This window comes from Flavobacterium sp. UBA7680, from assembly GCF_002482975.1.
Taxonomy (GTDB): Bacteria; Bacteroidota; Bacteroidia; order Flavobacteriales; family Flavobacteriaceae; genus Flavobacterium.
Genome location: NZ_DLHA01000061.1, coordinates 57,672 through 100,543 on the forward strand (window position 1 = coordinate 57,672; position 42,872 = coordinate 100,543).

Consider the following 42,872-nt stretch of genomic DNA (forward strand, 5'->3'; position numbering starts at 1 on the left):
CCAAATACATACTTTGCGAATTTAAAACCAGAAGGGCAGTTTGATAATCTTGAATCAGTAACAAAAGAAGTGAAGCTGATGATGGATCCAAACGCAGATCCTTTTGCAGCAGCTCCGGTTGATGAAAATGCAGCTCCTTCTAAATTTGGTGCAAGCGACGTTCAGGATTTAAACTGGGTGCAGTTATTAAATGCTTATACGTGTACAGAATGCGGTCGTTGTACGTCCTCATGTCCGGCGAATCAAACAGGAAAAAAATTGTCTCCACGTAAAATTATGATGGATACAAGAGACCGTTTAACTGAAGTTGGAAAAAATATAGATGCCAATAAAGGTGTTTTTGTTCCGGATAATAAAACATTATTAAACGATTACATCACACCAGAAGAATTATGGGCTTGTACATCATGTAACGCTTGTGTAGAAGAATGTCCCGTAAATATTAGTCCGTTATCTATTATAATGGATATGCGTCGTTATTTAGTTATGGAGCAGAGTGCTGCACCAATGTCACTGAATGCAATGATGACCAATATCGAAAATAATGGTGCGCCATGGCAGTACAGCCAGCAGGACCGATTGAATTGGAAAAACGAGAATTAGAAAAGAGTTTAATCGGTTATTTGTTTAACCGTTTAAGCGATTAAAAAATAGTAAGGTTTTTAGTAAGGTTATGATAGAGAGCGATTAACCAAATGACAATTAACCGATTTAACAACAAAAGAAGATGTCAGAAAGTTTAGTAGTGCCAACAATGGCAGAAATGCTAGCCCAGGGAACACAACCAGAAGTTTTATTTTGGGTAGGTTGCGCAGGGAGTTTTGATGATAGAGCAAAAAAAATCACAAAAGCATTTGTACGTATTTTAAATCGTACTAATGTTTCTTTTGCAGTATTAGGTACAGAAGAGAGTTGTACTGGTGATCCTGCAAAAAGAGCCGGAAATGAATTTTTGTTCCAAATGCAGGCCATGATGAATATCGAGGTTTTAAATGCATATGAAGCAAAAAAAATCGTTACCGCTTGTCCGCATTGTTTTAATACCTTAAAAAATGAGTATCCTGAATTAGGAGGAAACTATGAAGTTATTCATCATACAGAATTCCTAAAATCATTAATTGATGATGGAAGACTTACGGTTGAAGGCGGACAGTTTAAAGGAAAGAAAATTACTTTCCATGATCCTTGTTATTTAGGAAGAGCCAATAAAGTATACGAAGCGCCAAGAGATTTAATCCAGAAATTAGACGTTGAATTAGTCGAAATGAAACGTTCTAAAGCAAACGGATTATGCTGTGGAGCAGGTGGTGCACAGATGTTTAAAGATGCTGAACCTGGAAACAAAGAAGTAAATGTTCTTAGAACAGAAGATGCACTTGAAGTTCAGCCGGATATTATCGCTGCCGGATGTCCTTTCTGTAACACAATGTTAACCGATGGAATAAAACATGCTCATAAAGAGGGTGAGGTAAAAGTAATGGACGTTGCCGAGTTAATTGCGAATGCGCAGGATTTATAGAGAAAGTTGCTAAGGTTCTAAGATACTAAGTTTTTAACTTGAAACATGAAACCTGAAACAATTCAAGAAATCTAAAATCAACAATCTAAAATCTAAAATTAAAAAATGTATATACCTTTTGAAAATTTACCTGGTGAATCAAGAGTTTGGATTTACCAATCGAACAGAAAATTTTCTGAGGAAGAGTTTTCTGAAATCGAAACAGATTTAAAAGCTTTTGTAGAAGAATGGGCCGCACACGGAACAAGTCTTGAAGCATCATTTTTGCTTAAATACAATCGTTTTATAATATTAGCCGTAAATCAGGACGTTCAGGCTGCGACAGGCTGTTCTATTGATAGTTCGGTAGAATTTATTCAAGGTTTAGAGAAAAAGTACAATGTCGATTTATTGGACAAAATGAACGTTACTTTTAAACTTGGAGAACATATTGCACACAAACCATTAATTGATTTCAAGAAAATGGTAAAAGATAAATCAGTTTCTGAGAATACAATTGTTTTCAATAATCTGGTAAACAATATTGAAGAATTCAACGAATCGTGGGAAGTTCCTGCTGCTGATAGTTGGCATAGCAGATTTTTCTAAGAGAAATTTATAATATATTTGAAAGGCATGAAATTTTAGATTTTGTGCCTTTTTTAATTTTAATTGTTTTAAGTTTCAGGTTTCAGGTTTTCGTCAAAGCTTGTCATTTCGAGGAGATTGTTAAACCCGACAGGTTTTAAAAACCTGTCGGGTTTCGTTGCGTAATCTTTGTGAAGTTTTTGTGTTTTTTACGTATCGATTTGTCATTCCGAGGAACGAGGAATCTCCGCGAGAGACTCGACAAAGATTGATAATTTTGATTGCGGAATTAGTTGCGGAGATTCCTCGGAATGACAATACAGTGTGAAACTTTGTCAAAGTTTAAAACCTTGACAAAGTTGGCTGAAGCATACTCTTATAAAAAACAAAACCGCCTAATCTAGCCCCGATGGGAGCGGTATCCTTTTTCTTGCTTCTTTAGCAAGGAAAAGATTTAGCGAACAGCGGGACTACTGGTCTTTTTTGCAGATATTGTCCTGCTACTAAAAATATTTATCAACCAGATTTAATCTAATTTTGTCGAAAATCTAACAATTTAAAAGCCTAATTAAACGTGATTTTTGAGTACTTTCGTAGAATTAAATTTAATACATGAAAATAGCAATAGTTTGTTATCCGACATTTGGCGGTAGTGGTGTAGTTGCTACAGAACTAGGTCTCGAATTAGCCAGACGCGGACACGAAATACATTTTATAACTTACAGTCAGCCAGTAAGATTAGCACTTTTAAATCCAAATGTTCATTATCACGAAGTAAACGTTCCTGAATATCCTTTATTCCATTATCAGCCGTATGAATTGGCTTTATCAAGCAAATTGGTTGATATGGTGAAATTATATAAAATAGAAGTTTTACATGTGCATTACGCTATTCCGCACGCTTATGCGGGTTATATGGCGAAACAAATGCTGAAGAATGAAGGGATTAATCTTCCGATGATTACGACGCTTCACGGAACTGATATTACGCTTGTTGGAAACCATCCGTTTTACAAACCAGCGGTAACTTTTAGTATCAATAAATCAGATTATGTGACTTCGGTTTCTCAGAGTTTGAAAGATGACACGCTGAAATTATTCAAAATCAAGAATAAAATTAAGGTAATCCCGAATTTTATTGAATTGGATAAAGTTAGAAAAGACCCAACGGAACCTTGCCACAGATATGTTATGGCAAAGGAAAACGAACGAATCGTTACACACATTAGTAACTTTAGAAAGGTAAAACGTATTCCGGATATTATCAAGATTTTTTATAATATTCAGAAAGTAATGCCGGCTAAATTAATGATGGTGGGCGATGGTCCTGAAAAAGAAAGAGCAGAGGTTTTGTGTATGGAATTGGGGATTTACGACAAAGTAATTTTCTTTGGTAACAGTAATGAAATCGATAAGATTTTATGCATGACTGATTTGTTTTTACTTCCGTCAGAAACAGAAAGTTTTGGTTTAGCAGCCTTAGAAGCAATGGCTTGTGGCGTTCCTGTAATTTCAAGTAATTCGGGAGGTTTACCGGAAGTTAATTTTGATGGCGTTTCAGGATATTTAAGCGATGTTGGAAATGTTGACGAAATGGCCGCAAATGCAATCAAAATTCTAAAAGATGATGAAACTTTGAATAAGTTTAAAATCAATGCTTTAGAAGTAGCTAAGAATTTTGATATCAAAAACATTCTGCCTAAATACGAGGCTTTGTATCAAAGAGCAATTGACGATTATAAAGAATAGAAACATTAATTTTAAAAATTTGAACGTAATGAAAAAAGTAATTTCGGTTTTAGTAATTTTTGTTTTGATTTCCTGCGGAGCTAAAAAATCAACAAGTTCAACGGCTTTATACGAAGTTTTAACAGAACAGTCTGATGGCGGGGGAAATATTAAATTTTTCGAAATTTTGACAGAACCTAACGAGATCAAAATGCTTGAAAATGATCCGCTTCTGGTTGCTAAAATGAAGCAAACTGACATTGCCAATTCGAATTATGTTATCCTTAATATGGGTGAGAAAAACACCGGAGGATATTCTATTGGAATTGAAAAGGTTGAAGAAACGGATAGAAACATTATCATTACCGTAAAAGAAAAAAATCCTGCTCCAGATGCAATGGTAACGCAGGCTATAACTTATCCCTATACAGTTGTAAAAATACATTCGAAAAAGGAGATTATTATTAAATAAGTTATTAGTAACTAGTAACTAGTTAGAGATTAAATGTCAGGCTGAGCGTAGTCGAAGCCCTTTTTTGCTTTGTAAGCCTTCGACTTCGCTCAGGGTGACAATTGTTTAATTATTTAGTAGTTAAATAAAAAAAGTGAGATGTGAAATGTCAGGCTGAGCGAAGTCGAAGCCCTTTTACCTCTTAAGCCCTTCGACTACGCTCAGGGTGACAGTTACTTTAATTAAAACATAAAAAAAACCTGTCGCATTACAACGACAGGTTTCTTCTTACAATTATTTTTTATTTTTAATTAGAATCTGAATTTGACACCTAAACCAACGTCAAATCCGAAATTGTCATCGTCATAGTATCCAGAACCAATTTCAGGTCTTGCATCTAATGACAGTGTGATAGGTACTTCTTTAAATCTATATTCGATACCAATATCTCCGGCCGCAAAAACATAAGTTCCGCTGTCATTGTATCTGAAATTATTGTTATAATAATCGTGATCCCAAGCGGCAATTCCACCACCTACACCAGCGTACCAGTTAAATCCTCCATCGATGTTCCAAACCCATTGGTAAAGAGCAACAGCTTTAATAGCGTCTACATCACTGCTGTTTCTCCAGCCTAAATCAAACTCAAGTCTGTTTTTTTGGTTCAATCCTAACTGATATGATACTTCACCTCCAAATCCGTTATTGTCTCCTAAACGTAATCCTAAAGCGTGCTTTGAAATTTCTTGTGATTGAGCCGTAAATGCTAACCCCAAGAGCATAATGGCAGATAAAATAATCTTTTTCATAAAATGGTTAATTAATTTTTTTCAAATGTATAATCGTTCTCTAAGTAAGAACGTATAACATTTTTAGAAATTGTTATATAATTCACATTTTGTAAATGCAAATTGCATAAACTAAAAATAATTAACCTTTGTTAACGCTTGTAAACACTTGCGTATTTTACTTTTTCAGAATAATATTAGATAACATTTGAGAGGTTAAAATATCTTCCATTTCAAAAAGATTTTCTTCTTCTGTAAAGTTGGTATGAGTGTAGGAGTATAATTTCCAGCGCTTTTTATGATACTCAAGAGCCGTTAGATTTTCGACCCAGTCGCCGGAATTTAAGTATAAAGTCGAACCGTGTTTGTTTTCTTTAGTAAGGATTTTTGGTTCATGAATATGTCCGCAGATTACATAGTCGTAATTTTTTTCGATAGCCAGATCAGTTGCTGTAGTTTCAAAATCCGAAATAAATTTTACGGCCTTTTTTACGCTCGCTTTTATCTTTTTAGAAAAAGAGTAAGGTTCGCGGCCTAATTTTGCCAGACACCAGTTTGCAAAACGATTCATCAAAATTAAATAGTCATAACCTAATCCGCCCAGTTTTGCAATCCATTTAGAATGTTGTACAGAGGCATCAAAAACGTCTCCGTGAAAAATCCAGGCTTTTTTGTCGTCTAATTCAATAACTAATTTATCGACCAAAGAAAAATTTCCCATGTTCATGTCGCTGAATTTTCGAAGAATCTCGTCGTGATTTCCAGTAATGTAATACACTTTTGTGCCCTTAGAAGCCATCCCGATAATACGCTGGATTACTCTTAAATGTGATTTAGGAAAATAAGATTTTCTAAACTGCCATGCATCAATTATATCACCATTTAAAACTAATATTTTAGGTTTAATACTTGATAAATAGTTGTTTAGTTCTTTAGCGTGACTTCCGTAAGTTCCCAAATGGACATCAGAAATAATGACCAATTCGACATTTCGTTTTTTCAATTTTTCTTAATTTGAAGTTCCACAAATAAAAGAAAATCCCCTTCAATTTATTTTATCAAAAGGTTACTAATTCGGAGGCAATCTTAATAAATTGTGATTTTTAAAGTGTTTAATCTTTAATTAATATTACCAATTTTTAATTTTTTAATTTAATTCATAAAACTTACATTTGCTCAAAACAATTTACAATGGCAGGAAATAGCTACGGCACCCTATATAAAGTTACAACATTTGGAGAATCTCATGGTGAAGCTTTAGGCGGAATTATCGACGGTTGTCCATCAGGAATACAACTTGATTTTGAAGCGATTGAAGTTGAAATGTCTCGCAGAAAACCGGGGCAGTCGGCTATCGTAACACAAAGAAAAGAACCAGATGCGGTTCAGTTTTTATCTGGAATATTTGAAGGAAAAACTACAGGAACTCCAATTGGTTTTATTATTCCAAATACTAATCAAAAATCAGACGATTACTCGCATATAAAAGATAATTACAGACCAAGTCATGCTGATTATGTATATGATCAAAAATATGGTTTTCGTGATTACCGCGGCGGCGGAAGAAGTTCTGCACGTGAAACAGCAAGCAGAGTAGTAGCAGGAGCAATTGCAAAACAAATGCTTCCTGAAATTAAAATTAATGCTTACGTTTCTTCTGTTGGTCCAATTCATTTAGATACACCTTATCAGGAATTAGATTTCTCTAAAATCGAAAGCAACCCAGTTCGTTGTCCAGATGAAAAATCGGCAGCTATTATGGAAGAATATATTCGTGATATCCGCAAGCAGGGAGATACTGTTGGAGGAGTAGTTTCATGTGTAATTCAAAATGTTCCGGTTGGTTTAGGCGAACCTGTTTTTGATAAACTACACGCTGAATTAGGAAAAGCAATGCTTTCCATCAACGCTGTAAAAGGTTTTGAATACGGAAGCGGTTTCTCTGGTTCTGAAATGAAAGGAAGTGAACACAACGATTTATATAATCCAGACGGAACTACAAAAACAAATCTTTCTGGCGGAATCCAAGGCGGAATAAGCAACGGAATGGATATTTATTTTAGAGTAGCTTTTAAACCTGTTGCGACTATCATGCAGACTCAGGATTCTCTGGATAATAAAGGAAATATTACACCAATGACCGGAAAAGGACGTCATGATCCGTGTGTGGTGCCTCGTGCAGTACCAATCGTTGAGGCGATGGCTGCGATTGTTTTGGCTGATTTTTATTTAATCAACAAAACATATTAATAAAAGTAAGACAGTGAGGGTCTTATATTTTAATAATTTAAAAGTAAATTAATGCAAATTACAGAAACTAAAAAGAAATCATTTTTTTCGGGATTAACAGGGCAAATTATAATTGCAATGGTGCTTGGAGCAGCTTTGGGAATTATTATTCATAATTCAATTTCACAAGAAGCGGCAGTATCGTTTAGCAACAAAATAAAAATGCTGGCTACAATCTTTATCAGATTAGTGCAAATGATTATTGCGCCTTTAGTTTTTACCACTTTAGTAGTAGGAATTGCAAAGTTAGGTGATATTAAAACTGTTGGAAGAATTGGAGGAAAAGCACTTGGATGGTTTTTTACAGCTTCTTTTATATCCTTATTAATCGGATTATTTTTTGTAAATATTTTAGAGCCTGGAGTTGGTTTAAAGCTTGATCATGTTGATATGGCTGCAGCTAGCGAGGTTACTGCAAAAACTAAAATATTATCTGTTGAAAATTTTGTTGAGCATATTGTTCCTAAAAGTATTTTTGAAGCAATGGCAACTAATGAAATTTTGCAGATTGTAATATTTTCTATCTTTTTTGGATTAGCTGCTGCTTCATTAGGAAATACAGTTAAACCAATTATAAATGCCTTTGATAAAGCTTCGCATATCGTTTTAAAAATGGTAAACTATGTAATGAACTTTGCTCCAATTGGAGTTTTTGGTGCCATTGCCGGAGTATTTGCTATTAGAGATGCAGAGGAATTAATTATCACTTATTTTAAATTCTTCGGATCATTTTTAGTAGGGATCAGTACATTATGGGTTGTCTTGGTTGTGGTTGGTTATATTTTCTTAAAAGGAAGAATGACAGAATTACTAAGACGTATTATTGGGCCATTAGCAATCGCTTTTGGAACAACAAGCAGTGAAGCTGTTTTTCCTAAATTAACAGAAGAATTAGAAGATTTTGGGGTAAAAAACAAAATTGTAGCTTTCATGTTACCACTAGGTTATTCGTTTAATCTTGACGGAAGTATGATGTATATGACTTTTGCCAGTATCTTTATCGCTCAGTTTTATGGCGTTCATTTAGATTTAGGAACACAAATGGCTATGCTTTTGGTTTTAATGCTAACCAGTAAAGGTATCGCTGGTGTACCAAGAGCGAGTTTGGTAATTGTTGCGGCTACTTGCGGAATGTTTAAAATTCCGGTTGAAGGTATTGCCTTAATTTTACCAATTGACCATTTCTGTGATATGTTTAGAAGTGCAACAAATGTACTTGGAAATGCGCTGGCAACTTCGGTTGTTGGACAATGGGAAGATGGTAAAGAAGAGAATTTAGATATAGCAGAAGAAAATTAATATTTTCTTTAAAACATAAAAAAAACCGTAACAGACTTTGTTTGTTACGGTTTTTTAATTTTTATAAAAGTTGAATAAAATCAACTAATAAATTTATTTTGCTGCAACTTTACCTTTTCTAGATTCTTCCGACTCTGGAGCTTCTGTCTCACCACCAGTGATTGCTTTTTGTTGTGCTTTAGTCAATTTTTCAGTTTCTGCAAATTTTAAAAAGTTTTCTAACATAGTTTTTTAATTTTAGTTGCTCCAATCTTCTAAAACACTTGGGGCTTGTGTCGTTTAATTATGTTAAAAATAGTATTATTTTTCAATATTATAATATTTTATTAAATATTTTACAGCAAAAAGTGTTTTACCAGTAGATATTTTCTTATTCGTAATGTTTTCAGGCTTTTAAAAGGATTTTTGTTAAGAAAGATAATTTGTACGGATAAAGTTTAGGATTGATAAATATATAAATGCCTTTTTTATTGTTTAGGAGTGAAAAATAGCTGAATGATTATCGAATCTTTAGGTTATTAAGGTAATACTGTTACTGTGTATTATGATAATAATGTATATTTGAATAAACATAGCCCAAATTATGCTTCATTATAGATTTTGTTTTTTAATTTTTACTTTTTTAAACATGTTTTGTCTTGAGTCGCCCGCTCAAAGCCATGCTGTATCTCTTATAAAAGTTAAAAACATAACTCAGGAAGCTTGTGATTATTTAGATGAAACTAATTACGAAAAATCCTTAAAGAAATCCGGAATCGCCCTGCAGTATGCATTTGATCTAAAAAATGATACGTTGATTTCGAGAAACTACAACATAATTGGAATTAATTTTCACGATTTGGGTGAAATTAATAAAGCTGTATTTTTTTATAAGAAGGCGTTATTCTATGCAGAACGATCTAATATTGTTAGTTTAAGAATGATGATAACCAGTAATTTAGGTAATTTATATTTTTTTGAAAAAAGAATGTACAATGACGGAATTACGTATTATAAAGAATCATTAAAATTTGGACGGCAGCAAAAGTATCTGAAAGAAGTTGCCATAACCAATCTTAATATTGTCTGGTCGTATTTCAAAATTGGAAACTATAAAGAAGGATTACCTTATTTACAATACATTAATAATCATCAAAATGATTTAAAAGGAAAATCAAATGATATTGCTTTAAACTTCTTAAACGGAATGTATTGGGCTAGTGAAAATGAAAACGATAAAGCCAATACCTATTTTTTAAAAGCAATTTCCTACAGCAAGTCTCAAGAAGAGAAACCGGATTTGTCATATGCACATTTAGAATATTCAAAATTTCTGAGCAAAATAGGAAAACACAAAGAAGCATATAATAATCTCGTTATATATAATAAAATTACAGGCGAACTTTATAGCCAGGAAAAACTTAAAAAAGCTTCTATAGCAGGTTTAAACTTAGAATTGGATGAATACAAACGGCAGATTGAGAAAATTGAAAATGAAAAAACATCTCAATTACAAAGCCTAAAAAAATCCCGGATTATTGTAATTCTGTTCATTCTTATTTCGTTGATTCTTCTTTTCTTAATTGTAACCTTAATTAAGAATATCGGACTTAAGAAAAAACACAATTTAGAGCTTCTAAAAGCTAAAGAAATGGCAGAAGAAGCCTCTGTACTCAAAACTCAATTTATTTCTACCATAAGCCACGAATTGCGTACTCCGTTGTATGGAGTTGTTGGGATTACCAATATGCTTTTAGAAGAGCACAAAGAGTTATCTCAAAGCGAACATTTAAGCGCTTTAAAATTTTCTGCCAGATATTTGTTATCTCTTGTAAATGACATTCTGCAAATCAATAAAATTGAAGAGAATAAAGTTGTTCTGGAAAGTTTAACTTTTAATATTTCAGATGAGATAACGGTGATCAAGAATTCACTTTCTTTTTTATCTCAAAAAAATAACAACAAAATTAATGTTGAAATTGATCACGCAATCCCCGAATATTTAATTGGAGATAAACTGCGTCTGGCACAAATTCTTATGAATCTTGTTAGTAACGCTTTAAAATTTACTAAAGATGGTGAAGTTGAAATTAGGGTTAAACTGAACAGAATTGAAGGAAAGTTTTATTATCTGGATTTTTTAATAAAAGATAATGGCGTTGGAATTGCTGCTGTAGATCAAAATAAAATATTCGAAAAATTTGTTCAGGTAGGAAGAAAAGAAGAAGATTACCAGGGAACTGGATTAGGTTTAAGTATTGTAAAACGCTTATTAGGGCTTTTTGGAAGTTCAATTAGTTTGGAAAGCGATCTTGGTGCAGGAACTTCATTTTCATTTTCCATTCCTTTTGAACATGACCCACTCAAAACAAAGAAAATTATTGAAAATATCGAAGTCGATTTAACGTCAAGTGATATATATAAAATTCTTATTGTCGAAGATAATCTCATTAATCAATTGGTAACCAAGAAAATTATCGAAAAAAATAATTTTATCTGCAAAGTCGTTGACGATGGTTTTGGTGCGCTTTCGATATTAGAAAAAGAAGAATTCGATCTTATTTTAATGGATATTAATATGCCGTTAATGAATGGATTTGAAACCACAAAAAGAATTCGCCAGCTTGGTATAAAAACTCCGGTTGTAGCTTTAACCGCTTTTGATAAAGATGAAATTACAGATGAAGCGGTTTCATCAGGAATGAATGATATTATCGTAAAACCTTTTGAACCAGTTAAGTTATTTAAGATTTTAAATTACCTGATAAATGAATCAAAAAACGCTGGTTAATACCAGCGTTTTTTATTTTGTTTTGAAGCACTCGATTTTCTCGATTTGTGAGCACCGCCGCTTCGGTTTGAACTTTTAGGTTTTTCGCCGGCTTCAGGACTTCCTGCATGCCACGGGTAAGGATGATCTGTAATGATTTTTACATCTACTTTTATTAATTTCTTAATATCCTTCCAGTAAGGTTCTTCGTCTTTACCGCAAAATGAAATCGCAATTCCGCCATTTCCTGCACGTCCGGTACGGCCAATTCTATGAACATACGTTTCAGGAATATTTGGTAAATCAAAGTTGATAACATAAGGTAATTGGTCAATGTCAATTCCTCTCGCAGCAATATCTGTAGCAACCAGAACGCCAACTTCTTTGTTTTTAAAAGCATCCAAAACACGTTGTCTTGCGTTTTGCGATTTATCCCCGTGAATTGCTTCTGCCGGAATATCTTTTTTGCGAAGTGCTTTTACAACATTATCCGCACCATGTTTCGTTCTTGAAAAAACCAGCACATTTGATAAATTTTCGTTTTTAATCAAATGATATAATAAGTTTCTTTTTTCTGTTTTGTCAACAAAATAAATACGCTGTTCCACATTTTCAGCCGTTGATGAAACAGGAGAAACTTCAACTTTTTCAGGATCCTGTAAAAACATTTCTGCCAATTCGCGAATCGCAAGAGGCATAGTTGCAGAAAAAAGTAAAGTTTGTCTGTTTTTAGGTGTCAGTTTTACGATCTTTTTTACATCGTTTATAAAACCCATATCCAGCATTTGATCGGCCTCATCTAAAACTAAAGTGTGTAAATGATTCAGATCAAGGAAACCTTGTTTTTGTAAATCTAATAAACGACCCGGAGTCGCAACTAGAATATCGATACCATTTTTTAAGGTATCAACCTGCGGATTTTGAGAAACGCCGCCAAAAATAGTCAACTGTGTTAAATTGGTATATTTTGCATAAGTGTCAAAACTTTGACCAATCTGAACCGCTAATTCACGAGTTGGAGTAACGATAAGGGCACGAATTACTTTGGCTTTTTTTGTTGAACCTACAATTCTATGCAGTTGATGTATAATTGGAATAGCAAATGCGGCAGTTTTTCCCGTACCCGTTTGAGCACAGCCAATTAAATCCCTTCCGGCTAAAACAATCGGAATTGATTTTTCCTGAATTGGAGTGGGGTTTAGGTAGCCTTCTTCAAATACGGCTTTTTGTATACTTTTTGAAAGTGATAAATCTTCGAATAACATATCTTACTAATTAAGAACTTTAGTTTTAAGTACTAAATTCTGTGCAAAGATAGGTTTATTCGGTTAACCGTTGATTTGAATCTGCTATTATTTGGGAAATATGTGGCTGTAGACCGCTTGTTCTTCAGTTAATTTTATCTTTTTCGTTATTCGCTTTTATAAAATCAGTTACTAAATAACCAATTAATTTTCCAATTAAATTATTATTAGGAGAATCGGCAAGATCTGGCGCACCTTCGCAAATATGCAAATAGGTCGCATTTCTGTGCTGTGCAAAAAACGAAATAAATCGTCGTAATTCTTCTACCGAAAAACCGCTTATCGTCATAGCGCTGCTGGCGATATTAGGAATTGCATCTAAATCAATTTCAATTCCAAATGAATCTGTCTTGATAAATTCAAGAGCCAGAGCCATTTCTCTTTCGAAATCTTTTTCTTTGCGAATATTTACGCTGTCATACGTATTATAACGAACACGATCTTCGAGTTTTTTAATAATATCTAAAACGCTTTTTGAAGTATAATTTTCGTGAAGTCCAAAAATGAAGTATTTTTTAAGAAAACCTTCTTCATAAGCATAAGAAAAACCATTTCCGCTGTGACGGCCTTCTAAAATCCTAAAATCAGAATGCGCATCAAAATTAATGGCATTAATAGGTTTTCCTTTGGCTAAAGCCGAACCTTTAATATTTCCGTAAGCGTTATTATGACCTCCTCCAATAATAATTGGCGTTTTTCCTGCTTTAATTATAGTAAATATGATATGCGAAACTTCTTTATCGATTTTTTCTACTAACTGACTTAGTTTAGAACGATCGTCGATATCATTAAAATCTAATTTTTCGACATCACGCATTTCTTCAGAAACATCTAAATGTCCTAAAATTATAATCTGACTTCCTTTAGAAAATCTGTTATGCTGAATATTTGCAATACTTTTAATAGCACTTTCCCAGGCAGATGCTGCTCCGGGTCTTCCGTAATTCGCTCTTACACCAATATCTTCAGGAATTCCTAACAACACATACTTCGCCTCCGATTCTTGCAAAAACTTGATTTTATCTGCTCCTTTAGGAAGCACAATCATTTTTTCTCCGAATTTTATTTCACCACTACGATGATTTGTGACTTTTGCCAAATCATTGACAGTAAAAGGAACTAATTTCTCCATGAAAAAAATTTATTTTCCAAAAATAATATAATTGTTACAACTTACGTTATTAAGATATATTAATTCTTAAATTTGTTATTAAAGAAAATTATTCAATATGGAAAACCCAACGAACAACAACAATTCAAGTCTAAAAGCGGTTATAGCGGTTTTAGCAGTCCTACTAATTGGTAGCTTAGTGTATATCTTTAAACTTTCTTCTGATACTGAAGTGGTTAAAACAGAATTGACAACGTCAATGACAGAAAAAGAATCTGTTATGAAAGATTTACAGGAATTAAAAGCAACTTACGATGCTGCAATTGCTGAAAATACGTCAATGTCTGATGAATTAATTCAGGAAAGAGATAAAGTTGTCGCTTTAATGGCAGATTTAAATAAATCTAAAGGTGACGTTTCTAAATACAGATCTCAAGTTCAGGCAATGCAGGGCAAAATGAAAACTCTTGTTGCTGAAAATGACGAATTGAAAAAACAAAATGGTGTTTTAACAGTTCAAAGAGATAGTACAATTACAGTATTAGGGGAGTCTAAAAAATATAACGAAGTACTTGTAGGTCAAAATGAAGAGCTTGCAAAAACAGTTGAAAGAGGTTCTAAATTATCTATTACGAACACTAAAACTGCAGCTTATAAATTAAGAAGCTCTGGAAAACAAATTGAAACAGACAAAGCAAGCCGTGCTGATGTTTTAAAAATAAGTTTTACAATTGCTGAAAACCAAATTGCAAAATCTGGAGATAAAACATATTATGTTCAGGTTATTGATGCAAAAAACAACGTTTTAGGCGAGAAAAAAACAGAGAGCTTTGGTGATAACTCTTTAACATACAGCTTTAAAACTACTGTAAAGTATGAAAACAAAACTGTAAATGTTACTGAAGATTTACCAGGAAAAGATTTTGCTAAAGGAACTTACTTTATCAATGTTTTTGATAATGATGAATTAGTTTCTAAAACTAGTTTCAGCTTGAGATAAATTCTCATCGTCGTTTAAGTAAAAATACCACTTAAGATATTAAAGGTCTGTGATTTTCTTCACAGACCTTTTTTTATGTCTTATGTTTTCTTGTGTTTGGCTGAAAGCGTGTTTAGCGATACGTTTCCCGTGGTTGAAACCACGGGCTATATTTGAATTTTATTATATAATTTCACCTTCAATAATGACATCTTCAATCAAATTGCTTCCAAAAGCATAAGGAATTTGATAGTAAGATGAAATTGGTTTCGTTACAATTAAATTGGCTTTTTTGCCTTTTGTGATGCTTCCGTGTGTGTCAGAAAGTCCCATTGCGTAAGCACCATTTATTGTAGCGGCATTAATGGCTTCTTCTGGAGTCATTTTCATTTTAATGCATGCAGTTGCCACAACAAAATTCATATTTCCGGATGGAGTAGAACCAGGGTTAAAATCTGTTGCCAGTGCGAGAGGTAATCCTGCTTTTATCATCTCGCGAGCCGGTGTATACGGAATACTTAAAAAATAAGAGCAAGATGGTAAAGCAACCGGCATTGTTTCTGTGTCTTTTAAAGCTTCAATATCTTCCGGGTTCATGATTTCCAAATGATCGACAGAAATTGCATTAAATTTAACGCCAGCCTGAATTCCGCCAATAGAATTAAACTGATTCACGTGAATTTTTGGCTTTAAGCCGAATTCAATTCCGGCCAGCATAATTTTTTCTGTTTCTTCAACAGAGAAATAACCGCTTTCGCAGAAAACATCCACATAATCTGCCAGTTTGTTCTGAGCAATTTCAGGAAGCATTTTAGTTATAATTTCATCAATATAACCTGCTTTGTTTTCTTTATAATGTGTTGGAAAAGCGTGTGCACCTAAAAAAGTTGCTTTTATGGAAATTGGATAATTTTGAGCCAGTTTCTTAATGACACGAAGCATTTTTAATTCGCCTTCAATAGTTAATCCGTAACCGGATTTTATTTCCACAGCTCCAGTTCCTAAATGCATCACTTCTTCAAGACGAAGTTTTGACTGTTCGTAGATTTCTTCTTCTGAAGTTTCGTTTAATTTTTTAGCCGAATTTAAAATACCGCCGCCGCGATTGGCGATTTCTTCATAAGTGAATCCGTTAATGCGGTCTACAAATTCTTGTTCGCGGTTTCCTGCATATACAATATGAGTATGGCTGTCACACCAAGTCGGAAGAACGATGCGTCCCTCCGCATTAATAACTTTATCTACTTTGATTTCGGGTAAATTTTCCATCGAACCAAAATCAGCAATTAGATTGTCTTTTATAATTAAGAAAGCATTTTTAATCGTAGGAAGTTCTGCCATTTCAGCTCCCGAAACTTTAGAAACAGAAGTTTCACGGACTTGAAGCAGTTCTTTTATGTTTTTTATTAAAGTAATCATTATATAGATTTAGTATTTTGAGAATGTTATAAAACACAAATTTGCTTCGCCTGTTCCCTACGGTCGAGTCACAAATTATCACGAACTAATCCGTGAAATCTGTGAAATTCGTGTTTTATTATTGGAATTTGGAGTTTAAAAATTTGAATATTGTCTCACTATTATTCTGAAACTGTGATTTCAAACATTTTCTCCCAGTATTTACCCGTTACAAAAATGGTTTTAGTTTGAGGATTATATGCAATTCCGTTTAAAACTTCTGCTTTTGGAGCTTTAATGAATTTACGTAAATCAGAAAGGTTTAATATTCCTTCAACTGCGCCAGATATTGGGTTTACAACCGCAATTGCATCTTTCTGCCAAACGTTTACATAGAATTTTCCATCGATTAATTCTAATTCGTTGATTGCTTTAATTTTTGAAGAACCAGAATACACATTGATGTAATCAACTAACTTTTGAGTATTTGGATCCATTTTCCAGATTTTCTCAGTTCCGTCAGAATGATAGATATATTTATCATCATGCGTCATTCCCCAGCCTTCAATATCTTTATCGTAGGTGAATTTCTTTTCAAGTTTTAATGTGTTAGCATCATAAATAAAACCTGTTTTTTCCTGCCAGCTTAATTGAAATAATTTACCATTGATAAAAGTAATTCCTTCTCCAAAATATTCTTTTGGCAGATCAACCTGCTTTATTACTTTTCCGGTTTTATAATCAACAGATCTAAAGTATGAATCTTCTTTTTGACCCGTACTTTCAAATAAAACGCCATCATGAAACTCTAAACCCTCAGTAAAAGCTTCTGGGTCGTGTGGAAAAGTATTTACTATTTTAAATTTTAATGCTTTCGGCTGAACATCAGAAACAACTTCAATTCGTTTAGTCGCATCAGATGAATCACTTCCAAAATAAGCAGTAGCTTTTAAGTATTGGTAACCTAATTTTTGATCTTTTAACTCAAACTTAAATTTCTCAGCACCTTTTGTAGTTCCCACTTTTTTGTCGTTAACGAAGTATACAATGCTGTCGATTTCTTTCGAATTCGGGTTCAAAATTCCGATAGAAACCGCTTCTTTTGGCAGAAAATGCGCTGGAAAAGCAGAATCATCGATAGTAAATAAAGAATTTTCACCTTTTTTTGTGCCATTACATCCAATTAATGTAATTCCTAATAAAATGACAGTTAGGAAGTTATATTTTTTCATAGTTTAAAATTTGAATAAGCCAATATACAACGATATTTTTATAGCAGCAAAGCTCTTGCAAAAATATAAAAAGATTGTATATTTGCACCGGCAAGTCCTACACGACCAGCTCCTGCAGACTCCCCCAGGATGGGAACATAGCAAGGGTACGTGGTTGAGCGGTGCGATGTAGGTCGCTTGCCACTTTTTATTTTTTAGAATTTGTATAAAAGTTGTCTTCCTTCGGGAGGATTTTTTTATTTTTGGACCTTTCGTAATGTTAGAAGTTAAATGTTAGAAGTAAAAAGATTCTTCTGCATCAAACTCATAACTCATAATTTATAACTCATAACTCAAAATGAATAAAGTCGTTTTAATTACAGGAGGATCATCGGGAATTGGTAAATCTATTGGAGAATTTTTGCATGCAAAAGGTTTCGTAGTCTACGGAACAAGCAGAAACCCTGAAAAAGTTTTAAATTCAGTTTTTCCGTTAGTTGCTTTAGATGTTCGAAATGTTGATTCGATTAAAACAGCTGTTGCCAAAATTATTGAAACTTCCGGTAGATTAGATATTGTAATTAACAATGCAGGAGTTGGAATTACCGGACCTTTGGAAGAAATTCCGATGGAAGAAATTAAAAACAATTTTGAAACAAATTTCTTTGGTCCAATTGAAGTAATGAAAGCTGCCTTACCGCAAATGCGTGAGCAAAAATCGGGTTTGATCATTAATATTACTTCGATTGCAGCTTATATGGGCTTGCCTTACAGAAGTGTTTATTCGGCTTCAAAAGGAGCCTTAGAATTAATTACCGAAGCTTTAAGAATGGAAGTGAAGCAGTTTGGAGTTGAAATTACTAATGTTGCTCCGGGGGATTTTGCAACCAATATTGCATCTGGACGTTATCATGCGCCAGTTTTAAAAGGTTCTGCTTACGAAAAAGTATATGGAGATACGCTTGCAACTATGAACGAACATGTTGATGCTGGAAGTAATCCGAATGAAATGGCGGAGGCAATTTTTAAAATCATACAAAAAGACAAACCAAAAGTGCATTACAAAGTGGGTGTCTTCATGCAGAAATTTTCTATTGTTTTGAAACGTGCACTTCCGGATAAAGTATATGAAAAAATGCTAATGAATCATTATAAGCTTTAAAACGCAATTATTTTTTTATTTATAACATATAATTTCAAATTGGTTTTGATTTTGAAATCGTTATTGATATTGATTTTGTAATTTTGCAGCTGAATTTGCTTTAGATTCTTGATTTAAAAATTTTAAGCAGACCACGAAAAACAAATCAACACAATTTAAACTTAAATAAATTATGAAATTTTTTATTGACACAGCTAACCTAGATCAAATTAAAGAAGCACAAGCTTTAGGTGTTTTGGATGGTGTAACGACAAATCCGTCATTAATGGCGAAAGAAGGAATTACAGGAAAAAATAACATTTTAAAGCATTATGTTGACATCTGCAATCTTGTAGAAGGTGATGTAAGTGCAGAAGTAAACGCTCTTGATTATGATGGAATGATCAAAGAAGGTGAAGAGTTAGCTGAATTACATGACCAAATCGTTGTAAAACTGCCTATGACTAAAGAAGGAGTTATGGCTGCAAAATATTTTTCTGATAAAGGAATCAAAACTAACGTAACTCTTGTTTTCTCTGTAGGACAAGCTCTTTTGGCTGCTAAAGCCGGAGCTACTTATGTTTCTCCGTTCGTAGGTCGTTTAGATGATGTCTCAACTGACGGATTAAACTTAGTTCAGGAAATTAGAGAAGTTTACGATAACTACGGTTACGAAACTCAAATTTTAGCTGCATCTGTACGTCACACAATGCATATTGTAAATTGTGCTAAAATTGGTGCTGATGTTATGACTGGACCTCTTTCTGCAATTTACGGATTGTTGAAACACCCGTTAACGGATATCGGTTTAGCTCAGTTTGTTGCTGACTTCGAAAAAGGAAACAAGTAATCCTTAGATACTTATAAAAATTAAATCGCCTTTTTTCTAACGAGAAAAGGCGATTTTTTTTACTTTTATATGAAACTTAAATTGTTGATTATGAAATTGATATTGATAATCTTGTCTTTTTTTGCCACTAGTGTTTCGGTAAATGCGCAGACAGCAGAAATATTAAAAAGTGTAAATGATGCCGGTGATGTAGCGACATTTGAATTAGATTGTTCTGTAGCATTTCAGCCTTTAGCAAAAGGGCTTCGGTACAATATTACCAGGCATGAATTTAAAGGCCCTGAAATGAAAAATTCGTATCGACTGCTTCTTGTTATGGACGGATTTTATTCTAAAACCTTAAATAAGGAAATGACAATTTCTGCAGTTTTAAGTAACGGAACTACCATCGATGCAAGAAAAATTATTGAAGATGATGGTTTTTTTGATGGTGCTTGTACTTTAAAAATTAAAGATCCACAAGCGCTTGCAGCAGAGAATATTGAGAAAGTTATTGTTCATGCAGATAAAGATGTTGTTTATCAAATATCAGAACAAAACAGAGAAATTTTTAAGAAGAACCTGAGTAATGTTATTAATGCTAAGTAAAGCTTCTAAGGTTCTGCGTTGCTGAGATACTAAGCTTTTCTTTTTGTAAATAAAAAATCCAAATTCCTATTTAAATTGGAATTTGGATTTTTTTATATGGGTATTTCTGAAATTTTAGTGACCTCCAGATAATTTTTTGTCGAAATTGATTCCTTGTTTTCTAAGGATTCCGCTTACGCTCCAAGCATAGAATGCAAGGTAAGAGAAACATACGATACCAACAATGTAACTTGCTTGGATACCAATGAATTCAGATACAAAACCTTGTAACCAGCTGATAACTCCACCACCCATAATCATCATGATTAAGAAGCTGCTTCCCTGGCTTGTGTTTTTCCCTAATCCGCTTACAGCAAGTGTAAAGATACATGGCCATAGTGTACTACAGAATAAACCAACACTTGTGAAAGCATAAACACTTACAATTCCACTTGTAGCCATTCCGATAGCGATCGCAACAATACCTAAAGAAGAGAAGATTAATAACATTCTTGCAGGGTTTCCTTTACTTGCAATATCAGCAGCAATTAATACTAAAATGATTAATCCGTAAATATAAAATGGAGTTAAGTCGTGCTTCGCAATTGCATTTACTGCTAAGAATACACCAAAAGCTAAATAAGGAGCTACGAAACGTAAAATTTGCTGTAAGCTTGCTTTATCTGTAAAAGCTTCAATTGCACCTGTCCAACGTCCGATCATTAAACTTGCCCAGTATAAAGATATATATGGAGCAACTTCCTGAGTTAAGAATCCTAATTTGCTTTCCATGTATGCTGGTAAATTACTAGCTGTAGAAACTTCTACACCAACATAAAGGAAGATCGCAATCATACCCATTATTAATTGAGGGTATTGTAAAGCTGATTTTTTTGCATTAGCACCATCAGCAGCAATTTCTTCTTCGATAAGAGCTGGTTTGTCTGGTAAAGATGAAAATTTAAGTAATATAGCAACTAATAAGAAAGCAAGTCCTAAAATTAAATAAGGAATTTTTACACTTTCGATACTTAAAGTTGATGATCCTGTACTTGATCCGAAGATCGCAAAACTTACGATTAGTGGTCCAATTGTAGTTCCTAAGTTGTTGATTCCACCAGCTAATGTTAAACGCTGAGAACCTGTAGATATTGGCCCTAAAGCAATTGCTAACGGATTAGCAACAGTTTGCTGTAATGAAAATCCTAAAGCTACTATGAATAAACCTGAAAGCATTAAAGGAAATGAACCTGTATTTGCTGCAGGGTAAAATAATAATGTTCCGACTGCAGAAATAAGTAATCCTAATGATAGACCGTTTTTGTAGCCAATTTTGTTAACTAAATCTTCTTTGATTAAAACTGAAATTCCCATGTATATTAAGGATCCTACTGTATAAGCAATATAGAATGCTAACGAAACTAACTGACTTTCTCCTTGAGATAAATTAAAAGCCGTTTTAAATACAGGAATTAAGATATCGTTACTGGCAGCAACAAAACCCCAAAAGAAGAACACGATAACTAGTGGGATAAACTGTCCCCATTTGGTTTGAACATTTTCTGAACTCATAATTGTAATAAGGTTAATTTTTTAATAAAATTGTTTTTTGAAGACCGTAAATATATTTGTTACATGAATCAAAAAAAAATTATTGATCGAAAATAATGTTAAATTTAAACGAACAACCTTATTTATTCAACAATGTGTTAATTTATATAGAGTTAGAAATGTTAAAGTTTTATTCGAGAATCCTGTTTTTTACGTCTTTACTATAATTTCTTCCTATTGGAATTGTGTAAGACTGGATCTGAATGCGGTTTCCTTCAATAGATTTTACCTTATTCAATGCAATAACGTAGGATTTATGGATGCGTAAGAAGCGATCTGAAGGTAATTCTTCAGATAAAGAAGTCAAAGATTTATGCGTAATATAGGTTTTATCAGGTGTTACAACCTTTATATATTCTTTCATTCCTTCGATAAAAAGGATTTCTTCAATATTAATTTTCATCATCTTTTTATCAACCTTAATAAAAATATGCGAATCGCCTTTGGCAACATCAATTTTAATATTGTTTTTTAAATTGAATTCGGTTGTAATTTTATTAATGCATTTGATAAATCTTGGAAGCGGAATAGGTTTTACTAAATAATCTAAAACATCAAGATCATAACTTTCGGCAGCAAATTCTCTAAAAGCGGTTGTGATGATAACTTTGGTTTTGTTTTCAATTAAGCTTATTAGCTCAAAACCAGTCATCATGGGCATATTAATGTCTAAAAAAACGGCATCTACAGAAGTGCTGTTTATGAAATCCAGAGCTTCTAAAGAATTATTGAATGTGCCGATAACTTCAAAATCTGTAAAATTGTTAAAATAATTTTGCAGCACTTTGATTGCTAAGGGTTCATCATCAATCAGTACACATTTAATTTTCATTATGGATAGGTATTTGCAAACGAATTATATAGTAATTCAGTTTTATTTTGTCTTTTAAACTGAAATTATTCTTGTAAATTAATTTTAGTCTCTTCTTTGTGTTAACTAAACCAATTCCACCTTTTGACTTAACATTTTGTGAAATTACAAAATTATTTAAGATTTCAAAGTCTAACATTTTATTGTCAATAACTTTACAATTGATTTTAATTTTAAAGTTATTATTATTGACTCCGCCATGTTTGAAAGCATTTTCGACCAATGAAATGAATATTAAAGGCGGGACCACAATGTCTTCAATGTTTGATTCTAAATTCACGGTAACTTCCACATTATCAAAACGAAGCTTTTCGATTTCGATATAATTTTGAATATAATCAATCTCTTTTATGAGTGGTACAAACTTGGTTCCTTTTACATCATACAACACATATTCCATCAAATTAGAAAGCTTGATAATTACATCCGGAACTTTATCTGAAGATTCTAAAGATAAGGCATAAAGATTATTTAACGTATTAAAAAAGAAATGTGGCTGAATTTGATTTTCAAGATATTTCAGCTTGATCTTAAACTGATTTTCTCGCAGGGATCTGTTTCTTTCTCTTTCGCGAAGCCAGGTTAAAGTAAGGTATACTGATGACGCCATCGCCAAAACGTACAATTCACCAATACAGACTGCTACAATATGGTTGATTTCAAAAGGATGGTATTCTCTGTTGGCTTCCGGCCAGATATTTTCGGATATAATATAATAGGTAAGCGCAGTTTTTAATAAATAGATTCCAAAAAGGCTTACAAGGAGTGCCAGTGTATAGGTTATATATTTTTGTTTAAGAACATATTTTGGTACTAAAACAAAAAGATTGAAATATACTAATGGTATATGCAGCGAAAACTCAATTAAGTTCGATTTAAACGAATACGGATAGTCGTTAAAGTAAGCTCCCCATCGTAAAAAGTTGAGAGTGAAATAAGAACCCCAAAACCAGATATGATTTTGAAGTTTTATGTCAAATTTTAGTTTTCGAATTTCGTTCAACTTTTTTTAACGTTTTGTTATTATTTGTAAAGCTTTGTAATTACTGTGCAACTTTACACAATTACTGGCTAAATCACAATTCTTTTGAATAAAATTTTGTAAAAAAAGCCAATTAATATTTTATTTAAATAGGATAACGTTTTCGTAAAACATAATGTTGAATGTTTTATGTCGTTTGTTTAAAAAATCTGACCGTTTGTATAATTTATTTTTTTTAACAGTCCCTTAACAATAAATTTATCGAATAACTAATCAAAAACCATGATAAAAATGAAACAAATTATGTTAATCCTTATGATTGTCTTTACGGCGCAATTGTCTGTTGCGCAGGTAAAAACGGTCAAAGGTTTGGTAAGCGATCAAAATGGGTTGCCGCTGCCGGGGGTGAGTATTCTTATTCAAGGTACAAAAACGGCAAGTCAAACCGATTATGATGGAGTGTATACGATTCAGGCATCTACAGGAGATGTTCTTGTATTTTCGTATATAGGTATTAAAACTAAAACTGTAACAGTTGGATCTTCTGCAACTGTAAATGTTGTGCTAACTCAAGACGCACAAAATTTAAATGAAGTTGTTGTTACAGCGTTAGGGATTAAGAGACAGAAAAAAGAACTGGGTTATGCCGTTCAGGATGTAAAAGGTGACCAGTTAAACAAGGTTATTACAACCAATGTAACTACAGCTCTATCAGGAAGAGTTGCCGGTGTAGATGTTTCTATACCAGCTACGGGTGTTGCAGGAAGTACAAGGGTAATTATTAGAGGTATTTCGAGTATTGGTGAAAGCAATCAGCCTCTTTATGTGGTTGATGGAGTTCCTATCGATAACTCTGGTTTAAATAATGATCAGGCTGCAACAAGTAAATGGTTTGACGGTCGTGATAACGGAGACGGGATCTCTGGAATCAACCCAAACAATATTGAAAGCTTAACAGTACTTAAAGGAGCTGCAGCTGCGGCTTTGTATGGTTCACGAGCTTTAAATGGTGTAATTTTAATTACTACTAAAAAAGGAACTAAAGGAAAACTTCGTGTAGAATTAACAAGCGGGGTGAATTTTGACCGAGTAAATGCTAAATATTCAGATTATCAAAGTGAATATGGAACAGGATCAAATGGTGCACTGCCAGATCCTACAAGAGCTCCAACAGAAATTTACGGCTATACTACAAATGCATGGGGACCTAAGTTTTCTGAATCAGTAGGGCAGCAGGTAAAAATATTTGATGGCTCAATGAAACCGTATAAAAAAGTAGATAACAACATTCAGGATTTCTTTGGAACTGGATTTACTACAACAAATGGAATTGCTATTTCTGGTGGGAATGACAGCGGATTTGTACGTTTTGGTTATAATAATCTAAAAAATGATGACGTAATTCCGGGATCAGGTTTAGAAAGAAACGATGCAAGTTTAAATGCTACTTTGAGATCAGAAAAATTCACTTTGGATGCTAACGTAAATTATATTGCTGAAAACACGAATAACAGACCAGGTTTAGGAGATTCGCCTAATAACGTAGGATATTCATTAAGCGGATTGGCTCCAAACATTGATCAGGCTTGGTTGAAAAATTACAAAAACAATGATACAGGTCAGATTTATCCATGGAACAGCAATGTTTATTTGCTGAACCCATATTTTGTAACAGAAGAAAATCATAATACATCTGTAAAAAATCGTTTTATTGGAAACGTTACAGGAACGTATCAATTGAAAAAATGGATCGCTCTTACTTTTAGAACAGGTCTTGATACTTATGCTTTTAGTGCAAAAGATTTCATGGCTGCTGGAAGTACCTGGCCAGGAAGAGACGAAGGATATCTTGGTTTAAATAATATTAATGTATCAGAAATGAATACAGATATTATTGCAACTTTGAGCGATATTAAAGTAGCTAAAGATTTAACTTTTTCTGGAATTTTAGGTACAGCAAGAAGAGATTTTAGAAGAGAGCAAAATTCAAGATTTGGAACAAAAATTATTGAACCGGGTACAGAGTACATCAGTAATTTTGTTAACAAAACTGAAAATGCTCCGGTTGAAACAAAAACGAGAACAAACTCAGTTTACGGATCTGCAAAATTAGATTATAAAGGATATTTATATGCAGAGTTTACTGGAAGAAATGACTGGTTTAGTGTAATTTACAGTGGTGATGAAAGTGCATTTTATCCTGCAGGTTCATTAGGATTTGTATTCTCAGACGCACTTAATATTCAAAACGATACTTTCTCGTATGGTAAATTTAGAGCATCATGGGCGCAGGTTTCGAATTCACCGGGAGCTTATAAAAATGCGTTAAACTATACTACATTTTCTTCATACGACGGACAAAGTGTTGTGAACATTAAAAATACTGCAGCACCAAACCCTAACTTAACGTATCAGTCAAAAACTGGAATTGAGTTTGGAGTTGAAACGGCTTTCTTCAAAAACAGATTAAAAGCAGATATTACTGTATATCGTGAAGATACATCTGATCAAACACTTGATTTGCCTTCATCTGCAACATCTGGATATGAGTTTATTTCTGTAAATGCCGGAAAATTGCGTAACGAAGGTATCGAGATATTCTTATCTGGTACTCCAATAAAAACAAATAGTTTTGAATGGGGAATTGACTTGAACTTCTCAAAAAACAAAAACTCGATTCTTTCATTGCACCCAGATATTAATACTTACACCATTTCTGAAGCTCGTTGGGCTGGAGCAGCTGTTGTTGCTCAGGTTGGAGGACAATACGGAACTATTATGGGTAGAGATTTCTTAAGAAATGAAAATGGAGAAAAAGTAGTAGCGGCAAATGGTTTACCATTGTTTACAGATGAAAAAGTAGCTTTAGGAAAAGGGCTTCCTGACTGGGCTGCCGGTTTAACTAACAGATTTAGTTATAAAGGGATTACACTTCAGTTCTTGATTGATATGAAATTTGGTATGGATGTATACTCTATGACAAATTCATTAGCTGCAACAAAAGGACTTTTAGATGTAACTACAGAAGGCAGAGATGCGTATAACCATGCAAGAGCAGAAGCAATTGCTAACGATCCTAACTTTAGCCAGTCCACATGGGTTCCTACAGCAGGTTATGTTGCAGAAGGTGTTGTAAATACAGGAACAGCAGCTAATCCAGTTTATGTTAAAAATACAAAGCCTATTAATCCTCAGGATTACTGGAATACAGTATTCAACAATTCACCGGCACCATTCGTTTACGATGCATCTTATGTGAAATTAAGAGAGGTGAGTTTAGGATATACTATACCATCAAGCGTTTTTGGTGATTCAAAAATAAGTTCAATTTATGTATCGGCATTTGCAAGAAACTTATTGACTTTCAATAAAGATCTTCCAAATATTGACCCTGAGTCAATGTATACTTCTGGAAACGGACAAGGTTTCGAATATGGTTCGTTGCCATTTAGACAATCTTACGGTTTTAATATTAAAGTTGCATTCTAAAAAAAGAAATTATGAAATTTAAACAAATAATAATAGCTGTACTCACATTGTTTACTGCAGTAGGCTGTACCGAAAATTTTGACGAACTGGAAAAAGATCCGGTTGCGTTGTCTGCAAATCCGGCTGGGCAGCTTACGTTCACCCAATTATGTATGTCGGGTGACGGATTCTACCAATGGAGAACCAATTTAATTTACTCAGGAGGCTTTGTGCAGCATTATGCAGGTGCATGGAACGTAACTGAGTTTGGAAGTAAATTCAAAAAAGATGATGGTTATGCAACTGCTCTTTGGAGAAACGGTTACCAAAACGAATTAAAAAACGTTGTTGATATCCTTGAAAAAACAAGCGGAGATCAATCTGCCGTAAATATGAATGCTGTTGCAAAAATTATGAGAGTAATGGTAGCGCAGCGTATTACAGATATTTATGGAGATATTCCTTATTCTGAAGCCGGATTAGGTTTCTCAAAAGGAATTGTAACGCCTAGATATGATACTCAGGAAGAGATTTATATGTCTTTCTTTCATGATTTAGAAGAAGCTTATAATCAATTAAATGCTAATGGTGGATCTGTAAAAGGTGATTTATTCTATGCTGGAGATATCACTAAATGGAAAAAATTAGCCAATACTTTAAGGCTTCGTTTAGGAATGAGAATTTCTGAAATTAAGCCAGCTGAGGCTGAAAAACAAGTGAAAGCTGCTTTAGCTGCTGGTGTTTTTACAAGTAATGCTGATAACTGTATTATGAAACACTTAGATGCAACTTTTAATGATGATCCTGCATCTATTGATTTTAGAGGGAATGGATTAGCGTATGCACTTGTAGGTAATGAAAATGGAGATCACTTTAGTACTTTAGTAATTGACTTTTTAAGAGACAACGGAGATCCAAGATTACCAATGTATGCAACTCCAAAAACAACGAGCAGCCTTGCTTGGGGAGCGCCATTGCAGCCGGGTGAAACTCCTTATGAAGGTGTAAAACCAGGACTTTTTCAATGGGAAGTTCCAATGGGAGCAAGCTCAACATCTGGAATTCAATCTTACTTTAAACAAAAAACGACACCGTTTTTACACGTAAGTTATTCAGAATCTCAATTGTTACTTGCAGAAGCAGCATTTAGAGGCTGGGTTGCAGGTTCTGCAGCAGACTATTACAAAAAAGGAGTTGAAGCAGGTATCAAGCAATTAGAGATTTATGGAGCGACACCTGCTACACAAGCAGCGATCGATGCCTATCTAAATGCTAAACCGTTAGTGGCTGGACAAGAGTTGAAACAAATTTCAACTCAGCTTTGGATTACTTATATCTTTAATAGTATTGAAGCCTATTCAAACTGGAGAAGAACAGGATTCCCAGTATTGGTTCCAATTACAAACCCTGATTCTGAAACAAACGGAGTTACACCAAAACGTTTGTACTATCCTAATGATGAGATGCAGAAAAATGAGAAAAACTATAAAGAAGCATTATCCAGAATGGGAGGAACAAATGACTGGTTGAATAAAGTTTGGTGGGATGCCAACTAAATAAAATAGCATCCTAAAAACATAAAGTTATGCCTAATAAGGTCATATTTTCATTCTAATTAAATTTAAAAAATTATGATAAAAAATAAAGCCTTATTAGGCATCCTTTTTTATTTAAGTTCACTTTTTTCAGTATACAGCTGTACAAACGAAAAAGAGCATAATCCAGAAGAAACAAAAACGAAAACAGCAAGAGTTGTTGGATATTTATCGACAGACAGTTTCAGTAAAATTTCTTCGATTCAGTTTTGCAAACTAACGCATTTAAATATTGCATTTGCAAATCCTGATAAAGATGGAAACATAGTATTTACAGGAGATATTGATGCAGTGGTTAAATACGCAAAATCAGTTAACCCGAATATTATTGTAAGTATTTCGCTGGCAGGCGGTGTTATTTCTGAAGAACAAGCTAAAAACTGGTCGTCACTAATTGATAAATCTGAAAACCGTCCGGCATTTATACAGAATATTCTAAAATTTGTAAAAGATCATAATTTAGACGGAGTCGATGTTGATCTCGAATGGGATGCAGTAACATCCGGTTACAGCGGCTTTGTGGTTGAACTAAAAAAGAGTTTAGCAGATGACAAAAAACTTTTAACCGCGGCTTTACCCAATAGTGTGCGATTTGTAAATATAAATTCTGCAGCCTTAAACGCTTTTGATTTTATAAATATAATGGCGTACGATAGTACAGGGCCGTGGAGTCCAACCAAAGTGGAACAGCACAGTTCTTATGAATTCGCAAGAAGTGGAATCGAATTTTGGCATAAACAGCAAAATGTTCCAAGTGAAAAACTTACGCTTGGAGTTCCTTTCTACGGATATAATTTTACTTTTCCAGAAGTAACAGGTTCAAGTTTTGGACAAATAGTCGAAGTCGGAACTCAGTTTGCAGACCAAGACGAAATCGGGAAAATATATTACAACGGCAGACCTACAATTTCCAGAAAAGTAGAATATGCTGCAGAATATACAGGAGGGATAATGATTTGGGAATTGGCACAAGATTCATTTACTGAATATTCTTTGTTAGATGTTATTCATAAAAAATATTCTTCTTTAAAATTTAAAACTTCAGGAATGTGCGGTAATTAAATAACTCTCTTACAGGTTTTTAAAATTAATAAGTTTTTCGCTTCTTTTTAATTCAATAAATTAGAAAGAAGCGAATTTTTTTATTTAGATCTCAGATATCTAAATATTTGTAAATTTTAAATATTTTTTAATGAATTGTAAAAATTTTGAATAAAAATGGTCGTAAATAGGATAAAATATGCTTTTAATAGAAACGAATACGTTTTCGGTTAGCGGATTATTGAATGTTTTATGTCGTTCGTTTAAAAATTATAGCTGTTTGTATAATATATTTTTTTTAACAATCCCTTAAGAATAATTTTACCTCATAACTAACAAAATAAATAAACATGAAAAAAATTTTCTTAATCTTTATGATTGTTTTTACGGCGCAGGTTTCGCTTGCACAAGTAAAAAATGTTAAAGGTGTGATTACAGATTCTGATGGGATGCCGTTACCAGGTGCATCTGTTGCTGTACAAGGAGGTCAAAAAGGTGCGACTACCGATTTTGACGGATTGTACTCAATTGACGTTCAAAAAGGACAGACATTAGTTTTTAGCTATGTTGGCCTAGAAACACAAAATATAGTTGTAGGCGATGCTGCTACAATTAATGTAAAAATGCAAGTTGCGGCGTCAAATGCACTTAACGAGGTTGTAGTAACATCATTAGGTATCAAGAAAACTAGAAAATCTTTAACTTATGCTGCTCAGGAACTTAAAGGAGAAGAGTTAACAAGAGTAAGAGATGCCAACCTTGTTAATACTATTGCTGGAAAAATTGCCGGTGTTGCCGTAACTAAAAGTTCAAGTGGTACAGGTGGTTCTACAAAAGTAGTAATTAGAGGTAACTCTTCTGTTTCAAACAATCAGCCATTATATGTTATTGATGGTATTCCATTATATAATGGTTCTTCAGGACAGCCAAATGATAGTTTTGGTAGTACATCTACAGGAAACCGTGATGGAGGTGATGTTGTTTCACTTATTAACCCAGACGATTACGAAGGTATGACTGTATTAAAAGGTGCTGCTGCATCTGTATTATACGGTAGCCAGGGAGCAAATGGAGTTATCTTACTATCTTCTAAAAAAGCTAAAGCTGGTAAACCATTACTTACTGTTTCATCTGTAACTACTTTTGAATCAGCTGCATATTTACCTAAATTCCAGTCTGATTACGTTGCTGCTCCAGGGGCAGATGAATCATGGGGTGCTGCAGGAAAATCAAAAGATCACGTAAAAGACTTTTTTCAAGTAGGAAATACTCAAATTACTTCAGTAGGTTATTCAACTTCATCTGAAAATTCTTCTACAGCATTTACTTACTCTAATACATCTGGAACAGGAATTATGCCAGGTAATAGTATTAAGAAAAATAACTTTGGTATCCGTCAAACAGCTAAATTCTTTGATGATAAACTTCTTTTCGCTGCAAATGCAAACTATACTTCTCAAACTATCATCAACAAACCGGTAAATGGTTTTTATTTCAACCCATTAACTGGAGTTTACCTTATGCCAAGAGGAAATGACTTTGATTACTATAAAAATAATTATGAAGTTTTTGATCCAAACAGAAACTTAATGGCTCAAAACTGGATGACAAACAGAGATATTATGCAAAACCCATATTGGGGAATTAACAGAAATAAATCTGAAGACAAAAATAACTTCTTTAACGGAGCATTATCTTTAACTTATAAAGCTAATAACTGGTTAAGTATTGCTGGTAGATACAGTTATAACAGAGTAGAAAGCGATTTTGATAAAAAAATCTACGCTACTACACAAGGAACTATTTCTCACATAAATGGTAGATATTATGTAGAAAATGCTTTAAGCACACAACGTTATGCTGATTTAATTGCTACAATCAATACAAAATTCAGTGATGATTTTAGCTTTAATGCAAACATTGGTACAAGTGTTACTAATACTTTAGGAAATCAAAAAACAATTCTTGATTCTGGAATTGGCGGAGGATTAAAATATGCTAACTGGTTTACATTACAAAACTTCAATAACAATTCAGGAAATTACCAAACTATCGATACAAGAAAAGAAGTTCAGTCTGTATTTGCAGCTACTACTTTTGGATATAAAGATATGTTATTCTTAGATGTTGCTGCTAGAAATGACTGGTCATCAACTTTAGCTAATACAGACAGTGCAGGATATTTCTATCCATCTGTAGGTTTAACAGCTCTTCTTAGTGAAATGGTTACGCTTCCTGAGTTTATCAACTTTGGTAAAGTACGTGCAACTTACGCAGAGGTTGGTAATGATGTTTATCCTTTCGTAACAGTTCCAACTTACTATTACACTCCTGGAGTTACAGATCCAAAACCAAAAGTTGCTCCGAAAGAAGGTACTTCATTGAAACCTGAATTAAAATCAGAGTACGAACTTGGTACAGAATGGAGAATGTTTAACAACAGATTTGCATTTGAATTATCATACTATAACTCAGAAACTAAAAATCAATATTTACAAGTTGTAGCTCCAAAAGGAAATTCTCAAGGAGTTGATTTTTACGGAATCAATGCAGGTAGTATCGAAAACAAAGGTTTTGAAGCAGTAGTTACTGCTGGAATTTTCAGAGGAGATAAATTCTCATGGGATTCAAGCGTGAACTTTTCACAAAATAAAAATAAAGTAAAAGAAATCCCTACTGAATTAGGAGGTAGAGTTAACTTAACTGAAGCTGGAGTAAACAGCTACAGATATGCTTTAATAGAAGGAAGACCATTTGGAGTTATCGAAGGTATTAACTTTAAAAAAGATGCTCAGGGAAGAATTTTATTAAATGATGACGGAACAATCCAAAAAACTGGTTTTGAAGAAGTAGGTAATTCTAATCCTGACTATATGATCGGTTTCTCTAACTCATTTAAAATAGGTTCATTCTTTGCAAATGTGTTAATTGATGGTCGTTTTGGTGGTAATGTAATGAGTTTGACTCAAGCTCAAAATGATTCTTTTGGTGTATCTAGAGCAACAGGTGATGCGAGAAATGCTGGTGGTGTAGCTATAAATGCAGTAAGAGCAAGCGACGGAACTCCGGTTACTTCAATGGATGCTCAACTTTACTACACTCAAGTTGGTGGTAGAGCAGGTATTACAGGAGAGTATGTATATGATGCAACAAACGTGAGCGTAAGAGAGATTTCTATAGGATATAATTTTAACGCAAAAAGATTACCATTTATTCAGACTGCAAGTGTTTCATTAATAGCAAGAAACTTATTCTTTATCTACAAAGATGCACCGTTTGATCCAAATATTGCATTAAGTACAGGCGAAGGTTTACAAGGTGTTGATATTTACGGACAACCATCTACAAGAAGTATCGGTCTTAATTTAAATGTAACTTTCTAATACTAAAAACATGAAACTAAATAAAATAACAAAAGCGGCTCTATGTATGTCATTGCTTGCAGCAATGGGTTGTACAGGTGATTTTGAAGATATTAATACCAATCCTAACGGTATTACCCCTGAATTGTTTGAACAAGATTTTAATCATATTAAAGGAGGATTTGCTCCAATGTTTAACAATATTCAGGTATTAACCCCAGAATGGGTTTATCAATTACAACAAGGATTGAACTGTGATATCTGGTCTGGGTACATGTCTACCCCAACAGGTTTTGCAGGAGGAATAAACAATACAACTTATTCATTAGTTGATGGTTGGAACGGATTTATTTGGGATTACGCATATAGTAACGTAATGTTTAATGCATACGATATTGCACAAAAATCTAAAGGTAAATACGATCAGTTTTATGCATTGTCATTAATCTTGAAAGTAGAAGGTATGCATAGACTTACAGATACTTTTGGACCTATCATTTATTCTAAATTTGGAACTACAGATTCGACTATTGAATATGATTCTCAACAAGAAGTTTACAACCAAATGTTTAGTGAATTAGATTTTGCAGTAGCAGAATTAACTAAAAGAGAAGATGCTGGAGAAGCTTCGACATTCGCAACAACAGATATGTCTGGTTACGGCGGAAGTTATAAAGCCTGGGCAAAATTTGCAAACACATTACGTTTAAGATTAGCAATGCGTATTGTTAAGATAAACCCAGCATTAGCAAAAACACAAGCAGAAAAAGCAATTGCCCATAAATATGGTGTATTCACAACAAATGCTGATTTATTCAAAGTTGTATCACCGGTTTACACAAACCCAATTGCTACAATTAGTGGAGCTTGGTTAGATATTCGTATGTCTGCAGATATGGAATCAATCATGGGTGGATATAATGATCCAAGATTAGCTACTTATTTTGATACTTCTACTCAATTCCCAGGACAATATAAAGGAGTTCGTACAGGTATTGATATTGCTGCAAAATCAGATCACCAGGATTTCTCAGGAATTGGAGCTGTTGTAAGATCAAAAGAAATTGTTTTATTCACGACTGCAGAAGCTTATTTCTTAAGAGCAGAAGGTGCATTAAGAGGATGGAATATGGGTGGAGATGCTAAATCTTTATATGAAGCAGGTATTGCAGCTTCATTTGAACAAAGAGGAGCTTCAGGAGCTGCAGCTTACATTGCTGATAATGTTAAAATAGCAAAAGCTTATGTTGATCCTAACTTCCCTGTAAATAATTCCCCAGCTTTAAATAATGTGACTATCGCTTGGGATGCAGCTGCAACTAACGAAGTGAAATTACAAAAAATCATCACTCAAAAATGGATTGCTGGTTTCCCTGAAGGACAAGAAGCTTGGTCTGATTACAGAAGAACAGGTTATCCAAAATTATTCCCGGTTCTTAAAAATTATAGTGGGACAACAATCACTACTGAATTTGGTGTACGAAGAATAAACTTTGTACAATCAGAAAAAGCTGGAAATGCTGGTGGTGTTGCGACAGGAGTTGCTAAACTTGGAGGCGCTGATAATGGAGGAACAAGACTTTGGTGGGATACTACTGGAGCAAACTTCTAAAAAAAATAGAGATTTAAGATTTTAAGTTTGGTTAGTAAACAGTATAAGCAATGCAAATTGCTTGTACTGTTTCAAAAACCAAAATTGTACATACCAAAAAAAGAAAAAAAATGAAAAGTGCTTTAGAAACAAAACCTGATATCAGCTATAAAAGCGCCGGAAAATTTGAAGAAACACGATTTGAAAAAATTCACAACGAAATCTTCAAAAGTTCTGCTGAAGCATCGGTAATTGTAGCGCAGGAAATCGCTCAGTTAATTAGATCTAAGCAGGAAAAAAATAAATCTTGCGTGCTTGGTTTGGCAACAGGATCTTCTCCTATAAAAGTATATGAGGAATTAGTTAGAATGCACAGAGAAGAAGGACTAAGCTTTAGCAATGTAATCACTTTTAACTTGGATGAATATTATCCAATGAATAGAGAAAACAATCAGAGCTATCATTATTTCATGCACCAGCATCTTTTTAATCATATTGATATTAAACCTGAAAATGTTAATATTCCTGATGGTACAGTTTCTATTGATGAATTAAATCAATATTGTATCGACTATGAAATGAATATTAAACAAGCTGGAGGTTTAGACTTTCAGTTATTAGGAATTGGTCGTACAGGTCACGTTGGTTTCAACGAACCGGGTTCACACATCAATTCCGGAACAAGAATTATTACACTGGATCACATTACAAGAGTAGATGCTTCATCTGACTTTAATGGAATCGATAACGTTCCAAAAAGAGCCATCACAATGGGAGTTTCTACCATTATGAGATCTAAAAGAATCGTATTAATGGCTTGGGGACAAAACAAAGCCGATATCATCAAGAGAACCATTCAAGGAGATATTAGTTCTGAAGTTCCGGCAACATTTTTACAAAATCACCCTAATGCAACTTTCGTATTAGATCAGTCTGCAGCATCAGAGTTAACACGTTTTAAAACGCCTTGGCTTGTTGGAGAATGTATCTGGACACAAGAATTAAAAAGCAAAGCGATTGTTTGGCTTTGCCAGAAAACAAACCAATCTATTTTAAAATTAACAGACCGTGATTACAACAACAACGGAATGTCTGATTTATTAGCACTAGAAGGTTCTGCTTACGATTTAAACATCAATATGTTTAACGTATTGCAGCACACCATTACAGGATGGCCGGGTGGAAAACCAAATACAGATGATTCTCATCGTCCGGAAAGAGCCAATCCAGCAAAAAAACGAGTTATCCTTTTCAGTCCGCATCCAGATGATGACGTGATTTCGATGGGAGGAACATTTTCAAAATTGATTAAACAAGGTCACGATGTACATGTTGTATATCAAACCTCTGGAAATATTGCAGTTACAGATGATGAAGCATTGAAATTTGCTGAGGTTTGTAATGATTTCACTGGTGGAAATCTCCCAAAAGACATCAACTTCAAATCTGTAATTGAATTTTTAAATAACAAATCAGAAAATCAAATTGATTCTCTAGAAGTTAGAAAACTAAAAGGATTAATTAGAAGAAGAGAATCTTACGCAGCAACAAGATACATTGGCTTAAAAGATGAAAATACACACTTTTTAGACCTTCCTTTTTACGAAACAGGACAAGTTAAAAAGAATCCGTTAGGGCCGGAAGATATTGCTATTGTAAAAGATATTATTGCAAAAATAAAACCACATCAGGTATTTGCCGCAGGAGATTTGGCAGATCCGCACGGAACGCACGAAGTTTGTCTGAATGCTATTTTTGCAGCAATGAAACAATTAAAACCAGAAAAATACATGGACGACTGCTGGCTATGGCTTTACAGAGGAGCTTGGCACGAGTGGGATATCCATGAAATAGATATGGCGGTGCCGCTTTCTCCGTCAGAAGTTTTATTAAAACGTCATGCCATTTTATACCATCAGTCTCAAAAAGACAGGGTAATGTTTCAAGGAAACGATTCTCGAGAATTCTGGGTAAGAGCGGAAGATCGAAATAAAAATACAGCCATACTGTATGATGAATTGGGACTGGCAGAATACGAAGCTATTGAAGCTTTTAAACGTTTTGATTATTAAAGTTGTTTTTTTTAGATTCGGGTGAGAGCGAATCAAATTTCAAAATTCAGATGGACCTCAAAGCGATAAGTGAGGTAAGCAGAAGTCTTTCTGAGTTTTGTTTTTTTCTAATTTAAATGGATGTTTCAGAAAAGCATCTGACCAAAAAAAATAAAAATGAAATATTTATTTGTACTACTATTAGCGGGTGTAACAGCTGGTGCTCAAGTTAAAAAGGAGCAGTTGAACCTTATGCCCTGGCCTCAGAATGTTGTTGTAAACGAAGGGAATTTTACTTTAAGCAAAAACTTTAAAGTTAATATTTCCGGAAATCCAAATCCAAGAATTTTTGGTGGAGTAACTCGTTTTTTGCGCCGATTAGATGGTAGAACAGGTATATTTTTTGAGCAGGGTTTTATTTCTAAACTAAACGAATTTCCAAACGCTGAATTACAGATTAACTGTGATAAAAACGGAAAAATTGGTTTATACGAAGACGAAAGTTACAGCGTAGATATAAAATCAAACAAAATAACAATCAATGCAACAAGCGATTTAGGTGCTTTGCACGGATTAGAAACGTTGTTGCAGTTGCTGCAAAATGACAGCAAATCATTTTATTTTCCAGTATCTCAAATCTCAGATTTTCCAAGATTTACCTGGAGAGGTTTAATGATTGATGCAGCAAGACATTTTCAGCCCGTAGATGTTATCAAAAGAAATATTGATGCATTGGCAGCAATGAAAATGAATGTTTTTCACTGGCATTTGGTTGATGACCAAGGCTGGAGAATTGAAACTAAAAAGCATCCAAAATTAATCGAATTAGCTTCGGATGGATTGTATTATACACAAGAGGAAATTAGAAATATCGTAAAATATGCTGATGAGCGCGGTATTTTAATAGTTCCAGAAATAGATGTTCCGGGTCATGGATCTGCAATACTTACAGCTTTCCCAGAAATTGGAAGCAAAGTGATTACACTGACTGGAGGAACTTCTGAAAAAAATATTCAAGGTACAGCAATTAGTACCTATGGAATTGAAAGAAATGCAGGTATTTTTTCGCCAACATTAGATCCTTCAAATCCTAAAACGTATAAAATCTTAAGTGAACTTTTTGACGAGGTATGCCCATTATTTCCCGGAGCTTATTTTCATATTGGGGGAGATGAGAACGAAGGGAAAGATTGGGATGCCAATCCAAAAATTCAGGAATTTAAAAAGAAACATAATTTAAAAACCAATCACGAATTACAAACGTATTTCACCATGCAGCTGGCTCCGATGCTTAAAAAGCACGGAAAACAATTAATGGGCTGGGAAGAAATTCTAACTAAAGATCTTTCAAAAGAAGCAATTGTACATTCATGGAGAGGTCCAAATGAAGGAGTTGCGCCTGGTCAATCATTAGTAGATGCAGTAAAGAAAGGTTATAAAACAGTTTTATCAAACGGATATTATATTGACTTAATGTATCCGGTTGCAAGTCATTATTTAAATGATCCGATGCCAAAAGGAGCAGATCTAACGGCTGAAGAAAAAGCAAGAATTTTAGGTGGAGAAGCCACAATGTGGACAGAACTTACAACACCTGAAACGATAGATTCAAGAGTTTGGCCAAGAACTGCTGCAATTGCAGAAAGACTTTGGTCAGCCGAAACTGTTACAGATCTTGCCAGTATGCGTAAACGTCTTGAAAATGTTTCTTTTAGATTAGAAGAATTAGGATTAACACATATTAAAAACAAAGATGTTATTCTAAGAAATATCACAAATAACCAAAATCTGGAATCGATTAATGAGTTTTCTAATGTTTGCGAACCATTAAAAGGATATACAAGAAACAAAGGCGGAACAGAATATCAAATGTATTCTCCATTGACACTTTTTGCCGATGCGTGTACGCCAGATGCTAAAGAATCTTTAGCTTTTAATGATGCAGTAACACAATATTTAGCTAATAAAACAGAAGAGAATAAAGCAAAAGTTGCATCATTTTTCAATAAATGGATTACTCTAAATAAAGGGCTAATTGAGTTAAGCGCCAACGCACCTTTAGTACAGCCAATTTTGCCGCTATCAAAAAAATTAAGTGATGCATCACAGGAATTGTTACTTGTTTTAGACAAAAAATCAACATTACAAGCAGCAGATTTAAAAAGTTTAATAGAACAATGCAATACAAAAGATCATGCTGACGTCGAGCTGTCAGTTTATGAGAGTTTAAAGAAATTAATTTAAGGTTTGGTTTGAATTAGTATTTAGTAAGTTTAAGTTACCACTAATGTTTTGAGTGCTAGTTATCTCTGCCAGAAGTAACCTCTGGTAGAGGTAATTATTTAAACTTCACAAATCTCTTTTTAACCTTCGAATAATAAAGCATAAAAAAATAACCACTAACGGAGTATTAACATTTAAAAAACCAAATAAAAAGAATAGCATACCTAAACATGACAACAAAAGAGTATAGATTGATGAGTCGTCCCAAATTTATCATTTGTATTTAATATTAATTTTTTTAAAAATTATAAATAAATATCAATCACTACTATTTGCTATTGATTATGAAGAATCAGTAATAGTAATATTTATCTATAGAATTTAATTTGAGTTTATTTCCAATCGACGCAGCCTTCCAACCTGTGTTGAGCGAAACCCAGCAGTAAAAACTGCTTCGGCCCAATTATTTATTTTCTATTAACCAATATTTATTAATTATGAAACATTATTACAGATTGCTCTTTTTGTTACTGTTTCCCTTACTTGCGTTGGCCCAACCCGCCCACGGAAAGAAAGTAGTGGGATATTATGCGCAATGGTCTATTTATGCCCGGGATTTCAACGTTCCGAAAATTGATGGAAGTAAAATTACGCATTTGAATTATTCTTTTTATGGCACAACGTATGATCCCGCACATCCGGAGAATACAAAATTAAAATGTTTGGATACCTATGCCGATTTTGAGCATATGGAAGGTGGAATCCCGTGGGATGCTCCGGTAAAAGGAAACTTTTATGACTTGAAAAAGTTAAAAGAAAAGTATCCTCATTTAAAAGTCTTAATTTCTGTTGGAGGCTGGACAAAAGGCCAGGATTTATCTCCAATTGCTGCAAGTCCTGTGGCAAGAGCCGCATTGGCTGCAGATATGGCAAACTTCATTGTTACTTATCCGTTTATTGATGGTTTTGACATCGATTGGGAGTATCCTCTTTCTGGTGGAACTGACGGTACAGAAATTGTAAATGGTTCGCCTGTTCCTCCGCAAAAATACAGTCCGGATGACAACAAAAATTTAGTGTTATTATTAAAAGCAATGCGTCAGGCAATGCCGAATAAATTAATCACTATCGCAGCCGGAAACAATGTTAGAAAGGTATCCCAGCAATATTTAGGACCAAACAACAGATCTCAATACGGAATGACAGAAGACATTTCAACTTATTGCGATTATATCACTTATTTTGGATATGATTTTGGTGGAAACTGGTATGACAAAACATGCTACAATGCTCCTTTATATGCAAGTGGAAATCCAAACGATCCTTTGTATGGCGCAACACAATCTGAATCATTGGATGAATTGACTAATCAATATCTAAACGTAATTGGTTTCCCTGCCAATAAATTAATCATGGGATTACCGTTCTACGGAAAGAAATTTGATCATGTAGCAACAAACTCAACAAACGGATTATTCGTTTCAGCTCCAAGAGACATAGTAGGAGGATGTACAAATCCGCAAAATCCAATTGGAACATGGGATGGTTCAGGAGCGTGCGAACGTTCAGGAAGCATCGAAATTTGCGATTTAGTCGGAAATCCGGTTACAAACTCACATGCTTACTTAGATCCAAATACAATGCAGGTTACACCAAGTGCAGCTTCAGCAGGATGGGTAAGATATTTTGATAATACTACAAAAGTTCCTTATTTATATAACGCAACTTTAAAACAGTTTATCTCTTATGAAGATAAGCAATCGATGGATTTAAAAGTACAGTATATTAAATCGAGAAACTTAGCTGGAGGAATGATCTGGGAATTATCTCAGGATACAAGAGGCTCAATTCCTAATTCATTATTAACTCAGGTTGATACTTCTTTCGGAAGCGTTGTTCCGGGAACAGTAAGTATTTCTGGTTCTGCAAAAAATGGATCAGCTTTAGTTACAGATGTTACGGTTGAATTGCGTAATGCAAGTAATGCAGTAATTCAGACAATAGTTTCGGCTACAGGGAATTTTACATTCAACAGCCTAACTTCTGGACAAAACTATACAGTTACAGCTTTAAAAGCGACTTATACTTTTACTCCGGTAACTTTAACAAACGTTGTTGTGAACCAAACAGGGGTTATCATTAACGGAACACAGCCAACTTACACAGTAAGCGGAACAGTTCTAAACGGAAGCACTGGAGTTTCTGGTGTAACAGTTTCTGCAGTTTCAGGAGGCTCAACATTAACAGCAGTTTCAAATGCTAGCGGGGTTTACAGCGTTGCAGGTTTAACAGCGGGATTAAATTATACCGTTACAGCTGCAAAAACAGGATTCTCTTATACTCCGGCTTCAACAGTTTACAATGCAATCGATGCAAACAAAACGTTGAATTTCGCACAAGGAGCAGCAGTTGTAACTTACACAGTAAGCGGAACAGTTCTTAACGGAACAACTCCAGTTTCTGGCGTAACAGTTACAGCGGCTTCTACAGCAGGAAATGTTATTGCAACAACTAATTCAAGCGGAGCTTATACGCTTACTTTGGCTTCTGGTGGAAATTATACTGTAACTGCTGCCTTAACTGGACAGACTTATACTCCGGCTTCAACAGTTTACTCTAACTTAAATGCTAATAAAACATTAAACTTCTCGCAAGATGTTATTGTAGTTCCTTCAAGCAAAATCAGTGGAACAGTTAAAAACGGAACAACTCCGGTTGCTGGTGCAAAAGTAGAAATCGTTTTACCTTGGACAGACAGCACACACAACTGGAAAAGCGTTTTGGCAACAACAGATTCACAAGGAAAATACAGTTTTGACAATTCAGTTGTAGCAGGTTATACAACGGTTACAAGTTTAAAATTAAACTCTTGGGAAAACGGAGAAACAGCTTATTTTCCAAATAATCTGGCAAACTTTGCAGTTCCTGTAAATCCAACAGTTTACAACTTTAATACAAGCTCTACTGCAAAAGCAGCACAAGTTCAGGCAAACTTAATTAGCGGAACAGTTAAAAACGGAACAACTCCGGTTGCTGGTGCAAAAGTAGAAATCGTTTTACCTTGGACAGATAGTACACACAACTGGAAAAGTGTTTTAGCAACAACAGATGCATCAGGAAATTATACTTTTGATAATTCAGTTGTAGCAGGTTATGCACAAATTTTAAGTTTGAAATTAAATACATGGGAAAATGGCGAACAGACTTATTATCCAAATAACTTAGCCAACTTTGCAGTTCCAACAACACCAACGGTTTATAATTTTAATAGACAAGCGGTGGTTGCGACTAAGCCAGTGGTTACCATTACAGCGCCAACAGCTTCGGCGATTGCTATAAATTTAGGGTCATCAATTAATTTTGTTGCAACTGTTGGATTAAGTGCTGCAGATGCTACTACAATCTCATCTGTTGTATTTAGTTTAGATGGACAAACTATAAGTGCTAGCAATTCTTCAGGAACTTACACATCGACTTGGACGCCAGCAGCAAATCAGTTTTCGGCTTCTCATACGTTAACTGTTACGGCTACTGCATCAAACGGAACAACAGAGTCAAAAACATATAGTTTTACATTAACTTGTTCAGGTTCAAACTGTCCTAATTCATTACCAGTAATTACTTGGAATTCACCATCTGCTACTGTATACCAAAATTCTTTCCAGGCTGTGCCAATTTCAGTTACAGCTGTAGATAGTAACGGATCGGTTTCAGGTGTTACGATTACAATAAATGGAGGTACATTTAACATGACAGCAGGTACAAATAATACTTATACGTATAATTTTACACCATCTGCTTATCAGGATTATCCAGTTGTAATCAAAGCAACAGATAATCAATCTGGTGTAACTACCTTAAACAATACCATTAAAATTGCACAAGTAGGTACAAATAGATTCATTCCGCTTCCTTCTAAAATTATTTTAGGATATGCACATTCTTGGGAAAATGCTGGTGCTCCATTTTTATATTTTTCTCAAATGGTAGGAAGTAAGTTCAATGTAGTTGATTATTCTTTCGTAGAAACAGTTAATCGTGATGGTTATACACCAGTATTAACTACAAATGACAATAGATATTTGACCAATGGTGTTTTCAATAAGCAATTGTTGAAAAATGATAT

At 34.0% G+C, this 42,872-nt stretch carries 30 protein-coding genes and 1 other RNA gene (1 of these 31 only partly in view); 21 read left to right on the forward strand and 10 right to left on the reverse strand.

Features of this window, described 5'->3' with window-relative positions:
• The 5 genes from B3C18_RS25695 to B3C18_RS25715 all read left to right on the forward strand — a co-directional run.
• On the forward strand, nucleotides 1–603 hold the final stretch of the coding sequence (locus B3C18_RS25695; protein WP_291153697.1) for a (Fe-S)-binding protein. Its footprint begins 729 nt before the window's first position; the window shows 603 of its 1,332 coding nt (coding positions 730–1,332); its start codon lies beyond the left edge, outside the window; the stop codon is at nucleotides 601–603.
• A 124-nt stretch (nucleotides 604–727) separates the two neighbouring features.
• Nucleotides 728–1,519 (forward strand): (Fe-S)-binding protein, encoded by a 792-nt coding sequence (locus tag B3C18_RS25700; protein WP_053470181.1) that lies wholly within the window; start codon nucleotides 728–730, stop codon nucleotides 1,517–1,519.
• 105 nt (nucleotides 1,520–1,624) lie between these two features.
• Nucleotides 1,625–2,107, forward strand: coding sequence for a hypothetical protein (locus tag B3C18_RS25705; RefSeq protein ID WP_031455874.1), 483 nt, complete (start codon nucleotides 1,625–1,627; stop codon nucleotides 2,105–2,107).
• A 591-nt stretch (nucleotides 2,108–2,698) separates the two neighbouring features.
• The gene (bshA, locus tag B3C18_RS25710; protein ID WP_073485165.1) at nucleotides 2,699–3,835 is read left to right on the forward strand and encodes an N-acetyl-alpha-D-glucosaminyl L-malate synthase BshA; all 1,137 of its coding nucleotides are present in this window, start codon (nucleotides 2,699–2,701) and stop codon (nucleotides 3,833–3,835) included.
• A 28-nt stretch (nucleotides 3,836–3,863) separates the two neighbouring features.
• Nucleotides 3,864–4,286 (forward strand): protease complex subunit PrcB family protein, encoded by a 423-nt coding sequence (locus tag B3C18_RS25715; protein ID WP_291153705.1) that lies wholly within the window; start codon nucleotides 3,864–3,866, stop codon nucleotides 4,284–4,286.
• Between the two features lie 290 nt (nucleotides 4,287–4,576).
• On the opposite strand, the gene B3C18_RS25720 is transcribed toward B3C18_RS25715, so the two are convergent.
• The gene (locus tag B3C18_RS25720) at nucleotides 4,577–5,074 is read right to left on the reverse strand and encodes a hypothetical protein (protein WP_291153707.1); all 498 of its coding nucleotides are present in this window, start codon (nucleotides 5,072–5,074) and stop codon (nucleotides 4,577–4,579) included.
• A 157-nt stretch (nucleotides 5,075–5,231) separates the two neighbouring features.
• Nucleotides 5,232–6,056 carry a UDP-2,3-diacylglucosamine diphosphatase gene (locus B3C18_RS25725; protein WP_291153708.1) on the reverse strand — a complete coding sequence of 275 codons (825 nt, stop codon included), beginning with the start codon at nucleotides 6,054–6,056 and terminating at the stop codon, nucleotides 5,232–5,234.
• Nucleotides 6,057–6,244: 188 nt separating this feature from the next.
• On the opposite strand from B3C18_RS25725, the gene aroC reads away from it, so the two are divergent.
• Entirely contained in the window at nucleotides 6,245–7,303 is a 1,059-nt protein-coding gene (aroC, locus tag B3C18_RS25730) for a chorismate synthase (RefSeq protein ID WP_163410371.1), read from the forward strand.
• Nucleotides 7,304–7,354: 51 nt separating this feature from the next.
• Nucleotides 7,355–8,641, forward strand: coding sequence for a dicarboxylate/amino acid:cation symporter (locus B3C18_RS25735; RefSeq protein ID WP_291153714.1), 1,287 nt, complete (start codon nucleotides 7,355–7,357; stop codon nucleotides 8,639–8,641).
• 93 nt (nucleotides 8,642–8,734) lie between these two features.
• Here the strand turns inward: B3C18_RS25735 and B3C18_RS25740 are convergent, their stop codons facing one another.
• Nucleotides 8,735–8,866: a hypothetical protein gene (locus B3C18_RS25740; protein ID WP_291153716.1), complete on the reverse strand. Its 132-nt coding sequence runs from the start codon at nucleotides 8,864–8,866 to the stop codon at nucleotides 8,735–8,737.
• A 403-nt stretch (nucleotides 8,867–9,269) separates the two neighbouring features.
• On the opposite strand from B3C18_RS25740, the gene B3C18_RS25745 reads away from it, so the two are divergent.
• The gene (locus B3C18_RS25745; protein ID WP_291153721.1) at nucleotides 9,270–11,411 is read left to right on the forward strand and encodes a response regulator; all 2,142 of its coding nucleotides are present in this window, start codon (nucleotides 9,270–9,272) and stop codon (nucleotides 11,409–11,411) included.
• Here B3C18_RS25745 and B3C18_RS25750 read toward each other — a convergent pair.
• Nucleotides 11,408–12,655 (reverse strand): DEAD/DEAH box helicase, encoded by a 1,248-nt coding sequence (locus B3C18_RS25750; protein ID WP_291153725.1) that lies wholly within the window; start codon nucleotides 12,653–12,655, stop codon nucleotides 11,408–11,410. The two genes, B3C18_RS25745 and B3C18_RS25750, sit on opposite strands and share 4 nt — an antisense overlap.
• Nucleotides 12,656–12,779: 124 nt before the next feature.
• Entirely contained in the window at nucleotides 12,780–13,826 is a 1,047-nt protein-coding gene (locus B3C18_RS25755) for a formimidoylglutamase (protein WP_053470171.1), read from the reverse strand.
• 97 nt (nucleotides 13,827–13,923) lie between these two features.
• On the opposite strand from B3C18_RS25755, the gene B3C18_RS25760 reads away from it, so the two are divergent.
• Nucleotides 13,924–14,805 (forward strand): hypothetical protein, encoded by an 882-nt coding sequence (locus B3C18_RS25760; RefSeq protein ID WP_053470170.1) that lies wholly within the window; start codon nucleotides 13,924–13,926, stop codon nucleotides 14,803–14,805.
• Nucleotides 14,806–14,967: 162 nt separating this feature from the next.
• Here B3C18_RS25760 and hutI read toward each other — a convergent pair whose 3' ends face one another.
• Together hutI and B3C18_RS25770 are read right to left on the reverse strand one after the other, a co-directional pair.
• Nucleotides 14,968–16,203 (reverse strand): imidazolonepropionase, encoded by a 1,236-nt coding sequence (gene hutI / locus B3C18_RS25765; protein ID WP_291153729.1) that lies wholly within the window; start codon nucleotides 16,201–16,203, stop codon nucleotides 14,968–14,970.
• A gap of 161 nt (nucleotides 16,204–16,364) precedes the next feature.
• Nucleotides 16,365–17,414, reverse strand: a complete 1,050-nt coding sequence (locus B3C18_RS25770) for a glutaminyl-peptide cyclotransferase (protein WP_291153733.1) — start codon at nucleotides 17,412–17,414, stop codon at nucleotides 16,365–16,367.
• A gap of 88 nt (nucleotides 17,415–17,502) precedes the next feature.
• On the opposite strand from B3C18_RS25770, the gene ffs reads away from it, so the two are divergent.
• The 4 genes from ffs (at nucleotide 17,503) to B3C18_RS25790 (ending at nucleotide 19,972) form a co-directional block, all read left to right on the forward strand.
• Nucleotides 17,503–17,600: signal recognition particle sRNA small type (gene ffs / locus B3C18_RS25775), an RNA gene on the forward strand.
• A 151-nt stretch (nucleotides 17,601–17,751) separates the two neighbouring features.
• Complete coding sequence (locus B3C18_RS25780) at nucleotides 17,752–18,555, forward strand: SDR family oxidoreductase (RefSeq protein ID WP_291153737.1); 804 nt, start codon at nucleotides 17,752–17,754, stop codon at nucleotides 18,553–18,555.
• 172 nt (nucleotides 18,556–18,727) lie between these two features.
• Nucleotides 18,728–19,384, forward strand: a complete 657-nt coding sequence (gene fsa, locus B3C18_RS25785) for a fructose-6-phosphate aldolase (protein WP_053470166.1) — start codon at nucleotides 18,728–18,730, stop codon at nucleotides 19,382–19,384.
• 90 nt (nucleotides 19,385–19,474) lie between these two features.
• Nucleotides 19,475–19,972, forward strand: a complete 498-nt coding sequence (locus tag B3C18_RS25790) for a hypothetical protein (RefSeq protein WP_291153740.1) — start codon at nucleotides 19,475–19,477, stop codon at nucleotides 19,970–19,972.
• Between the two features lie 114 nt (nucleotides 19,973–20,086).
• Here B3C18_RS25790 and B3C18_RS25795 read toward each other — a convergent pair whose 3' ends face one another.
• From B3C18_RS25795 to B3C18_RS25805, 3 genes are all read right to left on the reverse strand, one after another.
• On the reverse strand, nucleotides 20,087–21,523 hold the full coding sequence (locus tag B3C18_RS25795; RefSeq protein ID WP_291153743.1) for an MFS transporter: 1,437 nt from the start codon (nucleotides 21,521–21,523) through the stop codon (nucleotides 20,087–20,089).
• 169 nt (nucleotides 21,524–21,692) lie between these two features.
• Entirely contained in the window at nucleotides 21,693–22,394 is a 702-nt protein-coding gene (locus B3C18_RS25800; RefSeq protein ID WP_291153745.1) for a LytR/AlgR family response regulator transcription factor, read from the reverse strand.
• Nucleotides 22,384–23,436, reverse strand: a complete 1,053-nt coding sequence (locus B3C18_RS25805) for a sensor histidine kinase (RefSeq protein ID WP_180858637.1) — start codon at nucleotides 23,434–23,436, stop codon at nucleotides 22,384–22,386. Before B3C18_RS25805 ends, B3C18_RS25800 begins: the two co-directional genes overlap by 11 nt.
• 270 nt (nucleotides 23,437–23,706) lie before the next feature.
• Here B3C18_RS25805 and B3C18_RS25810 point away from each other — a divergent pair, with 270 nt between their 5' ends.
• The 8 genes from B3C18_RS25810 to chiA all read left to right on the forward strand — a co-directional run.
• Nucleotides 23,707–26,904 (forward strand): SusC/RagA family TonB-linked outer membrane protein, encoded by a 3,198-nt coding sequence (locus tag B3C18_RS25810; protein WP_291153748.1) that lies wholly within the window; start codon nucleotides 23,707–23,709, stop codon nucleotides 26,902–26,904.
• 11 nt (nucleotides 26,905–26,915) lie between these two features.
• On the forward strand, nucleotides 26,916–28,439 hold the full coding sequence (locus B3C18_RS25815) for a SusD/RagB family nutrient-binding outer membrane lipoprotein (RefSeq protein ID WP_291153751.1): 1,524 nt from the start codon (nucleotides 26,916–26,918) through the stop codon (nucleotides 28,437–28,439).
• 75 nt (nucleotides 28,440–28,514) lie between these two features.
• Nucleotides 28,515–29,540: a glycosyl hydrolase family 18 protein gene (locus tag B3C18_RS25820; RefSeq protein ID WP_291153754.1), complete on the forward strand. Its 1,026-nt coding sequence runs from the start codon at nucleotides 28,515–28,517 to the stop codon at nucleotides 29,538–29,540.
• Nucleotides 29,541–29,869: 329 nt separating this feature from the next.
• Nucleotides 29,870–32,902, forward strand: coding sequence for a SusC/RagA family TonB-linked outer membrane protein (locus tag B3C18_RS25825; protein ID WP_291153757.1), 3,033 nt, complete (start codon nucleotides 29,870–29,872; stop codon nucleotides 32,900–32,902).
• 10 nt (nucleotides 32,903–32,912) lie between these two features.
• A complete protein-coding gene (locus tag B3C18_RS25830; protein WP_291153760.1) occupies nucleotides 32,913–34,493 on the forward strand; it encodes a RagB/SusD family nutrient uptake outer membrane protein in 1,581 nt (526 codons plus the stop codon).
• 110 nt (nucleotides 34,494–34,603) lie between these two features.
• Nucleotides 34,604–36,544, forward strand: coding sequence for a glucosamine-6-phosphate deaminase (gene nagB / locus B3C18_RS25835; protein ID WP_291153765.1), 1,941 nt, complete (start codon nucleotides 34,604–34,606; stop codon nucleotides 36,542–36,544).
• A gap of 156 nt (nucleotides 36,545–36,700) precedes the next feature.
• Nucleotides 36,701–38,767: a beta-N-acetylhexosaminidase gene (locus B3C18_RS25840; RefSeq protein ID WP_291153769.1), complete on the forward strand. Its 2,067-nt coding sequence runs from the start codon at nucleotides 36,701–36,703 to the stop codon at nucleotides 38,765–38,767.
• Between the two features lie 476 nt (nucleotides 38,768–39,243).
• Nucleotides 39,244–42,872, forward strand: a 3,629-nt coding sequence (gene chiA / locus B3C18_RS25845) for a T9SS-translocated chitinase ChiA (protein WP_291153772.1), incomplete at its 3' end; no start/stop codon positions are given.

Excerpts from the sequence above, each read along its gene's own strand:
- B3C18_RS25700 (WP_053470181.1), top strand. The coding sequence starts at position 728 with ATGTCAGAAAGTTTAGTAGTGCCAACAATGGCAGAAATGCTAGCCCAG.
- B3C18_RS25705 (WP_031455874.1), top strand. The coding sequence starts at position 1,625 with ATGTATATACCTTTTGAAAATTTACCTGGTGAATCAAGAGTTTGGATT.
- bshA (WP_073485165.1), top strand. The coding sequence starts at position 2,699 with ATGAAAATAGCAATAGTTTGTTATCCGACATTTGGCGGTAGTGGTGTA.
- B3C18_RS25715 (WP_291153705.1), top strand. The coding sequence starts at position 3,864 with ATGAAAAAAGTAATTTCGGTTTTAGTAATTTTTGTTTTGATTTCCTGC.
- B3C18_RS25720 (WP_291153707.1), bottom strand. The coding sequence starts at position 5,074 with ATGAAAAAGATTATTTTATCTGCCATTATGCTCTTGGGGTTAGCATTT.
- aroC (WP_163410371.1), top strand. The coding sequence starts at position 6,245 with ATGGCAGGAAATAGCTACGGCACCCTATATAAAGTTACAACATTTGGA.
- B3C18_RS25735 (WP_291153714.1), top strand. The coding sequence starts at position 7,355 with ATGCAAATTACAGAAACTAAAAAGAAATCATTTTTTTCGGGATTAACA.
- B3C18_RS25740 (WP_291153716.1), bottom strand. The coding sequence starts at position 8,866 with ATGTTAGAAAACTTTTTAAAATTTGCAGAAACTGAAAAATTGACTAAA.
- B3C18_RS25745 (WP_291153721.1), top strand. The coding sequence starts at position 9,270 with ATGTTTTGTCTTGAGTCGCCCGCTCAAAGCCATGCTGTATCTCTTATA.
- B3C18_RS25750 (WP_291153725.1), bottom strand. The coding sequence starts at position 12,655 with ATGTTATTCGAAGATTTATCACTTTCAAAAAGTATACAAAAAGCCGTA.
- B3C18_RS25755 (WP_053470171.1), bottom strand. The coding sequence starts at position 13,826 with ATGGAGAAATTAGTTCCTTTTACTGTCAATGATTTGGCAAAAGTCACA.
- B3C18_RS25760 (WP_053470170.1), top strand. The coding sequence starts at position 13,924 with ATGGAAAACCCAACGAACAACAACAATTCAAGTCTAAAAGCGGTTATA.
- hutI (WP_291153729.1), bottom strand. The coding sequence starts at position 16,203 with ATGATTACTTTAATAAAAAACATAAAAGAACTGCTTCAAGTCCGTGAA.
- B3C18_RS25770 (WP_291153733.1), bottom strand. The coding sequence starts at position 17,414 with ATGAAAAAATATAACTTCCTAACTGTCATTTTATTAGGAATTACATTA.
- B3C18_RS25780 (WP_291153737.1), top strand. The coding sequence starts at position 17,752 with ATGAATAAAGTCGTTTTAATTACAGGAGGATCATCGGGAATTGGTAAA.
- fsa (WP_053470166.1), top strand. The coding sequence starts at position 18,728 with ATGAAATTTTTTATTGACACAGCTAACCTAGATCAAATTAAAGAAGCA.
- B3C18_RS25790 (WP_291153740.1), top strand. The coding sequence starts at position 19,475 with ATGAAATTGATATTGATAATCTTGTCTTTTTTTGCCACTAGTGTTTCG.
- B3C18_RS25795 (WP_291153743.1), bottom strand. The coding sequence starts at position 21,523 with ATGAGTTCAGAAAATGTTCAAACCAAATGGGGACAGTTTATCCCACTA.
- B3C18_RS25800 (WP_291153745.1), bottom strand. The coding sequence starts at position 22,394 with ATGAAAATTAAATGTGTACTGATTGATGATGAACCCTTAGCAATCAAA.
- B3C18_RS25810 (WP_291153748.1), top strand. The coding sequence starts at position 23,707 with ATGAAACAAATTATGTTAATCCTTATGATTGTCTTTACGGCGCAATTG.
- B3C18_RS25815 (WP_291153751.1), top strand. The coding sequence starts at position 26,916 with ATGAAATTTAAACAAATAATAATAGCTGTACTCACATTGTTTACTGCA.
- B3C18_RS25820 (WP_291153754.1), top strand. The coding sequence starts at position 28,515 with ATGATAAAAAATAAAGCCTTATTAGGCATCCTTTTTTATTTAAGTTCA.
- B3C18_RS25825 (WP_291153757.1), top strand. The coding sequence starts at position 29,870 with ATGAAAAAAATTTTCTTAATCTTTATGATTGTTTTTACGGCGCAGGTT.
- B3C18_RS25830 (WP_291153760.1), top strand. The coding sequence starts at position 32,913 with ATGAAACTAAATAAAATAACAAAAGCGGCTCTATGTATGTCATTGCTT.
- nagB (WP_291153765.1), top strand. The coding sequence starts at position 34,604 with ATGAAAAGTGCTTTAGAAACAAAACCTGATATCAGCTATAAAAGCGCC.
- B3C18_RS25840 (WP_291153769.1), top strand. The coding sequence starts at position 36,701 with ATGAAATATTTATTTGTACTACTATTAGCGGGTGTAACAGCTGGTGCT.